This is a genomic window from Streptomyces sp. NPDC057617 (assembly GCF_042800555.1).
Classification (GTDB): domain Bacteria; phylum Actinomycetota; class Actinomycetes; order Streptomycetales; family Streptomycetaceae; genus Streptomyces.
The window spans coordinates 118,226-175,896 of record NZ_JBHVGV010000010.1; the positions used below are offsets into that span (position 1 = coordinate 118,226).

The following is a 57,671-nucleotide window of genomic DNA, read 5'->3' on the forward strand; positions in this document are numbered from 1 at the left end:
TCGCTCTGTCCAGGGAGTGGTACCAACACCCCTTCCTCCTCCTCTGGGAGGCCCGGTTCGGCGGTACGCCGGACCGGGCCTCCGTTTTTTCGGTGGTTAGGGTGCCGGGGTGCTCACTGTGACGACCGTGAATGTGAATGGCCTCCGCGCCGCCGCCAAGAAGGGGTTCGTGGAGTGGCTGGCGGAGACCTCCGCCGATGTGGTCTGCCTCCAGGAGGTACGGGCCGAGCCGGAGCAGCTTCCCGAGTCCGTACGGGCGCCCGAGGGCTGGCATGTGCTGCACGCCCCGGCGGCCGCCAAGGGCCGTGCCGGTGTCACACTCCTTTCGCGCCGCGAGCCCGACCGTACCCGGATCGGCTTCGGCGGCCCGGGAGTTGGCGGTACCGAGTTCGATACGAGCGGGCGGTACGCCGAGATCGAGCTGCCCGGGGTGATAGTGGCCAGCCTGTATCTGCCGTCCGGCGAGGTGGGCACGGAGCGGCAGGACGAGAAGGTCCGGTTCATGGACGCGTTCCTGCCGTATCTGGAGGGGCTGAGGAAGAGCGCGGCGGCCGACGGGCGCGAGGTGCTGGTCTGCGGCGACTGGAACATCGCGCACCGGGAGGCCGACCTCAAGAACTGGCGCGCCAACCGCAAGTCCTCCGGGTTCCTGCCCGAGGAGCGCGCCTGGCTGACCCGGATCTACGACGAGGCCGGCTATACGGATGTGATGCGCGCCCTGCACCCGGACCAGGAGGGGCCGTACTCGTGGTGGTCGTACCGCGGCCGCGCCTTCGACAACGACACGGGCTGGCGCATCGATCTCCAGGTCGCGACCCCCGGTCTGGCCGGGCGCGCGGTCAAGGGGTGGGTCGAGCGGGCGGCGACGCACGAGGAGCGGTGGAGCGACCACGCGCCGGTGACGGTGGTGTACGAGAGCTGAGCCCCGCGGCCCGTACGGGTCCCGGCCGCGCTGTCAGGCGTCGTGCGGCGCGGGCTCCGCGCGCAGCCTGCGGTCCAGCGCCATCGACAGCTCCGCCTCTACGACCCCCTTGGCCAGCGGGCGGAGCTTGGCGGTGTCCGGGGCGGTGATGTGGGCGGCGAGGACCGTGGCGAAGAGATCGGCCAGGGCCTCCGCGTGGACACGGACCCGGCGGGCGGTCTCCAGGATGGTGGCGAGAGGGACTCCCGCGCGGACCAGGGCCGCCGAGGCGTCGAGCAGCCGGCGGCTGATGTGGACGATCTCGTCGCCGTCCGTGGCCAGATAGCCGAGTGAGAGGGCGGCGGCCAGATTCTCCCCGGTGGCCTCGCCCTCGAAGTGGTCCGCCAGCTCCTCGGGGGAGAGCCGGACCGGGGTCTCCTCGGTCGGTATGCCGAGGCCGAGCACTTCGCCGACATCGCGCCCGCTCTCGAAGGCGGTGGCGAGGTCGGCGATGCCGTTCAGGGTGTGGCCGCGCTCCAGCAGGGCCGCGATCGTACGGAGCCGGGCGAGATGGTGGTCGTCGTACCACGCGATCCTGCCCTCGCGGCGGGGTGGCCGTATCAGCCCGCGCTCGCGGTAGAAGCGCACGGTGCGGACCGTGATGCCCGCCTCGCGTGCCAGCTCCTCCATGCGGTACTCCATGCCGGGCAGCTTATGTCGTACCCCCGGTAACGTGTTTTGGCCCGCCCCCTACCCATGAGTACGGAGCTGCTCTACGCTCCGGATTGCGCCAGTGATCGCTGGCGTGGTTCGTGATGTTCCGGCGTCAGGAGGCGGGATGGGCCAGCACGTACGCGTGGCGGTGGTCGGATCCGGATTCGGCGGGCTGGGGGCGGCCATACGGCTGCGCAGAGAGGGAATAACCGACTTCGTCGTCCTGGAGCGGGCCGGTTCGGTCGGCGGGACCTGGCGGGACAACAGCTATCCCGGGTGCGCCTGCGATGTGCCGTCCCATCTCTACTCGTTCTCCTTCGCGCCCAACCCCGACTGGCCGCGCGCCTTTTCGGGACAGCGGCACATAAGGGCCTATCTGGAGCGGATCGCGGACGCCTTCGGGCTGCGGCCGCATCTGCGGACCCATCACGAAGTCCTGTTGATGCGCTGGGACCCGGACGCCCTGTACTGGGAGATAGAGACCTCGCGGGGCACCTTCACCGCCGATGTGGTGGTCTCCGCGGCCGGGCCGCTCTCGGATCCCCGGATCCCGGACATCCCGGGGCTCGCCGGATTCCCCGGGAAGGTCTTCCACTCGGCGCGCTGGGATCACGACTACGAACTGCGCGGCAAGCGCGTCGCGGTGATCGGCACGGGTGCCTCCGCGATCCAGATCGTCCCCGCGATCCAGCCCGATGTGAGCAGGCTGACGCTGTTCCAGCGGACCCCGCCCTGGGTGATGCCGCGCGCCGACCGCGCGATATCCGCGGCCGAGCGCCGACTGCACCGGGCGCTGCCCTTCACCGCGGCCGCCCGGCGCAAACTGCTGTGGGGCATAAGGGAGTTGCAGGTCCAGGCATTCACCAAGCGGCCGAACGAACTCGGGCTCGTCGAATCGCTCGCCAAGGCCAATATCGCCAGGGCCGTCAAAGACCCGGCTCTGCGGGCCGCGTTGACACCTTCGTACCGCATCGGGTGCAAGCGGATCCTGCTGTCCAGCTCGTACTATCCGGCGCTCGCGCGGCCCAATGTCGAGGTGGTGGCCTCGGGCCTCGCCGAGGTGCGCGGCTCCACGCTGGTCGCGGCGGACGGTACGGAGTGCGAGGCGGACGCGGTCGTCTTCGGGACCGGCTTCCATGTGACGGACATGCCGATCGCCGAACGGGTCGTCGGCGCCGAGGGGATCACGCTCGCCGAGGCCTGGCGGAACGGCATGGAGTCGCTGCGCGGCGCGACCGCGGCCGGCTTCCCCAACTGGATGACCATCATCGGCCCCAACACCGGTCTCGGGAACTCCTCGATGATCCTGATCATCGAGTCCCAGTTGAACTACATGGCCGACTTCCTGCGGCAGTTGGACGGCCTGGACGTCTTCGGCGGGCGCGTGGCACTCGCGCCGCGGCCCGCCGCCGTCCGTACCTGGAACCACCGGGTGCAGGAGCGGATGAAGCGGACCGTGTGGAACACCGGCGGCTGCACGAGCTGGTATCTGGACGCGAACGGGCGCAACACCACCATCTGGCCCGGTACGACAGCCGAGTTCCGCCGCGCCACGCGCCGCGTCGATCTCTCGGAGTACGAGGTGATCCGCGCCGCCGGGCCGCGCGAGGGTGTGCGGTCGCCGGCGGGCGAGCGGGAAACGGTCCGGTGAGCGGGGTGCCCCGGGGCGGTGAACGGCGTGAGCTGACCGCCGTCTCCGCCGACGGATCCCGTATCCACACCGAGGTGTACGGCCGCGCCGGCCGGCCCGCGGTGGTTCTGGCCCATGGCTGGACCTGCCGTATCGGCTTCTGGGCGGACCAGATCGAGGACCTGGCCGCGGACCACCGGGTGATCGCGTACGACCAGCGCGGGCACGGCCGTACGGCACTGCCGGGACGGGGGCGTGGCCGGGGCGGGTACTCGACCGAGGCGCTCGCCGACGATCTGGAAGCGGTGCTCGCCGCCACGCTGGAGCCGGGCGAGAAGGCCGTGCTGGCCGGGCATTCGATGGGCGGGATGGCGCTGATGGCCGCCGCCCGCAGGCCCGCCTTCCGTGAGCACGCGGCGGCCGTTCTGCTGTGCAGTACGGGCAGTTCGCGGCTGGTCGCCGAGGCGCGGGTGATTCCGATGCGCGCCGGGCGGGTACGGACGCGGCTCACCCGGCTCGTCCTCGGCGCCCGCGCCCCGCTCGGCCCGGTCACACCGCTGTCCCAACGGATCCTGCGCTACGGGACGATGGGCCGGGGAGCCGCGCCGGAGCGGGTCGCCCGGTGCGCGCGGATCGTGCACGCCTGTCCGCGGCGCTCCCGGGTCGCCTGGTCGCATGTGCTCGGCGGGCTCGATCTCGACGCGGAGGTACGGGAGTTGAGGGTGCCCGCCGCCGTGCTCGTGGGGACGGCCGACCGGCTGACCCCGCCCGTCCAGGCGCGGGCGCTGGCCGCCGCGCTGCCCGACTGCGCGGGGCTGACCGAACTCCGCGGGACCGGCCATATGACCCCGGTGGAGGCCCCGGACATCGTCACGGCCAGGCTCCGTGAGCTGGTGTGCACCCATCTGAGCGGCGGCGGACGAGAGGGAGCGCACACAGCGTAACTGATCGAAATGCGCGGAATGTCGGGGCGTGTAAGTCTGGTCGAGGCCCCACCCCCCACCTCTTCCAGGAGTGAAATTCCATGGGTATTTCCGACCAGTTCAAGGACAAGGCGCAAGAGCTCGGCGACCGGGCGAAGTCTCAGATGGGCGACAACCAGCGCGACGAGCAGTCGCAGCGCGGGCAGCAGAACCGTCAGGGTCAGGGCCAGGGCCAGCAGGGCCAGGGCAGCCAGGGCCAGCAGAACCGCCAGCACGGCCAGCCGGGCCAGCACGGGCAGCAGGGTCAGCGTTCTCCGCAGGCCAATGACCGTGCGCAGGAAGGCCGTGACCCCGCGGCGCGCAAGGCGCAGGACGCGCGTGACGAGTTCGACGACCACTTCGACGCCTGATCGAAGCGCTTGAGGGCCTGACAGGAGGCGCACCCGGTTCGCCGGGTGCGCCTTTTGTCTGCTGCCGGCCGGCTGCTGTTTCTGTGTCCTCAAGCGCCGGACGGGCTGGCTGTGCTGTGTCCTCAAGCGCCGGACGGGCTGGCTGTGCTGTGTCCTCAATCGCCGGACGGGCTGGAAAGAAAGACAGCCACAGCCGGCTGTGCGGTGTTCTCAAGCGGCGGACGGGCTGGAAGTGGCAAGGGCGCTAGCCGGTGGTGCGCGGGGGGAGTTTTGGGCGGCGCAGGTCGGGGACGGCCTCGTATCCGGGCGGTGCCGACGCCGGGTGTCCCGCCAGCAGATCCAGCGCCACCCACACCGCGTCGTCGAGCTGGGCGTGCCGCCCCTCCGCCCAGTCGAGGGGGGTGCGCAGGGCCTCGATGTCCGGCTCGACACCGTGGTTCTCTATGGACCAGCCGTACGCGTCGAACCAGGCCGCGTTCATCGGCACCGTGATGACCGTACCGTCGCCGAGGCGGTGGCGGCCGGTGATGCCGACCACCCCGCCCCAGGTCCGCTGGCCCACCACCGGGCCCAGATTGAGCAGCCGGAAGGCCGCGGTGATCATGTCGCCGTCGGAGGAGGTCGCCTCGTCGGCGAGCGCGACGACCGGGCCGCGCGGGGCGTTGGAGGCGTACGAGACGGGCTGGGCGTCACGCGTCAGGTCCCAGCCGATGATCTTGCGGGTCAGCTTCTCCACGACCAGCTCACTGATATGGCCGCCCGCGTTGCCCCGTACGTCCACGATCAGCGCGGGACGCGAGACCTCCAGCCGCAGATCGCGGTTGAACTGGGCCCAGCCGGAGCCGCCCATGTCGGGGATGTGGAGATAGCCGCACCTGCCGCCGCTGATCTCCCGTACCACCTCACGGCGTTTGGCCACCCAGTCCTGGTAGCGCAGCGGGCGTTCGTCGATCAGCGGGACGACCGCGACCCGGCGGGGAGCGCTCTTGCGCCCGGCGGGCCTGAAGGTCAGCTCGACCGTGGTGCCTCCGGCCGCGGCCAGCAGCGGGTATGGGCCCGCCACCGGGTCGACGGGCCGGCCGTCGACATGGGTGAGGACCGCGCCCGCGCGGATCCCCGTACCGGCCAGTGGGGAGCGGGCCTTGGAGTCGGAGGAGTCGCCGGGCAGGATCCGCTTGATCATCCAGTCGCCGTCGCGGCAGACGAGATTGGCGCCGAGCAGTCCGATCGGGCGCTGGTAGTGCGGCGGGCCCTCGTTGCGGCGGGCGGGCGTGACATAGGCGTGGGAGGTGCCCAGCTCGCCGAGGACCTCGCGGAGCAGATCCGCGAACTCGTCGGGGGAGGCGACCCGTTCGACCAGCGGACGGTACTGGGCGAGGACCCCGTCCCAGTCGATGCCGCACATCCGCGGCTCCCAGAAGTACGCGCGGATCAGGCGCCCCGCCTCCTCGAAGGCCTGGCGCCACTCGGCGCCCGGATCGACGTCGTGCAGGATGCGGCGCAGATCGAGCAGGACCGTCGAGTCGCCGTCACCGGGCTCGGTGGCGGGTACGGCGCGCAGCTCGCCGTCGTCCACGACCACCAGTCTGGTGCCGTCGCCGCTGACCGCGAACCAGTCCAGATGGCCTACGAGTTCGCTCTTACGGGCCTTCGCGATGTCGAAGTGTTCGAGGGTGGGGCGGCCCGACATGTCCGCGGGGTTGGCGAAGGTCTCGCCGAGCGCGCCCGAGATCGGCCAGCGCAGCCAGACCAGCCCGCCGCCGCTGACCGGGCGCAGCGCCGAGTACTTGGACGCGGTGACGGGGAAGGGGGTGACCCGGTCGGCCAGGCCCTCGACCTCGACCGTGACCGTCCCGCCGCCTGCGCCCGCCTGCGCGGCTGCCTCCTCCGGCTCGCTGTCCGCCGGGTCGAGCCCGCCCGCCGCGGGCCGGCCGTCCGGCGACAGCGCGAAGGGGGACGGGGTCGCGGAGGACAGCGGTACGAGATAGGGGCGGCAGCCCAGCGGGAAGGAGAGGTCGCCGGTGTGCACGTCGTACACCGGGTCGAAGCCGCGCCAGGACAGGAAGGCGAGATAGCGGCCGTCGCTGGTGAAGACCGGATTCTCGTCCTCGAAGCGGCCGTTGGTGACATCGACGACCGTACGGGCGAAGCTGCCGGAGATCTTGGCGAGCTTGATCTGGCGCAGGGAGCGGCCGATGCCGGGGTGGGACCAGGTGAGCCAGCCGCCGTCGGGGGAGAAGGCGAGGTCGGCGACGGGGCCGTTGACGGAGTGGATGAGTTCGGTGACGGCGGCGGGAGTGTCCTTGACGGTCTCGTCCTGAGCCGCGTCCGGCGCCCCGCCCGTGGGCTCAGGGGGCTCGGGACGCTCTGCCGGCTCGGCGGGCTCCCCGGTTATCTCCTCCATGTCCTCGCTGTCCTCCGGGACATCGATCAGCAGCAGCCTGCCGTCGTGCGAGGCGATCGCTATTCGCTCGCCCTCCGGGTCCGCGACCATCTCCCGCACCCGGCCGAGCCGGCCCGACGCCAGCCGGAGCGGCTCCCGGTCGCCGCTCGCGCGCGGCAGATACGCGATCTCTATGGCGTCCTCGCCGTCCGCGTCGGTGATGTACGCGACCTTGCCGCCGCTGCCGAGCATCTCGGGGAGCCGTACCCGTACGCCATGGGTGTCGGCGATCGTACGGGCCGGGCCGTCGCGGTGCGTGAGCCAGTACAGGCTGCCGCGTACGGACACGGCGCTCGCCCGGCCCGTGGTGTCCACGGAGATCCCGTTGACATGGCTGGCCGCCGGGACCTGGTAGGGGCGCCGTCCGGCGCGCTGGCCGCCGAGCCGTACGTCCAGCCTGCGCGGCACCGAGCCGGCGGTCAGGTCCTCGACCAGCCAGAGTTCGCCCGCGCACTGGTAGACGATCCGGTGGCCGTCGGAGGAGGCGTGCCGGGCGTAGAAGGCGTCGTGGTCGGTGTGGCGCAGGAGATCGGTGCCGTCGGGGAGGCAGGAGTAGAGATTGCCGATGCCCTCGTGGTCGGAGAGGAACGCGATGCGTCCGCCGACGAACATCGGGCAGTCCAGATGGCCCCCGAGGTCCGGGAGCAGCCGCTTGCCGTGCAGCCAGAGCCGTCCCATGGCCCCGCCGCGGTACCGCTTCCAGGCGGCCGGCTCGTGCGGGGGCTTGCCGGTGAGCAGGAGCGTACGGTGCTCGCCGCCGATGTCCGCGACGGCGATGTCGTTGACCGGGCCCCAGGGCAGCGCGCCGCCGGGGGAGCCGTCGGTGGGCAGGCTGTAGGCCCAGGCGAAGTAGGAGAACGGCTGGCCGTGCGAGGAGACCGCCAGGATCTGGGGCTCGTCGCCGGTGCCCGGGGCAGGGGGTGTCCAGCCGCAGACGCGGGTGTCGGTGGCGCCCCAGTAGGTCAGGCGGTGGGCCGGGCCGCCGTCCACCGGGGCGAGATGGATCTCGGGGTCGAGGCTGCGCCAGGTCGTATAGGCGATATGGCGGCCGTCGGGCGAGAAGCGGGGATGACCGACTCTGGTCCGGTCGACGGTCAGCCGCCAGGCGCGTTCGGGCCGGTGCCCGGCCGGCACGAGGGGCGCGACCCAGAGGTCGTCCTCGGCGGCGAAGCACAGCAGGTCGTCGTGGAGGTGCGGGAAGCGTAGATACGCGACGTCGTCACTCACCCCCCAATGCTGCCCTTTTTGAGCGCGAAGCGCCTCTGACAGGTGTTATGCGGCCACTGGAGAGGTGTGGTGCAAGCCACAAGCGAAACGGGGGCGTTTCGCTGGACGGCCGGGTTATCTTCGTACTGTACGAAACCGTTTCGTTCGGAGGTCGGTAGGCATGGCACGCAGCAGGCTCACGCCGGAGCGCGAGGCCGAGCTGTACGGTGCCGTGCTCGACCTGCTGCGCGAGGTCGGCTACGACGCCCTCACCATGGACGCCGTCGCCGCCCGTACCCGGTCCAGCAAGGCGACCCTCTACCGCCAGTGGGGGAGCAAGCCGGAGCTGGTCGTCCGGGCGATGCGGTACAACAAGCCCGTCCACACCGACCAGATCGACACCGGCTCGCTGCGCGGTGACTTCCACGCGATCGTGGACCGCACCGACGACTGCCGGGTGGAGAAGGACTCCGCGCTGATGCGGGGTCTGTTCCACGCCGTCCATGACAATCCCGACCTCTACCAGGCGTTCCACGCGCTGCTGATCGAGCCCGAGATCCAGGGGCTTCAGGAACTGCTCCAGCGCGCGGTGGACCGCGGCGAAGTGGCCGCGGACAATCCGGCGCTGCAATACACCATGCACATGCTGTTCGGTGCCTTTGTGGCCCGCCAGTTGATCGAGGACCGGTTGGTCGACCGCGCTTTCCTCGCCTCCTATCTCGACGCCGTGGTCCTCCCCGCGCTCGGCGTCTGACCACCCGCACCCCCCGCAATCCCCGGTACGTCCCCACCGTCCCCGCGGGACTCTCCCCAGCAGCACCCCTGCACCTGACGCGTGCCGCTCTCTCGCCGTCGGGCCGGCTCCCCATGCCCTTTCCGTCGACAGACCGGGAGTACGCCCTCGTGGCCACGTTCCTCTACAAGATCGGACGGCTCGCCTTCCGGCGCCGCCATTTCGTCGCCCTGCTGTGGGTGGCCCTGCTGGCGCTCGCCGGGGTCGGCGCGGCCTCCGCGTCCGCCCCCGCGGCCAGTTCCTTCTCCATTCCGGGAACGGAGGCCCAGAAGGCCTTCGACCTGCTCGAACAGCGCTTTCCCGGGGGCAGCGCCGATGGCGCGACCGCCCGGGTCGTCTTCAAGGCACCCGCCGGCGAGAAGATGACCGACGCCGCCAACAAGGCCGAGGTCCGCTCGGTCGTGGACGAGCTGTCCGCGGGCTCGCCGCAGGTCTCCTCGGTGTCCGACCCGTACACCGCCAACGCCGTCTCCAAGGACGGCACGACGGCCTATGTGTCGGTCTCGTACAAGGTCAGCGGGATGGAGCTGACCGACGAGACCCGCAGTGCGCTCGAAGAGACGGGTGCGGACGCGCGGGCGCAGGGGCTGGCGGTGGAGATCGGCGGTGACGCGCTCCAGGCGGCGCCGGAGACGGGGGCCACCGAGATCATCGGGGTGGCCATCGCCGCGGTGGTGCTCGTGATCACCTTCGGATCGCTGATCGCGGCCGGGCTTCCGCTGCTCACCGCGCTGATCGGGGTCGGTATCGGGATCTCCGTGATCACCGCGCTCGCCAATGTCCTGGACCTGGGCTCCAGCACCTCCACCCTGGCGATGATGATCGGCCTCGCGGTCGGGATCGACTACGCGCTGTTCATCGTGTCCCGCTACCGGGCCGAGCTGACCGAGGGCCGCGAGAGGGAGGAAGCCGCCGGGCGGGCGGTCGGCACCGCCGGGTCCGCTGTGGTCTTCGCCGGGCTGACGGTCGTCATCGCGCTGGTCGGGCTGGCCGTGGTCAATATCCCGATGCTCACCAAGATGGGCTTCGCCGCCGCCGGTACGGTCGTGATCGCCGTCCTCATCGCGCTCACCCTCATCCCGGCGCTGCTCGGCTTCGCGGGCAAGCGGGTGCACGGCCGCAAGGCCCGTACCGCGCTGGAGAACGGTACGCATCACCACAAGGCCAATATGGGCACCCGCTGGGCGCGGTTCGTACTGCGCCGGCCGGTCGCCGTCCTGGTCACGGCGGTCGTGGGGCTGGGAGCGATCGCCGTTCCCGCCGCGTCGCTGGAGCTGGGCCTGCCCGACGACGGGTCGCAGCCGGTGAGCACCACCCAGCGCAAGGCGTACGACCTGCTGTCCGACGGCTTCGGGCCCGGCTTCAACGGGCCGCTGATGGTCGTGGTCGACGGCAAGGCCAATGACAACGCCAAGGCGGCGGCCACCGAGGTCGCGGACACCGTACGGAAGATGGACGGCGTGGCCGCCGTCACCCCGTCGACCGTCAACAAGGCGGGCGACACCGCGACCATCACCGTGATCCCCGAGGACCGCCCGTCCTCGGTCGACACCGAGAACCTGGTCCACTCCATCCGTGACACCGGCGGCGAGATCAAGGCGGACAACGGCGCCGAGGTCCTGGTCACCGGCGCCACGGCGATGAACATCGACTTCTCGGAGAAGATGAACGCGGCGCTGATCCCGTATCTGGCGCTGGTCGTCGGGCTGGCCTTCCTGCTGCTGATGCTGGTCTTCCGGTCCGTACTCGTACCGCTGAAGGCGGCCCTCGGCTTCCTGCTCTCCGTCGTCGCGGCGCTCGGCGCGGTGGTCGCGGTCTTCCAGTGGGGCTGGCTGGGGAGTCTGTTCGGGGTCGAGCAGACCGGGCCCGTGATGTCGATGATGCCGATCTTCATGGTGGGTGTGGTGTTCGGCCTGGCCATGGACTACGAGGTGTTCCTGGTCACACGGATGCGCGAGGCGTACGTCCATGGGGAGCGGCCCCCCGAGGCGATCGTCACCGGCTTCCGGCACGGGGCGCGGGTCGTCTCGGCCGCCGCGGTGATCATGATCGCGGTCTTCGCGGGCTTCATCGGCTCCAGCGAGGCGATGATCAAGATGATCGGCTTCGGACTGGCGATCGCCGTTTTCTTCGACGCCTTTGTGGTGCGGATGGCGATCGTGCCCGCGGTGCTCGCGCTGCTCGGCAGGAAGGCCTGGTGGCTGCCGCGCTGGCTGGACCGGGTGCTGCCCAATGTGGATGTCGAGGGCGAGGCGCTGCGCAAGCGGCTGGAGGCGGCGCCGGAGGGCGGCCCCGAGCCCGAGCGCGAACTGGTGGGCGTCTGAGACCAGCGCCCGGAACAGCGGATAGCTGAGGCACGGTTCTCCCGGGGCGCTGGAGAACACGCCTCACCCGAGACGCCGGGACCGTCGCGTGAGCGGCGCGCGGACCCGGTACGCACCGGCAGCCGTGGGGACGGGAGCCGGAGCGGTGCACGCGGCCCGGTCGGGCACCTCTGGGAGGTGCGGGACCGGGCCGCCGTGCCGTACGCGCCGTGCCTGCCGCCGGGGCGGGGGATCAGGTCCGGTGGAGGAGCCTGCCCAGCTCGTTCTCCACCTGGATGTCGTGCCGCTCCTCGCCCGCGGGGACCATCGCGTACGAACTCTTCAGGAACCGGCGCAGTGGCATGGCGTCGAACTGCACCATCGCCACGCCCTCCGGCGAGTGGAATTCGAGGATGGTCTGTGCCCGGCCGCACGGCCACACCTGTACGTCACCGGTGCCGGCGGGCAGCCGCAGCCCCTGGTCGAGGAGGTCGCGCGCGAACGCCCACACCACCTCTTTGCCGTCGAGGGAGACCGAGGCGGGGAAGACGATGCGCATGGCGAGTGGGTCCGCGCCGTCATAGCGGAGGGTGACGGAGACGGCTTTGGAGTGGGGGGCGTCCGTGATGAGACGGCATTTGGCGGGCTGCTCGACGACGGGTGACATCGGCTGGCTCCTCTGCGGCTCATGCTGCTCGACTGCTCGTGCTGCTCATGCTGCGCACAGGACATTTAGTACTTAATTGTACAAACACTCTGAATTTATCCACAGTTTTACCGGTGGCTCATCCGGCGAGCACTGTCGCGGCAACTCGCGTACAACCTGCTCTTGCGAACTGTTCGCAACAGGTGCCTACTATCACGTCCATGCATGTACCTGATGGATTCATCGATGTCCCCGTCTCCGTCGCCACCGGTGTCGTCGCCGCGGGCGCGGTGGCCGTCAGTCTGCGTGGCGCACGCCGTGAGCTGGACGAGCGCACCGCGCCGCTCGCCGGACTGGTCGCCGCTTTCATCTTCGCCGTACAGATGCTCAACTTCCCGGTGGCGGCAGGGACGAGCGGCCATCTGCTGGGCGGAGCGCTGGCGGCGATACTCGTCGGTCCCTATACCGGCGTCCTCTGTATCTCCGTCGTTCTGCTGATGCAGGGCATCCTCTTCGCGGACGGCGGGCTCACCGCGCTCGGCGTGAACATCACGGACATGGCCGTGGTGACCACCGTCATCGCGTACGCGCTCTTCCGCGGCCTGGTCAAGGTGCTGCCCCGCACCCGCCGCTCGGTGACCGTCTCCTCCTTCGTCGCCGCGCTGGTGTCCGTACCGGCCGCGGCCCTCGCTTTCACCGCCCTCTACGCCATCGGCGGGACGACGGACGTACCGCTCGGCCAGGTGCTGACCGCGATGGTCGGCGTCCATGTGCTCATCGGGATCGGCGAGGCCGCGATCACCGCGCTGACGGTCGGCGCGGTCATCGCCGTACGGCCCGACCTGGTGTACGGCGCGCGGGGGCTGTCCGCGCCGCTGAAGCTGCGGGTGGGCGGGGAACTGGTCGACGCGGCGCCCGCCGCCCCGGCCCCGGTGGCCGCACGCTCGGGCGGTTCGCCCCGTACCCTCTGGGCCACCGGCCTGGTCACCGCTCTCGTCCTGGCCGGCTTCGTCTCCTTCTACGCCTCGGCCAGCCCCGACGGCCTGGAGAAGGTCGCCGCGGACCACGGCATCGACAAGAAGACCGAGGAGCACGCCACCGCCGACTCCCCGCTCGCCGACTACGGGGTCAAGGACATCACCAACGCACGGATCTCCGGCGGTCTCGCCGGGGTGATCGGGGTCGGCGCCACGGTGGTCGTGGGCAGCGGGATCTTCTGGACGGTACGCCGCCGCCGTACCGCCAACGGCGCCGGCTCAGGCGCCGGCACCGTACCGGCCGGGAACGCCTGACATGGGCGCGGGCCATGCCCACAAGCTCTACCGGCACGGGCACTCGCCCGTCCATGAACTGCCCCCGCACTGCAAGCTCGCCGCCGTCTTCTGCTTCGTCATCGTGGTGGTCTCCACCCCGCGCGAGGCGGTCTGGGCCTTCGCGCTGTACGGGGTGCTGCTCGCGGCCGTCGCGGCGGTGGCCCGGATCCCCGTCGGGTTCCTGCTGCGCCGGCTGCTGATCGAGATCCCGTTCGTGGCCTTCGCGGTGCTGATGCCGTTCGTGGTGCCGGGCCCGCAAGTCCGGTTCCTGGGGCTGTCGTTGAGCGTGCCTGGACTCTGGGGCGCCTGGAACGTGCTGGCCAAGGGGACGCTGGGGGTCGGCGCGTCCGTGATCCTCGCCTCCACCACCGAGCTGCGCTCGCTGCTGCTCGGCCTCCAGCGGCTGCGGCTGCCGTCCCTGCTCGTACAGATCGCGTCCTTCATGATCCGGTACGGCGACGTCATCACCGACGAGATGCGCCGGATGTCGATCGCCCGGCGCTCGCGCGGCTTCGAGGCGCGGGGCGTACGGCACTGGGGCGTCCTCGCCAAGTCGGCGGGCGCGCTCTTCATCCGTTCCTACGAGCGCGGCGAGCGGGTGCATCTGGCGATGGTGAGCCGGGGGTACGCGGGCACCATGCCGGTCATCGACGAGGTGACCGCGTCCCGGGCGCAGTGGACGCGTGCTGCGGCCCTCCCGCTGTCGGCGCTCGCGGTGTGTCTGCTTGGCTGGACCCTATGACCGTATCTTCCGTTTCTCCCGCAGAACCGGCGCCGCCGCCGTCCCTTGAGGTCAGCGGGCTCGCGTACGCCTATCCGGACGGGCATCAGGCCCTCTTCGGTGTCGATCTGACCGTCGGACGCGGCGAGCGGGTCGCGCTGCTCGGGCCCAACGGCGCCGGAAAGACCACCCTCGTCCTGCATCTCAACGGGATCCTGACCGCCGGGGCCGGCACGGTCGAGGTCGCCGGGCTGCCGGTCGCCAAGCGGAATCTGGGCGAGATCCGGCGCCGGGTCGGCATCGTCTTCCAGGACCCGGACGACCAGCTCTTCATGCCGACCGTACGGGAGGACGTGGCGTTCGGCCCGGCCGCCGCCGGGCTGCGCGGGTCCGAACTGGACGCGCGTGTGGTCACCGCGCTCGGCCAGGTCGGGATGTCGGAGTACGCGGACCGGCCGCCGCACCATCTCTCCTTCGGGCAGCGGCGCCGGGTGGCCGTCGCGACCGTACTGGCGATGCATCCGGAGATCCTGGTCCTCGACGAGCCGTCGTCCAATCTGGACCCGGCGTCCCGGCGTGAACTGGCGGACATCCTGCGGTCGCTGGACATCACCGTGCTCATGGTCACGCACGACCTGCCGTACGCCCTCGAACTCTGCCCGCGCGCGGTGATCCTCAGCCAGGGCGTCATCGTGGCCGACGGGCCGACCGGGCGGATCCTCGGTGACCAGGACCTGATGGCGGCCCACCGGCTGGAGCTGCCCTTCGGATTCGACCCGCGTTCCGTGTCGCCGGGGCACGTTGCACCATAGAGGGGGTCGCGCCGCCGGGGCGTGGCGGTATGCGGTGCGACGGGGTGGGTGGCGTGGGCGTGGACGTCCAGGGCACGGTGGCGGCGGGCTTCGAGCCGGTCAGGGACGCTTTCGTACGGAACTTCGAGCGGCTCGGCGAACGGGGGGCGGCGGTCGCCGTGTTCCGGGACGGGCGGAAGGTCGTGGACCTGTGGGCGGGGACGCGAGACGTTGACGGGGCTGGGGCCGGGGCCGGGGCCGGGGTGGGCTCCGGGCCGGGGTTTTCGGATGCTGCGGCCGGGCAGGGCGGGCCGGGCTTTTCGGGTGCCGCCGCCGAGTGGGTGCCGGGTGCCGCGCCGTGGGCCGTGGACACCGCTCAGATCGTGCGCTCGGCGACCAAGGGGGTCACCGCCGCCGTACCGCTCCTCCTCCACCAGCGCGGCCAGATCGATCTCGACGCCCCGGTCGGCACCTACTGGCCGGAGTTCAAGGCCGCGGGCAAGGAGCGGGTGCTCGTACGGCATCTGCTCTCGCACCGCGCCGGCGTGCCCGTACTCGACCGGCCGCTGACCCCGGCCGAGGCGCTCGACGGGGAGTCCGGGCCGCGGGCGATGGCCGCACAGCGGCCCGTCTGGGAGCCGGGCACCGCCCACGGCTACCACGCGCACACCTATAGCTGGCTGATCGCCGAACTGGTCAGGCGGGTGACGGGCCGTGGTGTCGGGCGGTGGATCGCCGAGGAGATCGCCAGGCCGCTGGGGCTGGACTTCTGGGTCGGGCTGCCCGCCGAGGAGGCGCACCGGGTCGGCCGGATCGGACGGCTGGACGAGCCGACAGCCGTCGGGGGTGAGCTGCGGCTTCGGCCCAAACGGTCGGTGTCGGAGGCGTACCGCGACTCGGGTTCGCTCACCCGCCGCGCCTTCGGGGTGATCGACCCGCGGCCCGACGAGAACGACCCGGCGTACCGGGCCGCCGTGCTCCCCGGCTCGGGCGGTATCTCCACGGCGCGGGCGCTGGCCCGGTGCTACGCCGCGATGATCGGGCCCGTCGACGGGTACCGGCTGTTCGCGCCGGCCACGCTGACCCTGGCGCGTACGGAGGAGTCGGCGGGCCCGGACCGGGTCCTGGTCGTCTCCACCCGCTTCGGCCTGGGCTTCATGCTGCACGGACCGGCGGCGCCGCTGCTCGGTCCTGGCTCCTTCGGACATCCGGGGAGGGGCGGCTCGCTGGGCTTCGCGGACCCCGAGTCGGGGATCGCGTTCGGCTATGTGACGAACGGGATGCGCAAGGGGGTCACGGCGGATCCCCGCGCACAGGCGCTCGTACGGGCGGTGCGGTCCGTACCGTCGGTGGCGTCGGCCTTCTGAGGACGGTGACGGTCGCGGCACGCCCCGCCGGTGTCATACGGGGTCGCGGTCGGCTTCATGCGGGGTCGCGGCCGGTGTCGTGAGGGGTCACGGCCGACGTCATGAGGGGTCGTGCTTCTCGCGCTCCGAGTTGACCGGCACCACATTGGTGACGTCCACCGCGGGGCGCAGGGCTTCGGCGAGCTTGACGGCGTCGTCCACCGCCCACAAGTGGGTGAAGAACAGACGCGGTTCCTCGTACAGGCCGTGGTTGTGCACCTCGACGAGCTGGATCCCGCCCTTGCGCAGGATCGTCAGGACCTCCTGGACCTCGTCGGCGACCATGGCGAAGTCGCCGTTGAGCGCGGCCCGGCCGCGGCCCACGGCCTGGAAGTTGAACGCCGAGGTCGCGCCCAGGCCCGGAGGCAGCACCCGGCCCCGCTCGACGATGGTCTCGCGGCGGGCGAAGACGCACTTGTAGATTCCGCCGTCGTTGGAGCCCTTGACCCCCATCACCTCGTCGATCGCCGCGATGTCCAGATCGGGGCGTGGCGGCTTGCCCGGCGGCTTGCCCGGGGGCCTGGCGGGCGGGCTCGCCGTCCGGTCCATCGCCGCGCGCAGACCGCGGGCCAGCTCCGCCGCGTCATGTCCGTGCCCGTGGATATGGCACCACCAGACGTCGGGGGAGTGGGAGAGCAGGTGCTTGTGCAGGGCGGTCACGGCGATGCCGTGCTGCGTCAAGACGTCGAGCACCCCCTGGAGTTCCTTCTCGGTGACATTCAGATCGCCCATGACCAGGTGACTGTGGTCGGCGTACCGGACGAAGCCCATGTGCGAACCCAGGGCGAGCCCGGGGCTGACCTTGACCCCGTACGAGACCACCTTCAGGTCGCTGCGCGGGAACCGGGTGTGGTAGAAGACGCCGCGTACGAGTTCGCCCGTACGGCCGAGGGCGTCCGCCACGCCCTTCCAGTCCGCCAGGGTGGTGGGCACCGGTTTGAGCGGACCCTTTCCACCGCCCCCGCCCCTCTCCCCGGGGTCCTCGGTCACTTTCGCGGCCTCGGCCTTCTTGGGGGGCTCGGTGAGGGCGATGACGGTGCCCGCCCCGGCCAGCACCGGCGCCAGCGCGGCCGCGATCACGAGACGCCGACGCGGTGGGGCGGCCGTGTCGTAGGCGTATGTGGCGGTATTCGCTCTCGTGTCAGGTTCTTGCCGTGATTCTCGGCTCATCACATTTGTACCTCCGTGACGAGATGAAAACATGATCCGCCGGAGCGCGCGATCCGCGGAACTGCGCGCGGGGGCACGGGAGGTCGGGTGCGGACTGTGGGCTCCGGTGCGCGTCGTGGGCTCTGGTGCCGTTGCCGCGTCGGCGACATGATCGTCCGATGAGACGTTTCGAGGGATACGGCGTACTGATCACCGGAGCGGGCCGCGGCATCGGCGAGGCGACCGCGCGCCGGCTGGCCCAGGAGGGAGCGCGCGTCCTGGCCACCGACCTGGACGAGGAACGGGCGGCGCGGGCGGCGGAGGCGATCCCGGGCGCCGTACCGTACGGCTGCGACGTGGCCGACCGTACCTCCGTGGACGCGGCCGTCGCGTACGCCGTCGAACGCTTCGGCGCGCTGGACGTCCTGGTCAACAACGCCTACTCCTGCGCGCTGGACGCCCCGCTCTTCGAGGACGAACCGGACGAGTCCTGGGCGCACGATCTGGACATCACCCTGACGGGCGCGTTCCGCTGCGCCCGCGCGGCGCTTCCGCACCTGGTGGCGTCGGGCAGGGGCGCGATCGTCTCGATCGGTTCCGTCAACGGCGAGCAGGACTTCGGCAACCACGCCTACAGCGCGGCCAAGGCGGGCCTCGCCGCGCTCACCCGCACCCTCTCGGGCCACGCGGCGCCCCGGGGCGTCCGCGTCAACCTCGTGACCCCCGGGACAATCCACACGGACGCCTGGGCAGGCCGCGAGGAGCGCCTGGACCGCGCGGCGGCCCACTACCCGATGGGCAGGGTCGGCACGCCGGAGGATGTGGCGTCGGCCGTCGCGTTCCTGGCGTCCGCGGATGCCGCGTGGATCACGGGCGCCACGCTGCCGGTGGACGGCGGGCTGCTCACGAGCAACGTGGGACTGAGACGGGCGCTGGGCGCGGAGGTGTGAGGAGTGGTGGGGCGTTGGGGCGGCGGGGCGTCGGCCGGGGGGTGTACGTACGGCCGCGCCCGGCCGGATTTCGGCCGGACGCGGCTCGCGCGCCCGGCACTCAGTTGGCAAGCAGCATCAGGCCGATGCCCACCACCATCAGGCCCGCCGCCGCGATCCTGGGGGTGCCGAAGCGTTCCTTGAAGAAGACCGTCCCGATGGCCGCGCCCACGATGACGGAGGACTCGCGCAGTGCCGCGACCGGGGCGAGAGGCGCGCGGGTCTGGGCCCACAGGACCAGACCGTAGGCCAGCATGGAGAGGGCCGCGCCGAGAAGGCCGAGAAAGGCGTGGGGGCGGAGCTGGGTGAGGAGCAGGGCGCGGCGCGTGTACAGCGCGTACGCCGGGATCAGCAGGCCCTCCAGCATCATCAGCCAGGCGATGTAGCCGACGGGTGAGCCCGCGTTCCGTACGCCTACGCCGTCCACGACCGTGTACAGGGCGATGGACAGGCCGGTCGCAAGAGCGGCCAGCAGCGCGGACCAGTCGGGTCCCGTCCGGGGAACCCCCGTTCGACCGCCGTACGACCCCCGTATCCCCCAGAGCGCGAGGCCCAGCAGCCCCACCGAGGCGACCGCGACGCCCGTCGCCTGCCAGACGTCCAGCGACTCGCCGACGAACACCGCCGCCAGCAAGGTGACCACCAGGGGCGCCGTGCCCCGCGCGATCGGATACATCTGGCCGAAGTCCCCGAGGCTGAACGAGCGCATCAGCAGGAGCAGATAGCCGACATGCAGCAGCGCCGAGACGATCAGATACGGCCAGGCCGCCGCGTCCGGCAGTGGCGCGAAGCACGCGACGACCGCACCGAGCACCGTCGCGCCCCCGGCGATCAGGGTGCAGGCGACGAGTTGGTCTTTCATGGAGTGCGCGATGGCGTTCCAGCTCGCGTGGGTGAGTGCGGAGACCAGGACCGCGACGGCGACGAGCGGCGTCACGCCTCGCGCTCGCGTACGTCCACGAGAGTGCCGCCCGCGTACGTGACCAGTGACGCCGGGGCCATCGGGAACACCGTGTGCGGGGTGCCCGCCGCCGCCCACACCACGGCGTGTGCGAGCAGCCCCCGGTCGGCGAGCACGCGGGTCTTCGTACGGTGGCCGAAGGGCGGGACGCCGCCGATGGCGTATCCGGTGGTCTCCCGTACGGCATCGGCGTCGGCCCGCTTCACGCCCACCGCACCCAACTCCCGCCGTACCCGCTCCACATCGACCCGTGAGGCGCCGTCCATCAGGACCAGTACGGGCACCCCGTCGGCCTCGAAGACCAGCGACTTGACGATCTCGCCGAGACCGCAGCCGATCGCGGCGGCGGCCTCCGCGGCGGTACGGGTGGCATCGGGGAAACGGCGGATCCGCGCCTTGACCTCATCCAGGCCCAACTCGCGCAGGGCTTTGGCGAACCGGGGGTGGGCGGCGGACGGGTTGGTGCCGGGAGTGCTCATGCGCCGCACGCTAGCGGTCAGGGCATGCTGCCTACCACCGCCTTTACCCGGAGCCCCGCGCCCCTGGGATTCCCTGGCACTGTCCGCCACCACGGCCGCCGTGCAAGGGGTCAGGCCCGTCATACGCCAAGAGCGCATCGCGCGGGAGTGCTCCGCTCACGCCGGACAAGCGGGGCAAGGCCGTCCCCCCCCGGAGATGATCGGCTCCGAGGTGGCCCGTACCGTTCCGCTGCCCCTGTGGCCGAGGTGTCCGCAGTACCCGACTAGCCTGATTTGAAAGCCTGGCTGAGTGTTGCTGGACGGCCAAGCGGCAACCTGCCGGGTGTTGCGCCCTGTTGAATCGGGGAGATGCGGCGGATGCTGAGGGGCAGTGCTCCGCAGTGCTTTACAGCTACGGCCACGTCGGCTGACGGAGTTGACGGAAGGGGCGCGCAGCAATGGTGACGATCGACATGGTAGGAAGTCTGGTCGGTTGGCTGGTTTCCTTATGCGGCGATTCCGGCATCCAGTTGGTCAGGAATCAACGCGATGAGCGATCGCTGAAGAAGACAATGAGACGCGCCTTGGCCACGGTCGTGTCCCAGGCTGATCCCGCGGTTCAGAACACCTTGGAGCGGGGCCTGGTCCGCTTCTTCGCCTCGCCGCCTCAGCTGAGTCTGGACGGTTCATCACCCGTCGGAGAAGCTCTGCAGGCAGCCATCGCCGGCCAGGTAGCAGGCCTGGAAGAGTGGGTGGCCGACACCACGGGCTTACCGTTCGCCGACGCGGTCGATATGGAGTCGGCCGAGTTCGTCGAGGAGGTCACGGTGGCCGTAGTCGCCGGACTCCGCCAGTACGCCGCCGCGGGAGAACTGGCGGAACTGGTACGCGCCCTGGACACCGCGGAGATCATCAGCCGACTTCAGACACTCGGCCTGCAGATCAGCGGGCTGACCGTTTCCGCCCGGGCAGCCGCGACCTTCAGCCTGCCACGTGATGTCACGGCCTTCACCGGACGCGAACTGGAACTGGAACGCATCGTGCGCGTCGCCGATTCAATGGATCCGGCCACGGCGGGCATTGGTATCCACGCGATCGACGGCATGGCCGGAATCGGCAAGACCGCACTGTCGGTACACGTCGCGCACGCTCTCGCTCCACGGTTTCACGACGGTCAGCTTTTCCTGCACCTGCACGGACACACCCCTGGTCAGCGACCGGTCGACCCCGCTGACGCTCTTGCATCTCTGCTCCTTGTCATCGGCGTACCCGCGCGTCGCATCCCTTCGGATCTGCAGACGCGCTCGGCGCTGTGGCGAGACCGGATACGGAACAAGAAAATGCTGCTCCTGCTGGACGACGCGGTGTCCAGCGAGCAGGTCCGCCCACTGCTCCCCGGCTCCCGGGACTGTCTGGTCCTGGTCACCAGCCGCCGCCGACTCACCGCGCTTGAAGGGGTGGTCCCCATCAGCTTGGACACACTGGCGCCGCCAGAGGCGACCGCGCTTTTCGCGCGTCTGGCCGCTCGCCCCGGTTTGCTTCCCTCAGACCCGCGGGTCGCGGAGGTGGTGCGACTATGCGGCTATCTTCCGCTGGCCATTCGGCTCACTGCCGGGAAGCTCGCACACCACCCGAGCTGGAGTGTGCAGGATCTGGCCCGGGACCTGGCCGCGACGCAGGACCGGATCGTCGCGATGCGCGCCGAGGACGACTCCGTGACCTCGGCGCTCGATCTCTCCTATCGCGATCTGACCCATGAGCAGCAACGCATGTTCCGTCGGATCGGATTGCACCCCGGTTCCGAAATCGATGCGTATATCGCGGCAGCTCTTGATGGTACGGATTTTCCGGTCGCACGGGAATTGCTCGACGGCATCTTCATTCACCATCTGATCGAAGAACCTGGCCGCGGCCGCTACCGTATGCACGATCTCGTACGACAAAAGGCGCGATCTCTGGTCTCGCTGGATCCGGTGCCGGACACGGAGGCGGCACTGAGCCGTATGCTTGACTATTTTCTGCATACAACGGTGCATGCGGCGCGCTTTATTGCAGGACGTACACCGGCGGTGGCTCCGCCACCGGTGGAGCGTCCGCCGACATCGGTACCGGAGATCTCCGACACCGCACAAGCTCTCGGCTGGCTTGGCGAACAGCGTTCCAATATCCACGCCGTAGTTGAATTTGCGGCAAGTCGCGGACACCCGGCACACGCGATCCATATCGCTGCCGCATTGAATGACTTCCTCCGCGGCCAGGGCCACTGGGACCAGGCGATCACGCTCCATCAATGTGCTTTGAGAGCCGCCACCGGAATGGGTGACCTGGCCGGCCAGGCGTTGGCCCTCGGTAATCTCGGGTCGATGCAGCGACTGCGGGGCGACCACTCGGCTGCTCTCTCAAGCCAGCGGGCGGCACAGGAAGCCCACCGTGAGTCGGGCGACCGGCTCGGTGAGGCAACTGCCACGCATGAACTGGGGGTTGCTCAGCGCCTCTGCTCCGACTATGCCGCCGACCTGGCAAACCAGGAGCGGGCGCGAGAGCTGTATCGAAGTCTGGGCAACAAGCTTGGCGAAGCCAATACGCTGCATGAACTGGGCACCATGTACTGGCTTGTGGGAGATCTGCGCGCCGCACTCACCGTTCAGACTCAGGCTCTGGAGATCTATCGGGATCTCGACAGTCGCTATGGTATGTCATTCGCCCATAATGAATTGGCGGTTGTCCTCAATCATATCGGCGACCATTCAACTGCCGCATCGCATATCGCACATGCGCTCAATCTCCTCCATGACCTGGGGAACAGGCACGGCGAAGCCTATTCCCTGAAAGAGCTCGGTGTTGTCGAATACATGACCGGAGACCACCGCGCTGCCATTTCCACGCTATCCATGTCAGTGGATCTGCATCGTGATCTGGGCAACCGTTATGGTATGGGACTCGCTCTCACCGAGCTGGGTATCGCTCACCGCTTGGCCGGGGATTTGCCAACCGCCATTACCACACTCGTTCAAGCAGTAGAACTGCACCGTGAATTCGGCTACCGGTACGGAGAGGCATGCACTTTCAAGGAACTCGGCGCCACCAAGGATTTGATCGGAGAGCGCGTTGCCGCGGAGGCCGACCTTACGGCGGCCTCCGTCACCCACTCCGCACTCGGTCATCGGTACGGTCAGGCGGACACCTTGATCACTCAAGGCGAGCTGCTCGCCCGGCATTCCGACCTCGCTGGGGCGCATGACAAATTCACCCGCGGACTTGGACTGGCCCGTGAGATCGGTGCGGCTCCCCTGGAAGCGCGTGCGCTTGAGGCGATCGGCCGTGCCGAGGAAGCGCTGCGCGACCGGTAGTTTCAGCAGAAGCGGTGCGGATGAGCCGGTCGGGACTCTTGCGGACTCAGAGGGATTCGGCCGCGGCGCAACGATCCGCCTGGGCGCGTGCGTACTGGGTGCATGGAGCACCGAGGCGGGCCGCGGTTCGATAGCACTGGCGTGCCTGAATCAGTCGGCCACGGGTGACGAAGAAGTCCGCCAGCAGGACATGTGACTTTGAGTCCAGTGGGTCATGAAGGGTGAGAGCGCGGTAGAAATCTTCGGCTGACTCCCAGTCTTTCGCAGCGACGGCGGCACGTGCGCGCGTCATGAGTACCAGACGTAGGTTCTCCAGGACCAGAAGGTGCCGCTCTTCGGCGCTCTCGGCGAGGGCCCGGCGAGCGTAGTTCTCAGCCGCGTCGAGCATTCGTGCCGCCTCGGTATGGTCGGAACGTTGAAAGGGGATGAAGCTGATTCCACGCCAGTAGGCGCTGAGCATGAGAAGGCTCAGGGTGCCTGACGGTGCCGTCTCCAGGAGTGACCGGGCGAGATTCTGCCAGCGGAGCAACTCGACCATGGAATGATCGGTTCGGGCATGGTCGACTACGAGATTCACCGCGGCGCTGATCCTGACGGGAACAGGGAAATCCCGATTTTCGGCGAGCGCTCCGAGAAGCTGCCGGGCCTCGGCAGCCAGTCGCGGGTCGGGTCCTCCAACGATCAGGCGGGCCATGCAATGTCCGTAGGAAAGCCTGAGATGGTCCAGCGTCGTCGAGCCGGTGGCTGAGTCGCCGGCCGGGAGCGGAAGAGCGGCGAGCGTGGCCCAGAAACCAAGGCGTGAGAGCACCCGTGCCACCGTGATTTTCCTTTCGAGCCCCATGCTCTTCCAGCAGCTTACTTCAGCGCACAGAAAATTCCATTCGGCACTGCGGCGGGCTATGGGCAGATCCTGGGGAACGTTGATCCCGGCAAGGTGCGGGAAGTCGAAGGAAATGGCCTGGCGGAATTGGCCCGGAGTGACGACCTGGTATGGCGGTATCGGCTCACCGGCCAAATACCGCCGCCCCAGATCGGCCGTGGCACGGGCGTGCAGCGGTCCTCGGTCGGTGTGCAGGTCGAAGTAGGAAGCCAGCAGAGGCGGATTCTCAAGCCGGTCTTTCATGAGTGATCCGGCCCGATGGGTTCGGAGCCGGTCAGGTCGGTCAGTAGCCTCCGGTGAATATGTTTTATGATCTTCTCTAGATCGACACAGTAAACGGATGGGTTCAGAAAACCACTGCCGACGCGGTAGCGGTGAGCGAAATGACCGCCTCCGCATACGCGATGGACCGGGCATTTCTGACAGAAATCCGCCAGTGCACCAACGCCGGTCTGGCGGGCGACGATCGCAGGATGCGAGAGCGCCTCGCTCAGTTTATTTTCCTGGACAGTCAACCCGAGCCGGGCGGCGCCCGGATAGGCGGACTTGACCGAGTCGACTTGCTCCAGGCTCCCGTCGGTCTCGATGACCACCGACCGGGAAGGCGTCAGCCCGACGGACTCCGACCGGGCAACTCCGCCCAGTAACAGGCTTATGACATCCTCGAACAATCGGATGCCGGTCCTTCGGCGGGGAGCGTGGTACCAGTGTTCGAAGACCGTCAGAAGCCAGTCCGCGTAAGGCGCTTCGAGGGAGCCGGGTACTCGTCGCGGTGGAGGATTCACCCAGTTTCCGTGCGGCAGGAGAAAGTCGATGGCCGGCGGATCGTGGCTTACGAGTTCTTCGTAGACCTGCACCGGATCGCTGTCGAGGTCGATGGTGCTCAGCAGGCCGGAGAACAGGTGCCGGGTCGACGGCCGGGTGAGAAGCGCAAGTTTGGCAATGGTATGGGCGTGGCTGCCACCGCCGTGGTGGTACTTCCGATGACGGTCATGGCCGCCCCGGTTCCCGTCCAGACTGATACCGACTTTTATATTCCACCTGTCAAAGATTCTGAGGAACTTCTCATCGATGAGCAATCCGTTGGTCTGGACGCCGATCCTGACCATTACTGAATCCGCGAGATGCTGGGTGAGCTGCTGCGCGATGTACTCGATTGCATCGTGCCCGACCAGTAATGGCTCACCGCCATGGAGAATGACATGGATCGAATCGAGGGAGAATTCTTCGGCATGCTCGCTGATTCGATGGCACGTTTTCCTGACAAGCTCTTCCGACATGCGGGGAGGGCGTGTGCGCCAGCTTTGATCGCCCGAACGATAGATATAGCAATAATCGCAAGAAAGATTGCAGTGACCGTGCACCTTGAGTACAAACTGATTGAACGGTAACGGACGCCATCTGGTCTGGTTCATCTCGTCGGCGCTTCAGAGGTCGGACTCGATGAAGGCGTTGAACGTCCCGTTTGTCAGCCGATCGTTGCTGTCGGCGCCGCACAGTCGTTCCAGTACTGCCCGCAAGGCCGGGTTTGCTCTGGCTAAAATGTCTTCCAGTGCTGACGCTGACATTTTCGACGGATTGAGATCTTCGAAATCCGGTGTTTCATCCTGTTCGCGCACCCCTATGCCATTCCCCGGTGAATTGTTGCACACTGTGATGGGGATTACGCTCCGTTGCTACGATCGGCCTCCCCGTACTCCCCATACTCCCCCCGCTCAGCCCGCCCGAAGCACCGCCGCTACCACCGGGCCCGCCGCGTCGCCGCCGTGGCCGCCAGACTGGACCACTGCCGCTGCGGCGAGGTCGTTCTGGAAGCCGGTGAACCAACTGTTCGAGGTGGCCTGGCCGTCGACCTCTGCCGAGCCGGTCTTCGCGCCCTTGTCGCCGCCCAGTCCGGACATCGCGTTGGCGGCCGTGCCGCTTGTCGCCGTCAGTCGCATCATGTCGCGGAGCTGCCGGCCGACGGAGTCCGGGAGCGAGCGCGAGGCTGTCGCGAGGGTGCGGTCGTCGAGTGAACGCGGCACGATGACGGGCTGCTTGAAGGAGCCGTTCTTGGCGGTGGCGGTGATGGACGCCATGTTGAGGACGTTCATCTGGACCGTGCCCTGCCCGATGTACTGCGCCGCCGCCTCGCCGCCCGTCGCGGCCGGCACGCTGCCGTCGAAGGACGCGACGCCCGTCTTCCAGTTGTCGAGGCCGATGCCGAAGACCTGCTCGGCCTCGTTCTTGAGCGCCGAGTCGTCGTGGGTGTCGTCGATCAGCTTGATGAAGGCGGTGTTGCAGGAGCGGGCGAAGCTCTGCGCGAACGTGCCGTTCTCGATGGAGAACCCGTCCAGGTTCTGGAACGTACGGCCCTCGTACATCACGGTCTTGGGGCACTCGGCGGGCCGGCCGGGCGCGGCCAGGTCCTTCTCCATCAGCATCGCCGCCGTCACGATCTTCATCGTGGAACCGGGCGCCTGCTTGCCGAGCATTGCCGCGTTGAAGCCGTCCTTGCGGTTGTTGGCGACCGCGAGGATCTCGCCCGTACTGGGCTTGACCGCCGCGACCGACGCCTCGCTGAACTTGCGTACGGCTTCCTCGGCGGCCGCCTGTACGTCCGCGTCCAGCGTGGTACGCAGCGTGCCCGCCTTGCCCTTGGCGAGGGTGAGCAGGGTCTGCCCCGGCACGCTGTCGCCGTCGCTGCGCAGCGACAGCTCGATGCCCGGCGAACCGCCCGCGTCCTCGCCGTACCGCTCCCGGAGCTGGTCCAGGACGGAGCCGAGCGACGGGTACTTCTCCTTCGTCAGCTCGGTGCCGTTGCGGTCCACCGCCTTGATCGGCGGGACCGCCGCCTCGGAGGTCACGAGGTGGGTGGTCGCGGTCAGCTTCGGATGGATCACGGACGGAGCCCAGTCCACCAGCGGGCGCCCGGTGGTCAGTCCGCGCACCACCGTCAGCTCCGAGCTGTACGACCAGGGCTTGCTCTGCCCGTCGAACGCCACCGTCGCCCTGACGGTGAACGGCACCTTCGCCCCGACCGCCCGGCCCGGGGTGATCACCGCGTCGGTGACACGGGCCTCGTTGCGGTAGGCGTCGATGACGGGCGCGGCGGCGGTGGGGTCGTTGGTGAGCTGCGCGACCTCCGTCGCCTCGCCCCCGCCGGCCCACCCGGTCAGAAACGCCTTGGCCGCCTGGTCGATCTCCTCGGCACTCAGCGGCCCGGTCTTGACCTCCTGGGTCGCGGAGGTCGTGGTGGTGCCGGAGTCCCCGCCGGTGATCCCGTTGTAGACGTTGTACGCCCCGTACCCCACGCCGCCGGCGACCACGGCGAACACCCCGCCGACTATGGCGACCTTCGCTCCACTGCGCATGGTGCAGTCCCCCTCCCCAGGAGCCCCCGGAACATCTGAACATGTTCAACGAGTTATCGAACGGCACTCTACGGGACGGGCGAGTCAAGGGGGGAAGGCGTTATCGGACTGCGACGCACAGCAAGCGCCCGCGCCGGCGCCACGGTGGTCAGCCCCCTATACCCACGTGTCGAACCACATCCGGGAGCGCCATGCGTCGATCGGGATCGGGGAGCCCGTGTACAGCGGCCAGAAGTAGATGAAGTTCCAGATGATCAGCAGGACCAGTACGCCCGCGCCGACCGCGCCGATCGTTCTGCGGCGTTCGTCCGAGCCCGGGGGGCCGACCAGTGCGCCGGCCAGCATCGCGACCGCCAGGCAGAGGTACGGGACGAAGACGACCGCGTAGAAGAGGAAGATCGTGCGCTCCTGGTAGAAGAACCAGGGGACCCAGCCCGCGGCGACGCCGCAGGCGATGGCGCCCGCGCGCCAGTCGCGGCGGAAGAACCAGCGCCACAGGACGTAACAGAGCGCCAGCCCTCCCGCCCACCAGAGCAGCGGCGTCCCGATCGCCAGCACTTCGCGGGCGCAATTGCCGGCCGTGCCCGCCGGGCAGCCGTCCGTACCGGCCTTCGGGTCCTCGTAGAAGTACGAGACCGGGCGGCCCAGGACGATCCAGCTCCAGGGGTTCGACTGGTAGGTGTGGCCCGAGGTCAGATTGACATGGAACTGGTAGACCTCGTTCTCGTAGTGCCACAGGCTGCGCAGCCAGTCCGGCAGCCAGGTGAAGTGGCCGCCCTTGCCCTGAGTGGCGGCCCAGTTCCTGAAGTACCCCTTGTCGGTGACGATCCAGCCGGTCCAGGAAGCGATGTACGTTGCGATCGCGACCGGCACCGTGGAGAAGAAGGCCGGCAGGATGTCCCGGCGGAGCACCGTCAGGTACGGCCGTACCGCACCCGCCGTGCGGCGCGCGCCCACGTCCCACAGGACGGCCATCACCGCGAAGGCGGCCAGGATGTAGAGCCCGTTCCACTTCGTCGCGAAGGCCAGGCCCAGCATCAGCCCGGCCGCGAGCCGCCACGGCCGCCAGCCCAGCCGCAGCCGCTCGGCGACCTCGGTGTCCGGGCGCAGCAGCCCCTCGTCGTCGACCGGGAGCGCCGAGGCCAGCCGCCGCCGCGCCCAGTCGCGGTCGATCACCAGACACCCGAAGGCGGCCAGCACGAAGAACATCAGGACCAGGTCGAGCAGCGCGGTCCGGCTCATCACGAAGTGCAGCCCGTCGACCGCCAGCAGCGCGCCCGCCAGACACCCCAGGAAGGTGGAACGGAACAGCCGCCGCCCGATCCGGCACAGCATCAGCACCGAGAGCGTCCCGAGCACCGCCACCATGAAGCGCCAGCCGAAAGGCGTGAACCCGAAGAGCTGCTCACCGAGCCCGATGATCCACTTGCCCACCGGCGGATGGACGACATAGCCCGGGTCCGTCGGCAGCGGCACCGAGGACGGGTCGGCCAGGATCTTCTTGTCGATGTCCTTGGGCCAGCTCCCCTCGTACCCCTGGTTGACGAGCGCCCAGGCGTCCTTGGCGTAGTACGTCTCGTCGAATATCACCGCCTTGGGGCTGCCCAGATGCCAGAACCGCAGCACTCCGGCCACGGCCGCCACCAGCAGCGGCCCGCCCCACGCCGCCCAGCGGAGCAGCCGGTCGGCCGTCGCGGGCGGCACCGCGAGCACGGCCCAGAGCCGGTCGGAGGGCCGGGTGTACGGGGGTACCAGCCGCTCGCGCAGCCCGGTCACCGGCCGGGGCACATGGCCGAATCGGCGCAGCCGCTGAGGCCATGAGGGCGGCGTTTCGCCGGCGTCGTGCCCCTGGAGGGCTTCTGGCGCAGTACTGGTCACCGCGCCATCGTAGGGAACGCCGCTGTGCGAGGGGGGCTCCGCCGTGGGGAACGGCCCGGTGCGAGGGGCGCTGCGCCGTGGGGGACGGCGCGGTACGAGGGGTGCTTCGGCGTAGGGAACGGCGCGGTACGAGGCGTGCTCCACGCCCTGCGAGGATGGCGGGATGGCGGATGAGGCGCAGGTGAATGGAACGCTGGTACTCGCGGGGACGCCGATCGGTGAGGTCACGGACGCGCCGCCCCGGCTCGCGGCCGAGCTGGGGACCGCGGATGTGATCGCCGCCGAGGACACCCGGCGGCTGCGCCGGCTCACCCAGGCGCTGGGGGTGCAGACGCGTGGCCGGATCGTGTCGTACTTCGAGGGCAACGAGTCCGCGCGGACGCCCGAACTGGTCGAGGCGCTGGCCGGCGGGGCGCGGGTGCTGCTGGTGACGGACGCGGGCATGCCGTCCGTCTCTGATCCCGGATACCGGCTGGTGGCGGCGGCCGTCGAGCGCGGGATCAGGGTCACCGCCGTACCGGGGCCGTCCGCCGTACTGACCGCGCTGGCGCTCTCCGGGCTGCCAGTGGACCGTTTCTGCTTCGAGGGCTTCCTGCCGCGCAAGGCGGGTGAGCGGCTCGGCAGGCTCCGGGAGACCGCGGACGAGCGGCGCACCCTCGTCTATTTCGAGGCGCCGCACCGGCTCGACGACACCCTCGCCGCGATGGCCGAGGTCTTCGGCCCGGAGCGCAGGGCCGCGGTCTGCCGCGAACTGACCAAGACGTACGAGGAGGTCAGGCGCGGCGGACTGGGCGAACTGGCGGCCTGGGCGGCCGAGGGGGTACGGGGCGAGATCACCGTCGTCGTGGCGGGCGCGCCGGAACCGGGGCCCGGGGACGTCGACGCGGAGGAACTGGTGCGGCGGGTACGGGTGCGGGAGGAGGCGGGGGAGCGGCGCAAGGAGGCGATCGCGGCCGTCGCCGCGGGGGCCGGGGTGCCGAAGCGCGAGGTGTTCGACGCGGTGGTGGCGGCGAAGAACGCGGGGGGTGGCGGGGGCGGGGGCCTGTCGTAAGGGGCGTGCGGGCGCCCATCGTTGCAAGGGGCGCTCGCATCTCGTCGTAAACCGCGCTTACGCCCCGGCGCACGCCCCCTTCGGAGGCAAAGGACTATCGTGAAATGTAAAGCGCGGACCGTGAGTCGAGTGTTTTGGGCATGAGAAGGCCAAGACCAATCCATTAATCGACAGGGGCTGATGCGCTCCCGCCGTCAAAGGCGTCCACTGGGTCAGTGGAGAGGAGCCGGCATGAGTGACATCACGGGCACCGCCGTAGCCCACGAGGCATATGCCTTTTGCTGTATGCGCTGTGGACACGGCTGGGAGCAGGCGTACGACATAGAGCATCACGTCGATGGCTCGGGGCAGAATTACGTCACCTACAAGACGGACGGGCTACGGGTTCCCTCACCGCTGTCCAGCCCGTCCTGCGTCAACTGCGGCGGGCATGTCGTACGCATCATGCGTTCGGGACAGGTCTCGTCGGTACGGGCACTGATGACGGGGCAGGTGCCGGGACAGGCGCCCGCGCGGTCCGGGCGGTCCGGGAACTCCGGCGAGGCGATACCCGAGGGGTCCGCGGAGGAGATATCCGCCGGATCCGCCCACGTCGCTTCGGCGTCGGACGGTACGGCGCCGGGGCACGACCAGGGGCACCACTGGAACTGGAGCCACTGGCACCTTTCGGACCTGCTGCACCCGTTCAGCCACCGCAAGTGAGCCACCCGGTCCAGCCCTGAACCGGTACGGGCCCCTGGGCGCGGTCCTCGTAGGATCGCGCCCATGAGTTCGAAGCATGCTCCGCCGCCGCTGCCCGAACCCCTCCGGGTACCGGTCGCGGATTCGCACACCCACCTGGACATGCAGGACGGCACCGTCGAGGAGGGCCTGGGCAGGGCCGCCTCGGTCGGGGTGACGACCGTGGTCCAGGTGGGGTGCGACCTCAAGGGTTCCCGCTGGGCCGCCGAGACGGCCGCGGCGTACGAGAACGTCCACGCGGCGGTCGCCCTGCACCCCAACGAGGCGCCCCGGATCGTGCACGGCGATCCCGACGGCTGGTCGAGGCAGGGCGCGCGCGAGGGCGGCGGGGACGCGGCGCTCGACGATGCGCTGGCCGAGATCGACCGGCTGGCAGCCCTGCCGCAGGTACGCGCCGTCGGCGAGACCGGGCTCGACTATTTCCGGACAGGGCCCGAGGGCATGGCCGCCCAGGAGCGTTCCTTCCGCGCGCATATAGAGATCGCCAAGCGCCATGGAAAGGCGCTGGTCATCCATGACCGGGAGGCGCATGCCGATGTGCTGCGCATCCTCGCGGAGGAAGGGGCGCCCGAGCGCACGGTTTTCCACTGTTATTCCGGTGACGCGGAAATGGCCGAAGTATGCGCTGCGGCCGGTTACTTCATGTCCTTCGCAGGCAATGTCACTTTCAAAAACGCTCAACCGTTGCGCGACGCGCTCACCATAGCGCCGCTGGAGCTTGTCCTGATCGAGACGGACGCACCCTTTCTCACTCCCGCGCCCTACCGCGGACGGCCTAATGCGCCATATCTGATTCCGGTCACGCTGCGGGCGATGGCCGATGTACGGGGGATCGGCGAGGACGCCATGGCGGCGGCGATTTCGGCCAATACGGCGCGGGCGTTCGGCTACTGAACAGGCGGCGGACGCGGGCCCTTTGCGGGTCGCCCCGGGAGGTGGTACGCGGAGTGGTGTCGCGACGCCGTGTAGTCGCGTCGCTTTGGAGAGTAACCATCACTCCGCTAATGTCCGGGCCCGCCGCGCCTCGATGGCGGGGCCCGCCCTCGGGGCGGTGCGGACCGGACCTTGTGGAGCGTCGTGAGCAATGCGCAGGGCAGTCACCGTGCGGCACGCGGCGGGCGCCGCGGCGCCCGGGGACACCGAGACACCCAGGAACCGCAGCAATCGCAGCAATCCCAGGCACCCCAGGAACCGCAGCAATCCCAGGCATCCCAAGCACCCCAGGAACGTCGGCAGTCCCCGGAATCCCAGCGATCCCGGGAGTCCCGGAAGGCCCGGGAGTCCCGGAAGGCCGGTGCCGTTCCGGGCGGTTCCGCCGCCGTCCCCGAGCGGCCCAGGACCGAGCTGCGGCGGCTGCTTCCCAAGGCCCTGCCACGGGTTCTTCCCAAGGCCCTGGTCGTCGCCTTCCTGGCCGGCGGCACCTCCGCCTTCGCAGGCGAGATCGCGGAGCCGCCGGCCGACGAGGAGGTGGCCGTCGGTACGCACGACATCGTCGCCCCCGCGCCCGGCACCGCCCTCGTCACCGCGATGCGCGCGGAGGGCGCGCACCTCTCCGCCTCCCGCTCCTCCGTACGGCGTGACAGCCTCACCCGCGACAGCGTCACCCGCGACCTGGCCCGTGACAGCCTTCACCGCGACCCGGCCGGCGACCGGGTGAGCGAGGAGGCCATTCCGTACGACACCCTCCGCACCGAGGACCCTTCGGTCTTCCGGGGTACGGAGGTCGTCGACCAGCAGGGCAGTCCGGGGGCCCGCCGGGTCACCTACGGGCTGCGTACGGTCGACGGCGTCAAGCAGGAGCCGCACAGAGTCCACGAAGAGGTGGTGCGCGCACCGGTCACCCAGCGGGTCCGGGTCGGTACGAAGGAACTGCCGCGGACCGCGGCCGGGGTGGACGACCTGAACTGGAAGGCGCTCGCCGCCTGCGAGTCGGGCGGCCGGCCCAATGTGGTCGACCGGTCGGGCACCTATGGCGGGCTCTACCAGTTCGACACCGCGACCTGGCGCTCCGTCGGCGGCAAGGGCCGCCCGCAGGACGCGTCGGAGGCGGAGCAGACGTACCGCGCGAAGAAGCTGTACATGCAGCGGGGGGCGAGTCCATGGCCGCACTGCGGCCGTAGGCTGACCGGGTGAGCACCACTGAGCCCGACGCCCCGGACGCCCCGCACGGTCTGGACGGCCCGCACGGTCCGGACGCCCCGCACGGCCTGGACACCAGAGATACCGCGGACGCCCCGGACACCGCGACCGTCCCCGGCACCCCGGCCGATCCCGATGCCGTAGACACCGCGGACGCCTCCGGCCCCTCCGACGCCCTGCTGGGGCCCGCCGACATCCGCGAGCTGGCCGCCGCCCTGGGCGTACGCCCCACCAAGCAGCGCGGACAGAACTTCGTCATCGACGCCAACACCGTCCGCCGTATCGTCCGCACCGCGGACGTACGCCCCGACGACATCGTCGTGGAGGTCGGCCCCGGGCTCGGCTCGCTGACCCTGGCGCTGCTGGAGGCCGCGGACCGGGTGACCGTCGTTGAGATCGACGACGTCCTGGCCGCCGCGCTGCCCGCGACGATCGAGGCCCGGATGCCCGCCCGCGCCGGGCGCTTCTCGCTCGTCCACTCGGACGCGCTGCGGGTGACGGAGCTGCCAGGCCCCGCGCCGACCGCGCTGGTGGCAAACCTCCCGTACAACGTCGCCGTACCGGTCCTGCTGCACATGCTGGAACGCTTCCCCACCATCGAGCGGACCCTCGTGATGGTCCAGGCCGAGGTCGCCGACCGGCTGGCCGCGCTGCCGGGGAACAAGGTGTACGGAGTGCCGTCGGTGAAGGCCAACTGGTACGCCGAGGTCAGACGGGCCGGCGCGATCGGCCGTACGGTCTTCTGGCCCGCTCCCAATGTGGACTCCGGCCTGGTCTCGCTGGTACGCAGGGCCGAGCCGGTGAAGACGACGGCCTCCAGGACCGAGGTCTTCGCGGTCGTCGACGCGGCCTTCGCACAGCGCCGCAAGACCCTGCGCGCGGCCCTCGCCGGATGGGCGGGCTCGGCCCCGGCGGCGGAAGCGGCGCTGGTCGCGGCCGGGATATCGCCGCAGGCGCGCGGTGAGGCACTGACAGTGGAAGAGTTCGCGCGGATCGCGGAGTCGAAGGGGGCGGGCGCGTGAGCGCAGAGGGACAGGCACTGACGCATGTGCTTACGGGGATGTCGGTACGGGTACGGGTGCCCGCCAAGGTCAATGTGCAGCTCGCCGTGGGCGCCGCCCGCCCCGACGGCTTCCACGACCTGGCGAATGTCTTCCTGGCCGTGGGCCTGTACGACGAGATCACGGTGACGCCCGCGGACGAGCTGCGCGTCACCTGCGAGGGCCCCGACGCGCACCAGGTCCCGCTGGACACCACCAACCTCGCGGCGCGGGCGGCCCTCGCGCTGGCGGAGCGGCACGGCATCGAGCCGCGCGTGCATATCCATATCGCGAAGGACATCCCCGTCGCGGGCGGGATGGCGGGCGGCAGCGCGGACGGCGCGGGCGCCCTGCTGGCCTGCGACACACTCTGGTCGCTGGGCTCCTCGCGGGACGAACTCCTCGCGATCTGCGCCGAGTTGGGCAGCGATGTGCCGTTCAGCCTGATCGGCGGCGCGGCGCTCGGCACGGGCAGGGGCGAGCGGCTCACCCCGCTCGCGGTCGGCGGCGAGTTCCACTGGGTGTTCGCGGTCGCGGACGGCGGGCTGTCGACGCCGACGGTGTTCCGTGAGTTCGACCGGCTGACCGAGGGTACGGACGTACCGGAACCGGAGGCCGACCCGGTTCTGCTGGAGGCCCTGCGTACGGGCGACGCCGTCGCACTGGCGGGCGCCCTGGCCAACGACCTCCAGCCCGCGGCCCTCGCCCTGCGCCCGTCCCTGGCTGACACCCTCACCGCGGGCACCGCCGCCGGCGCCCTGGCAGGCCTGGTCTCCGGCTCCGGCCCGACAACGGCGTTCCTGGCGAAGGACCCGGAGACGGCGACCCGTATCGCGGAAGCCCTCCTGGCCTCGGGCACCTGCCGCACCGCCCGAGTCGCCACCGCCCCGGCCCCGGGCGCGACGGTGGTGGAGCGCACGGCTCCATGACGGCCGCCGCCGCGCCATGACAGAGGCCCCGGTAAGCACACCGGGGCCTCCGTCGCTCGACCCGTCGCTCGACCTTGCCCCCTTGTTGGCTTGACCTTGTCCGCTTGACCTTGTCGCAGCGACAACGTTTCTACTGATGCCATGCGAATCGGAGAGCTCGCCGGCATCGTCGGCATCACCAGCCGCGCCGTACGGCACTACCACCGCATCGGGCTGCTGCCCGAGCCGCCGCGGCAGCCCAACGGGTACCGCGAATACTCACTGCGTGACGCCGTCGAGCTGGCCAGGATCCGCCGGCTGACCGAGCTGGGCCTGAGCCTGGACGAGGTGAAGGACGTGCTGGCGGACGACGTGGGCAAGGACCTCGTCGAGATCCTCACCGAGCTGGACGCCGACCTGGCCCGCCAGGAGGAGGCCATCCGGCAACGCCGCGCCCGCCTGGCCCGGCTGTTCGAACAGGCCGGGCAGACCGGGCGGCTGCCGGCCGAGGCCCCCGTCTCCCCCGAACTCGCCGCCATCTTCGACGACATGGCCCGTGTCTCGGCGCGGTTGCCCGGGCCGGAGCCGGCGGCCGCGGCCAAGGAGCGGGAGCTGCTCGCCCTGCTGGAGACCGGCTCGTCGCCCGGCTACCGCGGCTGGCTCCACGCCATGGTGCGGAGCCTCAACGCCGACCCGCAGGCCATGCGGCGCGCCTACGAGATCTACGCCCGGCTGGACGAGCTGGCAGAGGCCCCCGAGGACGACCCGCGCGTGGCGGAGACCGCCCGGGCAGTCGTCGACAGCATCCCGGACGAGGCGCTGCGGGCGATGACGGCCCCGGACGACGCCGGCACAGGCGAGGACGCCGGCTTCGCGAACGCCTTCTTCGCGGACTTCGCCCCCGCCCAGGCAGCGGCCGTGCGCCTGGCCATCGAACTGCTCAGGGAGCGTGCCAGGTGAAGGCGGTGAGGAAGGGCGTGCGCTGGTCCTTGGCCGCGCTCGTACCCGGTGAGGTCGTGCTTGTCCTGTGCGTGGTCGGCGGTGTGCGGATTGCCCCGGCCGCCCGGCTTGCGGTGGAGCTGGCCGCGCTCGTGGTCATGGCCATGTCGACCGGCCTGCTCGCCGTCGACCACCGCAGGCACCGCCGCGACGGGCTCGACCGCCGCTCCGCCTTCCTTGCCGCGGTCGCCGACACCGTCCCGGCGCCCGTGCGGCGAGTGATCGCCCATGAGTTCTTCCTCACCACCAGCTTTCTGCGCTGGGTGGCCCGCCGTGGCCCGCACGGCGTACGCGACGGTGATCTGCCCGTCCCGTACGCCCCGGGGCAGACAGCGGTCATGTACGGCTTTCTCTTCGTCTGCGTCGTCGAGACCGTGGCCCTTGCTCTTCTGATCCCCTGGCCGGTGGTGCACGCCGTCACTCTCGTCCTCGACATCTGGGGCTGCTATTTCGTCATCGCCCTGCACGCCTCCTGCGTGGTGCGGCCGCATGTGATCGGGGCCGACGGCTCGCTGCGCCTGCGCTTCGGCGCCCTGCTGGACATCCGTATACCGGCCGACCGCATAGCCTCCGTGCGCCTGGACCGGAAGTTCCCGGACGGAAAGCTGGCCGCCGTGGATGAGAACGGCGTCGCCGACATGGCCGTGGCCGGTCAGACGACGGTCACCGTCGAACTGAACGAGCCGGTGCGGTACGTACGCGCCCTGGGCAGGCCCGCCGAGGCCCGCGCCTTCCGCTTCTACGCCGACGACCCCGCGCCCGCCGTCGCCGCACTGAGGGCGGCCGGCCCGTCCGCCGGTACGGACCGGACCCGTGACACCCCCGGCTCCGGCCCGGCCGGCCGCACCCGGTGACCGAGCGGCGGGCCGGGTCCGGGCAGGGCCTACGCTGGAGCGTCGATCGATCCGCCCATAAGCAGGAGTGAAATGGCCGTCAATCTGGTCAATGTCGAGGCAGTCACCAAGGTGTACGGCACCCGTGCGCTGCTCGACGGTGTCTCCCTCGGTGTCTCCGAGGGGGACCGGATCGGGGTCGTGGGGCGTAACGGCGACGGCAAGACGACCCTCATCCGGATGCTGAGCAAGCTGGAGGAGACGGACACCGGGCGGGTCACGCACAGTGGCGGGCTGCGGCTCGGGGTGCTCACTCAGCACGACTCGCTCGATCCCGCCGCCACGGTCCGGCACGAGGTGATCGGCGATCTCGCCGACCACGAGTGGGCGGGCGACGCGAAGATCAGGGATGTGCTCACCGGGCTGTTCGGCGGGCTCGACCTGCCCGGTTTCCCGCAGGGGCTCGATACGGTCATCGCCCCGCTCTCCGGCGGTGAGCGGCGCCGGATCGCGCTCGCCAAGCTGCTCATCGGCGAGCCCGAGCTGATCGTGCTCGACGAGCCCACCAACCATCTCGATGTCGAGGGCATCGCCTGGCTCGCGGAGCATCTGCGCAACCGGCGCTCCGCGCTCGTCTGCGTCACCCACGACCGGTGGTTCCTCGACCAGGTCTGTACGCGGATGTGGGACGTCCAGCGCGGCGCGGTGCACGAGTACGAGGGCGGCTACTCCGACTATGTCTTCGCCCGCGCCGAGCGCGAGCGCATCGCGGCGACGGAGGAGGCCAAGCGGCAGAACCTGGTCCGCAAGGAGCTGGCCTGGCTGCGCCGCGGCGCCCCCGCCCGTACGTCCAAGCCGCGCTTCCGGGTCGAGGCGGCCAATGAGCTGATCGCGGACGTACCGCCGCCCCGGGACACCTCCGAGCTGATGAAGTTCGCCAACGCCCGGCTCGGCAAGACCGTCTTCGACCTGGAGGACGTGACGGTCCAGGCGGGGCCCAAGGTGCTGCTCACCCGTCTCACCTGGCAGCTCGGGCCCGGCGACCGGATCGGACTGGTCGGGGTGAACGGCGCGGGCAAGACCTCGCTGCTGCGCGCCCTGGCCGAGGCCGCCCGCAGCCAGGGCGATGTGCAGCCGGCCGCCGGGAAGATCGTGGTCGGCAGAACCGTCAAGCTGGCGTATCTCTCCCAGGAGGTCACCGAACTCGCGCCGTCGCTGCGGGTGCTGGAGGCGGTCCAGCAGGTACGGGACCGGGTCGACCTGGGCAAGGGCCGGGAGATGACGGCGGGTCAGCTCTGCGAGCAGTTCGGGTTCGGCAAGGAGAAGCAGTGGACCCCGGTCGGGGATCTCTCCGGCGGTGAGCGGCGCAGGCTCCAGCTTCTGCGGCTGCTGATGGACGAGCCGAATGTGCTCTTCCTCGACGAGCCCACCAACGACCTCGACATCGAGACCCTCAACCAGCTGGAGGACCTGCTCGACGGCTGGCCCGGGTCGATGGTGGTCATCTCGCACGACCGGTTCTTCATCGAGCGGACCACCGACAAGGTGATGGCGCTGCTCGGCGACGCGACGCTCCGGATGCTGCCGCGCGGGATCGACGAGTATCTGGAACGGCGGCGCAGGCTGGCCGAGTCGGAGCCGCAGCGGTCCGCCGCCGCGGCTCAGAAGCCCGCGGCGAGTGCCGTCGGGCCTGCCGCCGAGGAGAGCGCGACGGCGACGGCGCCGGTGTCGGCGAAGGACAGCCGCGCCGCGAAGAAGGAACTCCAGCGGATCGAGCGGCAGCTCGACAAGCTCTCCGGCCGTGAGACCACGCTCCATCAGCAGATCGCCGACAATCCCACGGACTTCGAGAAAGTGGCGAAACTGGACGCCGAGTTGCGTGAACTCCGTGAGGAACGTGACGAGTTGGAAATGCGCTGGCTGGAGCTTGCGGAAGACGCGTAGAAAATGCGCGGAAGCGGTGTGCGGGAGTGGGGCGGGAGCGCGTAACAGGCGCATCACGGGCCGGTTTTCCCTTGGGAACAGGGGAGGGACCGGCCCGGCCCGTTCCGCCGTCCGGGTGATAGAAAGAAGCCCCGCTCGACCGATGTGACGATGCGGAATCCACGCCCGAACCGCCCCATCGACGGGGCCGGCCACCAGAATCGCGGGGGAGACCGACCGGGTGGCGGACCGTATGAAAAAGGGGGAAAGCGCTGATGAGCCAGCCACCCGGCCAGCAGCCGCCGCAGGGAGGCTTCGGCGCTCCGGGGGATCCGCAGCAGGGAGTTCCGCAGCACGGAGGTCCGGCGCAGGGACCGCCCCAGCCGCCCGTACAACCCGGGCAGCCGCCCGTACCTCCGTCGGCGCAGCCGCCCCAGATGCCGCAGACACCGCCGTCCGCGCAGACACCGCCGTCCGCGCACACACCGCCGTCCGCGCCGCCGCCCGGGCAGCCCTCCGCGCCGCCTTCCGCGCCTCCCGGTCCGCCGCCCGTACAGCCCGGTTACGGCTATCCGCAGGCCCCGGGTCCGTACAACCCCGGCCCCGGTGCCTACGGTCAGCAGCCAGGACCGTACGGCCAGCAGCCCGGCCCGTACCAGCAGCCCGGTCCGTACGGCCAGCAGCCGGGACCGTACGGTCAGCAGCCCGGCCCCTACGGAGGCCAGCCGGGGCCCTACGGCGGCTACCCGCCCCAGCAGTACCCCGGCGCGCCCACCCCGCCGCCCGGCGGTGGCGGCGGCAAGAACTTCTTCAAGTCGACGCCCGGCATCATCACCGCGGCCGCCGTCGCGCTGGTGCTCATAGCCGGCGGCTCCTGGTTCGCGCTCAGCGGTGGCGACGGCGGCGGCAAGCCGGTCGCGGACGCGAGTGACGACGCCGATCCGACCGGTTCGCCCGGTGTCGACCAGGGCGACGGCACCGGCGGGGGCCGCGAGTCGCAGGACGATCTCAACGCCGGGCGCAAGGACGGCGAGTCCAAGGTGCTCTGGCTCCAGACCAACGATGTGGACCTGCCCCGCAACGGCGCGGACGTGTACGGCCCGTGGTTCGTCGGCGACACCGTCGTCAAGGCCATGTACCGCCAGGTCGTGGGGTATTCGGCCGCCGACGGCAAGAAGAAGTGGACGCTTCCGCTGCCCACCGAGGTGTGCTCGGCGCCCGTCGCGCCCACCGACGACGGCAAGATCGTCATCGGGATCAAGGACGGCACCACCGACAAGGCCCTCTGCAACCAGCTCCAGATGATCGACCTCAACACCGGCAAGGGCGGCTGGAAGAAGGAGGTCGCCGAGTCGGGGGCCTTTGACATCCTCACCGACATCACCCTGGCCATCAGCGGCGATACGGTCACCGCCGCCCGCACCAGCTATTCGAACGCCTACCGGGTGAGCGACGGCAAGGACCTGTTCGGCAAGCTGCCGGGCAACTGCCAGCCGTACGCGTTCGCCGGCGGCGCCAAGCTGATCGCCGCCGAGAGCTGCCCGACCGGCGACTACGACACCATCCAGAACCAGATCCAGGAGCTGGACCCGGTCACCGGCGCGGCCAAGTGGACGTACAAGCTCGCGAAGAACTGGGAGGTCGACAAGGTCTATTCGGTCGACCCCCTGGTCATCTCCGCGACGAACGACGACGAGAAGTCCTGGAGCATCTTCAACCTCAACGCGAACGGCACCCTGCGCTCGCAACTCGAAGGCGGCAAGGACAAGTTCGCACCGCGGTGCGGAGGCAGCTTCGTGGTCTTCGGCAGCAATCTGGAGGGCTGTGTCGGAGTCGCCGCGGACGCCAGTACGTTCTACATGTCGACCGAGCCCGACACGAGCGGCACGGCGCGCACCAATGAGGTCGTCGCCTTCAGCCTCCTCACCGGAAAGGCCGTCTGGCGCTCCAAGGCGCCCGCGGAGCGGGTGATGACGCCGCTGCGTACGGAGGGCGGCAAGGTCGTGGTCTATCTGGACCCGACGTACGACAAGGGCGGCGCGATCGCGACCATCCCGGCGACGGGCGGCGCGCCGACGGTGATCCAGCAGCACCCGGCGTCCACGGCGGAGATCGAGAACTCCTTGTACTCGCCGAAACTGGCCTATGTGGACGGCCGGTCCTATGTGACCAGCGGCCGGGTCAGCGCGAGCAACGACGAAGAGGAAATGAAGAAGTCGACGATGATGGCGTTCGGTGACTGACATGACCCAGCCGCCCCAGCCTCCGCAGCAGCCGCCCCAGCCCGCACAGCAACCGCAGCCTCAGGGGCAGCCGCCTCAGCAGCAGCCGCTTCAGCCGCCGCCCAATGAGCCGCCGCAGGGCGCGTTCGGGGCGCCGCAGGAGCCGCCGCCCGGTGGTTTCGGCGCTCCGCAGGATCCGCCGCCTGGCGGGTACGGGTACGGCGCGCCGACACCGCCCGCGCAGGGCGTCCCGTACGGATACCCGCAGACGCCCCCGCCCCCGCAGGGCGCACCGGGCGGTCCCGTTGCTCCGGGGGTGCCGGGCGGTCCGGGCGTGCAGCCCGGGTACGGGTATCCCGCGCAGCCGGGCTACGGGTACCCGGGGCAGCCGGGCCAGCCCGGCCAGCCGCCGTACGGTTATGCGACCCAGCCCATGCAGCCGCAGGGCCCCGGCGCCACCCCCAGCGGTGGCGGCAAGAAGCTGTCCGCCCAGACCCAGATCATCATCGCCGCGGCCGTCGCCGTGGTCCTGATCATCGGCGGCGGCATCTGGTTCTCCTCCTCCGGCGGCGACGGCAAGGGCGACGAGGCCAAGGGCACCTCCTCCGGCACCACCGAGGGCACCGGCGGCAAGGACGGCGACAAGGGCATCGGTGGCGGCGGCACGGAGGAAGTGCCGTCCAACACCAAGTCCAAGGCCGGTTTCCAGCTCCCGACCCCCAAGGTCACCGATGTCACCGGGGTCAGCGGCTCCTGGATCACCGACACCGCCTATGTGAAGACCGGCATCAACCAGATCGTCGCCTACGACCTCGACAAGGGCACCCAGCTCTGGTCGGTCCCGCTGCCCGGCCAGGTCTGCGCGGCGAGCAGGCACGTCACCGAGGACGGCAGAACCGCGGTCGCCTTCGAGGCCGCCAAGCGCACCGCCGCCGACAAGTACCAGTCCTGCACGGAGATCGGCGCGCTCGACCTGAAGACCGGAAAGCTCCTGTGGACCAAGTCGGTCACGGGCTCCAACGCGGGTGACGAGAAGGTCCGGTTCGACGAGATCACCCTCAGCGGTACGACGGTCGCGGCCGGCGGTACGGACGGCGGCGCGGCCTTCGACCTCGCCACGGGCGAGGTCCGCTGGAAGCCCGAGGTCAGCGCCGAGGGCTGCTACGACATGGGGTACGGCGGCGGCGCCGGCCTTGTCGCGGCCCGCAAGTGCGGTTCGTACGACGACCCGCAGATCTCCATCGAGACCCTGAACCCGCTCACGGGCGCCCCGGTCTCCTCCTTCAAGATGCCGGCCGGTGTCGCCTACGCGAGTGTCGTCTCCACCGATCCGCTGGTCGTGGCCGCCGATGTCGGCGACACCGCGGGCGACGGCAGCGGTATCTCGGACTTCTTCTCGATCGACCGGAAGACCGGCAAGCTGATCGCGAAGATCCCGGCCGACGCCGACAAGTACGCGGCCAGGTGCGGCTCCACCGAGGTCGAGGCCTGCCAGAAGCTCGCGGTGGGCAACGGCCGGCTCTATCTGCCGACCGAGGGCCACGAGGGCGGCGGGGAGTACGGCGACACCAACGAGATCGTGTCCTTCGACCTCGCCACCGGCAAGAACACCTCGGACCGCGCCGACGCGGGCGACCGGTACACGATGTTCCCGCTGCGCATGGACGGCGGCAACATCATCGCGTACAAGGTGCCCCCGTACGACAAGGGCGGCCAGATCGTCTCCATCGACGGCGCCTCCTTCAAGGAGACGGTCCTGATGGACAATCCGGCCGACGAGGCGATCAGGGACATGGAGACCAGCTTCTCCGCGGACTATGCCGAGATCCTCTACGGGGGCGGGCGGCTGTTCCTCTCCGAGACCATGCTGAGCAAGCCGTCGACGTCGGCCCTGGACGACAAGTCGTGGCTCGCCGTCTCGTTCAGCACGAAGTAGCGCGCGGTACGAAGCACCGCGCCGGCGCGGTGCGCTGGGCCCCGGCCCGTGGGCGGTGGACGCCTCGGGCCGGGGCCCGCCCTGTAGCGGCTCGGGGCGCCGAGTAGTCCTGAATGGCCTGGAATTCGGCAATCCGGGGGGCTTCTCAGGAGTAGGGGGCGCGCGATGTCGAACAAGCGTGTAGCTTGCCGGGTCAGGAGGCCGGGGGGCCAGTTTTCCGTGGTGATGGGGGCTTTCGTTTATGGGCGTTCGGCTCATGGTGGTCGATGACCACCGACTGCTCGCGGAGGCGCTCGCCTCGGCACTGAAGCTGCGCGGGCACCGGGTGCTCGCGGCGGCGGCGCCCACGGCGGGCGTGGCCGAACTGGTGGTGAGCAGGGCGCCGGAGGTGTGCCTGCTGGGCACCGCGGCGCCGGCCGAACCGGGCGCGTTCGACCCGATCGTACGGATCAAGCGGGACCGGCCGCAGGTGGCCGTGGTGGTGCTCGGTCCGGTGCCGAGCCCGCGCGGGATCGCCGCGGCCTTCGCGGCCGGCGCCTCCGGCTACGTACGCCACGACGAGCGCATAGAAGGCGTGGAACGGGCCATGATCAAGGCGCGGGCGGGCGAGGCGGCGGTGGCGCCGCAGCTCCTCCAGGGCGCCTTCACCGAGCTGCTCAACCCGGCGGCCCAGCCGGACGACGAGGCGCAGCGGCTGCTGCGGATGCTGACCCCGCGCGAGATCGAGGTGCTGGTACGGGTCGCGGAGGGCGAGGACACCCGGCTGATCGCGGCCGGGATGGGGATCGCGCCGAGCACGGCCAGGACGCATGTGCAGCGGGTGCTGATGAAGCTGGGGGTCGGCTCCCGGCTGGAGGCGGCGGCGCTGGCGGCCCGTACGGGGCTGCTGGACCGGGCCGTACCGGGCGAGCCGCAGGGCCCGGACGGGCGCTGATCGCCTTCTTGGGGCGTACGAAGCGCGTCGTGAGGCGTCCGCCGTCCGGCCCGCCGGTCTGCTTGCCCGTCTGACTGCCGCCCGCCTGGTGTCTGTCTGTTGCCTTTTGTGGTGTGCCTCCTTGTGGCCTGATGCCGTCAACATCCGTATGACCCGCTCACCCTGCCTGCATTAACCTGCATTTTTGCCGCCGACTGACGTCACGTTGACGCGGCTGTTGGTTTGTGATTTGTTGTGTTGAGTTCTGTTGGGGCGGGGTGCGGTGGAGGGCGAGCGATGAAGAAGACGGTGACCAGGCTCGCCGACGGCCGTGAGCTGATCTACTACGACTCCCGCGACGACGCGGTGCACGACGCCGTAGACCTCAGGCCGCTCGGGCCCGTCGCGACCTCCTCCGAGATCCGCCACGACCCGCTGCTCGGCGACTCGGTCGCCATCGCCTCGCACCGCCAGGCCCGTACGTACCACCCGCCGGCCGACGAGTGCCCGCTCTGCCCGTCCCGGGACGGGCGGCTCAGCGAGATCCCCGACTCCGCCTATGACGTCGCCGTCTTCGAGAACCGTTTCCCCTCCCTCGCGGGGGACTCGGGCCGCTGCGAAGTCGTCTGTTTCACCTCCGACCACAACGCCTCCTTCGCGGACCTCGGCGCGGAGCGCGCCGCTCTGGTACTGGACGCCTGGACCGACCGTACGGCCGAACTGGCAGGGCTGCCCCAGGTCGAGCAGGTCTTCGCGTTCGAGAACCGGGGCGTGGAGATCGGGGTGACGCTCGGCCATCCGCACGGGCAGATCTACGCGTACCCCTTCGTCACCCCGCGCTCCACCCTGATGCTCCGCTCGGCGGAGGAGCACCGGGCCCGCACCGGCCGCAATCTCTTCGACGACCTCGTCGAGCGCGAGCGGGCAGAGGGCGGCAGGGTGGTGCTGACCGGCGAGCACTGGCTGGCGTTCGTCCCGTACGCCGCGCACTGGCCGTACGAAGTGCACCTCTACCCCACGCGCCGCGTCCCCGACCTGCGGGAGCTGGACGACGCGGCCCGCGCGGAGTTCCCACAGGTCTATCTGGAACTCTTGAAGCGCTTCGACCGGATCTTCGGCGAGGGCGAACCGCCGACGCCGTACATCGCCGCCTGGCACCAGGCGCCGTTCCGGGCCGCCGGGCGGCAGGACTTCGCGCTTCACCTTGAGCTTTTCACTGTTCGCCGCACTTCCGGCAAGCTGAAGTTCCTCGCGGGTTCCGAATCCGGCATGAGTGTGTTCATCAACGATGTGCCGCCGGAGGCCGCGGCCGAGCGACTGCGAGAGGTAGCGAGCGAGTGAACAAGAAGTACCTGGTCACGGGCGGTGCGGGATATGTGGGCAGCGTGGTCGCCGCACATCTGCTGGAGGCCGGGCACGAGGTGACCGTGCTGGACGACCTCTCCACCGGGTTCCGGGAAGGGGTCCCGGCCGGCGCGGCGTTCATCGAGGGCCGGGTCCAGGACGCCGCGAAGTGGCTGGACCCCTCGTACGACGCGGTGCTGCACTTCGCCGCGTCCTCGCAGGTCGGCGAGTCCGTCGCCAAGCCCGAGAAGTACTGGGACAACAATGTCGGCGGCTCCATGGCGCTGCTCGCCGCGATGCGCTCCGCCGGGGTGCGCAAGCTGGTGTTCTCCTCCACCGCCGCGACGTACGGCGAGCCGGTCTCCACACCGATCACCGAGTCCGACCCGACGGTGCCGACCAGCCCGTACGGCGCGACCAAGCTCGCCGTCGACCACATGATCAGCGGGGAGTGCACGGCGCACGGTCTCGCGGCGGTCTCGCTGCGCTACTTCAACGTCGCGGGCGCGTACGGCAGTTGCGGTGAGCGGCACGACCCCGAGTCGCATCTGATCCCGCTGGTCCTCCAGGTCGCGCTCGGCCGGCGCGAGTCGATCTCCGTGTACGGGGACGACTATCCGACGCCGGACGGCACCTGCGTACGCGACTACATCCATGTCGCGGACCTCGCCGAGGCGCATCTGCGCGCGCTGGACGCGGCGGTCGAGGGCGAACATCTCATCTGCAATCTCGGCAACGGCAACGGGTTCTCGGTCCGCGAGGTCATCGAGACCGTACGGAAGGTCACCGGGCACCCGGTCCCCGAGGTCATGGCCGGACGCCGGGGCGGCGACCCGGCCGTCCTGGTCGCGTCGGCCGAGGCGGCGCACCAGCGCCTGGGCTGGACCCCGAGCCGCGCCGACCTGGCGGGCATCGTCGCGGACGCGTGGGCGTTCGCGCGGCGCGGGGAGTCCGGCGGGGACTCCGCGGAGTGAGGGACGGCCGGGCGTGAGAGCGCGCCACGAGTGAGGGAGACCGAGTGAAGCAGAGCGGTGGCGTCGAGGGCGCGGGCAGCGCCGTCGGCGTCGTTGACGAGTTCCGGCGGTTGTACGGCGCCGGGCCCGAGGGCGTGTGGGCGGCGCCGGGCCGGGTGAACCTGATCGGGGAGTACACCGACTTCAACGACGGTTTCGTCATGCCCCTGGCGCTGCCGCACCGCGCGGTCGCCGCGGTCTCCCGCCGTACGGACCGGATCCTGCGGCTGCACTCGGCCGATGTCGCGGAGGGCGTGGTCCAGCTCGGCATCGACGCTCTCGAACCGCGCTCCGACACCGGCTGGGCCGCCTACCCGGCCGGTGTCGTCTGGGCGCTGCGCGCGGCCGGACATCCGGTGACCGGCGCCGATGTCCATCTCGCCTCGACCGTGCCGACCGGCGCGGGGCTGTCGTCCTCGGCGGCGCTGGAGGTCGTGACGGCGCTGGCCCTGAACGATCTGTACGGGCTCGGCCTGACGGGACCCGAACTGGCGGTGCTCGCGCAGCGCGCCGAGAACGAGTTCGTCGGGGTGCCCTGCGGGATCATGGACCAGATGGCCTCGGCGTGCTGCACCGAGGGACACGCGCTCCATCTGGACACCCGCGATCTCTCCCAGCGCCAGGTGCCGTTCGACCTGGCGGCCCAGGGGCTCCGGCTGCTGGTCGTCGACACCCGGGTGAAGCACGCGCTCGGGGACGGCGCGTACGCGGCTCGGCGCGCCGCGTGCGAGGCGGGTGCGCGGGCGCTCGGAGTGCGCGCCCTGCGCGACATCCCGTACGCGCAACTGCCCGCGGCGCTGGACCGGCTGGCCGCCGCCGGGGAGAGCGAGGAAGTACGCCGCTGTGTCCGCCATGTCGTCAGCGACGACCACCGGGTCGAGCGGACCATCGCGCTGCTGGACGCCGGGGACCTCCGCGCGGCCGGCCCGGTCCTGACCGAGGGCCACGCCTCCCTCCGAGACGACCTGCGGGTCTCCTGCCCCGAACTCGACCTGGCGGTCACCACGGCCCTCGCCGCCGGCGCCCTGGGCGCCCGTATGACGGGCGGCGGCTTCGGCGGCTCGGCGATCGTCCTGACGGAGGAGTCCGCGGCGGACCAGGTCACGAAGTCGATCACGGAAGCCTTCGCGTCGGCGTCCTATACCCCGCCCCGGATCTTCCCGGCCACCCCGTCCCCGGGCGCGCGACGGCTGTCCTGAGGTCTGCCCGCTGTGGCCCCCGCCGGTGCCGGCCCTGTCCGCGGTGGTGGTCGCGGTCCGGTGAGGGCGGCGACGGCCGTGCTGATTCGCCTCAAGTTCTGCGAAATTCCTTCCGCTCCGGGCCCGCGGCCGTACGCTGATGCACAGCACCGGTGGGGGCCGGTGCTGATCAGGGGTGGAGTCAAGTCGGGTACGACGCCCGGGGTGGGGTAGCAGTCATCACACGGCGGCGGCCGTGCCACTGACGTACCACCGCACACCGGGCGCCGTGCCCGCGCTGTCCGCTCCCCGCCTTCAGGGGGTGTCCATTGGTACGTATCCGGGTTCTGGTGGTGGACGACCACCGCATCTTCGCCGAGTCGCTCGCCGCCGCTCTCGCGGCCGAGCCCGATGTGGACGTCGCGGCGGCGGGCAGTGGGCCCGCCGCGCTGCGCTGTCTGGACCGGGCGGCGGCCGAGGGGCGCAGGTTCGATGTGATGCTCGTCGACGCCGACCTCGGCACGGTCGCTGGAGCGGCCGGAGGCTTGGCGGCGGCCGGCGCCACGGCGAGCGGCGGCACGGCGGGCGGACCGGTTCAGGTGCCGGTCCCGCGCGCGGTGCCGGACGGCGGCGAGGCGGTGCCGGTCGACGGCATCTCGCTGGTCGCCGGGGTCCGTTCCGGCCAGCCGTCCGTCCGTACGGTCGTGCTCGCCGAGCGGGACGATCCGCGCCGCGCGGCGCTCGCGCTCCAGGCGGGCGCGTCCGGCTGGGTCGCGAAGGACTGCTCGCTCCAGCGGCTGCTCGCCGTGATGCGGGGCGTCCTGCGCGACGAGACGCATCTGCCGCCCGCCCTGCTCACGGGCGTGCTGCGGGAGCTGACGGCCGCGCGCAAGCACCGTACGGAGAGCGAGCGGCTGGTCGAGTCGCTGACGCCGCGCGAGCGGGAGGTGCTGCGCTGCATGGTCGCCGGCCTGGGGCGCAAGGCCGTCGCCGAGCGGCTCTTCCTGTCCCCGCACACGGTCCGTACGCATATGCAGAACGTGCTGGGGAAGCTGGGTGTGCACTCGACCCTGGCCGCGGTGGCGCTGGCCCGCCGGGCCGGAGTGGGCCCGGTGAGTCTGGCGGCCCAGCCCGCCACCTCGACCGGCTGACCGGGAATCGCCGGACGGGCCGGTGGCGCAGTGCAGCAGCCCGTCCGGCGGACGACCGGCTAGGTCGGTACGTTGTCGAAGGGGGCCGTCAACTGGCGTAGCAGGCCCGCCAGTTCGGCCCGCTGCGCACGCGACAGCTCGCCCAGGATCGCGCGTTCCTGGGCCAGCAGTCCGGCGAGCGCCTGGTCCGCGCGGTCGCGGCCCTCCGCGGTGAGGCGTACGAGCACCCCGCGGCGGTCACTGGGGTCCGGCAGCCGCTCGACCAGGCCCTTCTTCGCCAGCCGGTCGATACGGTTCGTCATCGTGCCCGAGGTGACCAGAGTCTGGGTCAGCAGCTGCCCGGGGGAGAGCTGGTACGGGGCTCCCGCGCGCCGCAGCGAGGTCAGGACGTCGAACTCCCACGGCTCCAACTGGTGCTCGGAGAACGCGATCCGGCGCGCCCGGTCGAGATGGCGGGCCAGCCTGCTGACACGGCTGAGGACCTCGAGCGGTTCCACGTCGAGGTCGGGGCGCTCCCGGCGCCATGCCGCTACCAGTCGGTCGACCTCGTCCTCCATGACGATCAGTGTAGAGGGTCCCTCGATGTGAAGTCTCTTGACGTCAAGAGATGTGCCGGTGCAGGCTGGGGTACGACCGCCCGGGCAGCCCGCGAGCCGGCTCGGGCGGGCCGTTCCGCGACCGTGACAGGGGCCCGACCATGCACTCCGCACCGTCCGCACCGATCTGGGACCCGGCCCAGTACCTCCGGCACTCCGGCCTCCGCAGCCGCCCGTTCCTGGACCTGCTGGCCCGTATACCCGACCCGCCCGGCGCCGACGGCGGGCCGGGGGCCGGGACGCCGCTCGCGATCGCCGACCTCGGCTGCGGCGCCGGCAATGTCACCGCGCTGATCGCCGAGCGCTGGCCGGACGCCCGTATCACCGGCTTCGACAACTCGCCCGAGATGCTCGACCGGGCCCGCGAGGAGTACGCGGGCGCCACCCCGGGCGGCGGGGCGATGGACTTCCACGCCGCCGACCTCGCGCGCTGGGCGCCCGGCGAACCGTACGGACTGATCGTCTCCAACGCCGCCCTCCAGTGGGTGCCCGGCCACGCGGGCTCCTTCGAGGCCTGGATCGAGGGCCTCGCGCCCGGCGGCACCTTCGCCTTCCAGGTCCCCGGCAACTTCACCTCGCCCAGCCACGCCCTGCTCGCCGACCTGTGCGCGTCCCCGCGCTGGCGCGACCGCCTGGGCGGCGGCCCCGACCGCCCCGCCAACACCGTCCTGGACCCCGCCGACTATCTCGCGCGCCTGACCGCCCTCGGCTGCGCGGCGGACGTCTGGGAGACGACATACATCCAGCAGCTCACCGGCGAGGACCCGGTCTTCGACTGGGTCAAGGGCACAGCACTGCGCCCGGTCCTCACCGCACTCGACGGCGACGAGCAGGCGACAGCGGAGTTCACCACCGAATACCGCGCCCTGCTCCGCAAGGCCTACCCCCCGACCCCCTCCGGCACGGTCTTCCCCTTCCGCCGGATCTTCGCGGTGGCGCGCAAGCCCGCGGCCGGGGTCAGAGCTGGTTCACAATGAGTGACTGCACCCGCAACGGCTGATCCGCCCCCGCCACCCGCTCACGCCTTGCGGTGGCCTATCAGGCGCGGCTTCGGTTCCAGGTTTTCCAGGCCGTGCCAGGCCAGGTTCACCAGGTGGGCCGCTACTTCCGACTTCTTCGGGCGGCGGGTGTCCACCCACCACTGGCCCGTCAGGGCCACCATGCCCACCAGGGCCTGCGCGTACAGCGGGGCCAGCTTGGGGTCGAAGCCGCGGGCCTTGAACTCCATGCCGAGGATGTCCTCGACCTGCGTGGCGATATCGCTGATCAGCGACGCGAACGTACCCGTGGACTGCGCGACCGGGGAGTCGCGGACCAGGATGCGGAAGCCGTCCGTATACGTCTCGATGTAGTCGAGCAGCGCGAACGCGGCCTGCTCCAGCAGCTCACGCGGATGCCCGGCGGTCAGCGCGCCCGTCACCATGTCCAGCAACTGGCGCATCTCGCGGTCCACGACCACCGCGTACAGCCCCTCCTTGCCGCCGAAGTGCTCGTACACGACGGGCTTGGAGACCCCGGCCTTCGCCGCGATCTCCTCCACCGACGCCGCCTCGAAACCCTTCTCCGCGAAGACCGTACGGCCGATGTCCAGCAGTTGCTCGCGGCGTTCCGCACCGGTCATCCGGACCCTGCGGGCGCGTCGGCCCCCGGTCGTCCGGCCCTGCTCGGTGCTGTCCTTGCCGCTGGTACTGCCGTCGGTCGCCACGGTGCCCATCATGCCTTGGCGACTGCGCTCTTGCGCCGGGAGTCCACACGGGACGCGGAGGGCCAGCGCACGTCGGACGCCCAGCCCAGCAGCTCGAACCAGCGGATGATCCTGGCACTCGAATCGACCTGTCCCCTGAGCACACCGTGCCGCGCGCTCGTCGGGTCCGCGTGGTGCAGGTTGTGCCACGACTCGCCGCAGGAGAGGACCGCCAGCCACCACACATTGCCCGACCGGTCACGGGACTTGAAGGGCCGCTTGCCGACCGCGTGGCAGATCGAATTGATCGACCACGTCACGTGGTGCAGCAGCGCCACCCGGACCAGGGAACCCCAGAAGAACGCCGTGAAGGCACCCCACCAGGACATCGTCACCAGTCCGCCGACCAGCGGCGGAAACGCCAGCGAGACGACCGTCCACAGCACGAACTGCCGGGAGATCGTACGGATCGCCGGGTCCTTGATCAGATCCGGCGCGTACTTGTGCTGCGGAGTCTGCTCCTCGTCGAACAGCCAGCCGATATGCGCCCACCACAGCCCCTTCAGCAGGGCCGGCAGCGTCTCGCCGAACCGCCAGGGCGAGTGCGGATCGCCCTCAGCGTCAGAGAACTTGTGGTGCTTGCGGTGGTCCGCCACCCAGCGCACCAGCGGGCCCTCCACGGCCAGCGAACCGGCCACGGCCAGCGCGATCCGGAGCGGGCGCCGCGCCTTGAACGAACCATGGGTGAAATAGCGGTGGAAGCCGATCGTGACGCCATGGCAGCCGATGTAGTACATGACCACCATCAGGGCCAGATCGAGCCAGCTCACCCCTCCCCACATCCAGGCCAGCGGCACAGCCGCCAGCAGGGCGAGGAAGGGAATGACGATGAAGAGCAGGAGAGCGACCTGCTCGATGGATCCCTTGTTGTCCCCGCCGAGCGTGGCGGAGGGCAGCGGGGCACCGTCGGCGGACTGGGGAGGAAGGGAGGAATCTTCGATCACATCGGGGGGTGTGGTCATTGGGGGTCCCCTGGGGTGAGGAATGGGCCTGGGGTGAAGAACAGTGAGGAACTTTCCGGAACTGGTGGGAACAGTCCGGAACTGGCAGGAACTGGAGCGGAAACCTCGATACGGGTGCGTAACCTACGGCATCGTAAGTATGGCAGCGCCGAACGCCGCGACAAGAGGGCTGTGGATAACACCAGGCGAAGGACACCTATCCTTGTGGTCGTCGGACAGCGCGGTCCGCCAGACCGACACCGCCGATCGCCGGACGGTCATCGCCGGGCGGTCTGAGTCTCCAGAAACCTCCAGACGTGCTCAAACACTGCAAGGAGCCGCACCTGTGAGCAGTGCCGACCAGACCCCATCCGCCAGCGCGGAACTCCGCTCGGACATCCGCCGTCTGGGTGACCTGCTGGGCGAGACCCTCGTACGGCAGGAAGGCCCCGAGCTCCTGGAGCTCGTAGAGCGTGTACGCGCGTTGACGCGCGAGAACGGTGAAGCCGCCGCCGAACTCCTCGGCGACACCGACCTGGAGACCGCGGCCAGGCTGGTACGCGCCTTCTCCACCTACTTCCACCTCGCCAATGTCACCGAACAGGTCCACCGCGGCCGGGAGATGCGCGAGCGGCGCGCCGCCGAGGGCGGGCTCCTGGCCCGTACCGCCGACCGGCTCAAGGACGCCGACCCCGAGCACCTCCGCGAGACCGTCAGGAACCTGAACGTACGGCCCGTCTTCACCGCACACCCCACCGAGGCGGCCCGCCGCTCCGTCCTCAACAAGCTCCGCCGCGTCGCCGAACTCCTCGAAGCACCCGTCATCGCCTCCGACCGGCGCCGCCACGACCTGCGGCTCGCCGAGGCCATCGACCTGATCTGGCAGACCGACGAACTCCGTGTCGTACGGCCCGAGCCCGTCGACGAGGCCCGCAACGCCATCTACTACCTGGACGAACTCCACGCCGGCGCCGTCGGCGACGTACTGGAGGACCTCGTCGGGGAACTGGACCGTGTCGGCGTCGAACTGCCGCCCGGCACCCGCCCGCTCACCTTCGGCACCTGGATCGGCGGCGACCGCGACGGCAACCCCAACGTCACCCCCGAGGTCACCCGCGAGGTGCTGATCCTCCAGCACGAGCACGGCATCGGCGACGCCCTCGAACTCGTCGACCAGCTCCGCGGCCAGCTCTCCAACTCCATCCGCTACACCGGAGCCACCGAGGAACTGCTCGACTCGCTCAGCACCGACCTGGAGCGGCTCCCGGAGATCAGCCCCCGCTACAAGCGGCTCAACGCCGAGGAGCCGTACCGCCTCAAGGCGACCTGCATCCGCCAGAAGCTCGTCAACACCCGCGAGCGCCTCGCCAAGGGCACCCCGCACGACGACGGCCGCGACTACCTCGGCACCGCCGAGCTGCTCGACGACCTCACCCTCATCCAGACGTCCCTGCGCGAGCACCGCGGCGGGCTGTTCGCCGACGGCCGCCTCGACCGTACGATCCGTACGCTCGCCGCCTTCGGACTCCAGCTCGCCACCATGGACGTACGGGAACACGCCGACGCCCACCACCACGCCCTCGGGCAGCTCTTCGACCGGCTCGGTGAGGAATCCTGGCGCTACACCGACATGCCGCGCGACTACCGGCAGAGGCTCCTCGCCAAGGAACTCCGCTCGCGCCGGCCCCTCGCGCCCACCCCGGCGCCCCTCGACGCCGCCGGACAGAAGACCCTCGGCGTCTTCCACACCGTCAAGGAGGCCTTCGAGCGCTTCGGCCCCGAAGTCATCGAGTCGTACATCATCTCCATGTGCCAGGGCGCCGATGACGTCTTCGCGGCGGCCGTCCTGGCACGCGAGGCCGGTCTGATCGATCTGCACGGCGGCTGGGCGAAGATCGGCATCGTGCCGCTGCTGGAGACCACCGACGAGCTGCGCGCCGCCGATGTCATCCTCGACGAGATGCTCGCCGACCCCTCCTACCGCAGACTCGTCTCGCTCCGCGGCGATGTCCAGGAGGTCATGCTCGGCTACTCGGACTCGTCGAAGTTCGGCGGCATCACCACCTCCCAGTGGGAGATCCACCGGGCCCAGCGCCGCCTCCGCGATGTCGCCCACCGCCATGGCGTACGGCTGCGGCTCTTCCACGGCCGCGGCGGTACGGTCGGCCGCGGCGGCGGCCCCTCGCACGACGCGATCCTCGCCCAGCCCTGGGGCACGCTGGAGGGCGAGATCAAGGTGACCGAGCAGGGCGAGGTCATCTCCGACAAGTATCTGATCCCCTCCCTGGCCAGGGAGAACCTGGAACTGACCGTCGCCGCCACCCTCCAGGCCTCCGCCCTGCACACCGCGCCCCGCCAGTCCGGCGAGGCACTGGCCCGCTGGGACGCGGCGATGGACACCGTCTCGGACGCCGCGCACGCCGCGTACCGCGGGCTGGTCGAGGACCCGGACCTGCCCGCGTACTTCTTCGCCTCCACCCCCGTCGACCAGCTCGCCGACCTCCACCTCGGCTCCCGCCCCTCCCGGCGGCCCGACTCGGGCGCCGGCCTGGACGGGCTGCGGGCCATCCCCTGGGTCTTCGGCTGGACCCAGTCACGGCAGATCGTGCCGGGCTGGTACGGCGTGGGCTCCGGGCTGAAGGCACTGCGCGAGGCCGGGCCCGCCACGGTGCTCGACGAGATGTACGAGCAGTGGCACTTCTTCCGGAACTTCCTCGCCAATGTCGAGATGACCCTCGCCAAGACCGACCTGCGGATCGCCCGCCACTATGTCGACACGCTGGTGCCGGACGAGCTGAAGCACGTCTTCGCGGACATCGAGACCGAGCACGCGCTGACCGTACGGGAAGTCCTGCGGGTCACCGGAGGCGAGAAGCTCCTCGACTCGAACCCGGCGCTCCAGCAGACCTTCGCGATCCGGGACGCCTATCTCGACCCGATCTCCTACCTCCAGGTGTCGCTGCTGGCCCGCCAGCGCGCGGCGGCGGAGCGCCAGGAGACCCCGGACCCGCTGCTCGCGCGGGCGCTGCTGCTGACGGTCAACGGGGTCGCGGCGGGGCTGCGCAACACCGGCTGACGGGCTCGTACCCGTACTCGTACCGTACGGCCGTACGTATCGAGGCCGCCCCGCTCCGGGCTTCCGGAGCGGGGCGGTTTTCGTACGAGTACGGTGCGGCCGGTACGGGCCGGCCGCTCAGACGGCGAAGAACGCGGCCACCAGCAGCGCACCGCCCGCCAGCGCCGACCCCCACGCGGTCCGGGTCAGCCCCATCCCGCCGCCGATCACCAGCGAGGCCAGCAGCAGCGCACCGCCCAGCGGGACCCACGCGTACAGCAGCCCCGGCGTGCCCGTGCGCACCATCTCGTCCGTACCGGGCTTCACCACCACCGGGAACTCGCCGCCCTTCTTGACGGCCACCGACTGCCCGATCGTCATCCCGGTCCGCGGTCCCTGCGGCCCCTCGGGGTCGTAGCGCCCGGTGCAGCTCTCGTGCGCGCAGGCCGTGACCGTCAGCGTGCCGTGCTCACGGCCCTTGGCGAGCACCACATGCTGGGCCGAGCCCCAGGACGACCAGACGCCCGCGACAAGGAGCAGCAGGGCGACCAAGGCCATCCCCGCCTGGCGGCCGAACGACAGCACGCGGTCGGAGCTCCGCTTCCGCTTCACAGGGCGCATAAGGCGGGATCCTTGGCCATGGGCACACGCCTGGTCAACTCACGACCGGGGAACGACGGGCCGTACGACGGGTATGCGGGGCTTGTCAGGAGTTGTACGTGCTCTGGGCGCGCTCCAGCCCCTCCAGCACCAGCGCCTCCACCGCGTCCGCCGCCCGGTCCACGAAATAGTCCAGCTCCTTGCGCTCCGCCGCCGAGAAGTCCTTCAGCACGAAGTCCGCCACCTGCATCCGGCCCGGCGGCCGGCCGATCCCGAACCGCACCCGGTGATAGCCGGGCCCCATGGCCTTCGTCATGGACTTCAGCCCGTTGTGGCCGTTGTCGCCGCCGCCCAGCTTCAGCCGCAGCGTGCCGTAGTCGATGTCCAGCTCGTCATGGACCGCGACGATCCGCTCCGTCGGCACCTTGTAGAAGTCCCGCAGCGCGGAGACCGGACCGCCGGACAGATTCATGTACGAGGCGGGCTTGGCCAGCACCACCCGGCGGCCGGCCGGACCCGGCGGGCCGATCCGGCCCTCGATCACCGTGGCCTGCGCCTTCTGCGCCCGCCGGAACGAGCCGCCGATCCGGCCCGCCAGCAGATCGGCCACCATGAAGCCGACATTGTGCCGGTTGGCCGCGTACCCGGGCCCCGGGTTCCCCAGGCCCACGATCAGCCACGGAGCATTGGCATCAGTCGCATCGGCACCAGTCGTCATCGCGGCTGCGTCTCCTCGTACACGGATCCGGCTCGTACACGGATCCGGGGTGTATGGGTACGGCGTATGGGTTCGGCGTATGGCTACGGGGTGGCAGGGCTTGTGGCCCGCCACCCCGTGGGGAACAGCGTACGGATCAGGCCTCGGCGCCCTCGGCGGCGCCCTCGCTCTCCGCGGCCGGCTCCTCGGCCTGCGCGGCCAGGATCTGGATGACGATCGCGTCCTCGTCCGTGACCAGCGTGGTGCCGGACGGCAGCGGGACATCCTTGGCGACGATCGAGTCACCGGCGTCCAGGCCCGCGACGGAGACCGTGACGGACTCCGGGATGTGGGTGGCCTCGGCCTCGACGGTCAGGGTGTTGAGCACGTTCTCCAGCAGGTTGGCGCCCGGGGCCAGCTCGCCCTCGGTGTGCACCGCGACCTCGACGGTGACCTTCTCGCCGCGCTTCACCGCGAGCAGGTCCACATGCTCGATGAAGCCCTTGATCGCGTTGCGCTGCACGGCCTTCGGGATCACCAGCTCCTTGCGGCCCTCGATGTCCAGACCGAGCAGCGCGTTCGCGGTCTTCAGCGCCATCATCAGGTCATGGCCCGGCAGGGTCACATGCACGGTGTCGGCGCCGTGGCCGTAGATGACCGCGGGAACCCTGTTGGCGCGACGGGTACGGCGGGCGGCGCCCTTGCCGAACTCGGTACGGATCTCGGCGCTGATCTTGACTTCAGCCATGGCTGCACTCCTCGTAGAAACGGGCGGAAGGTGACCGGAATCGGCCGTCACCCGGCCACGACAGGCCTGCTACGAAGAGCGCGTCGATAACGGACCGCCGCACCGGAACAGTGCGGCCTCCCTCGCCGAGCAACTCCGTGAGTCTACCCGGCGGGGAGGCCGCCCCAGAAATCGATCTACCGGCCTCAGCGAAGAGGCCGCTTCGGAGGTGCTACGCCTGCTCCTCGAAGAGGCTCGTCACCGAACCGTCCTCGAAGACCTCACGGACCGCCCGCGCGATCGTCGGCGCGATCGACAGAACCGTGATCTTGTCCAGATCCAGATTGCCCGGATCCGGCAGCGAATTCGTGAACACGAACTCACTCACCATCGAGTTCTTCAGCCGGTCCGCGGCCGGACCCGACAGCACACCGTGCGTCGCCGTCACGATCACATCCTCCGCGCCATGGGCGAACAGCGCCTCCGCCGCCGCACAGATCGTGCCACCCGTGTCGATCATGTCGTCCACCAGGACACACACCCGGCCCGACACATTGCCGACCACCTCGTGGACCGTCACCTGGTTCGCGACATCCTTGTCACGCCGCTTGTGGACGATCGCCAGCGGCGCCCCCAGCCGGTCGCACCAGCGGTCCGCGACCCGCACCCGGCCCGCGTCCGGCGACACCACCGTCAGCTTGG

General features: G+C 70.4%; 48 protein-coding genes (1 of these 48 cut by a window edge). 30 read left to right on the forward strand and 18 right to left on the reverse strand.

Features of this window, described 5'->3' with window-relative positions:
* Window positions 1-109: 109 nt before the first annotated feature.
* Window positions 110-922, forward strand: a complete 813-nt coding sequence (locus tag ACFU9P_RS24590; RefSeq protein WP_384084440.1) for an exodeoxyribonuclease III — start codon at window positions 110-112, stop codon at window positions 920-922.
* A 33-nt stretch (window positions 923-955) separates the two neighbouring features.
* Here ACFU9P_RS24590 and ACFU9P_RS24595 read toward each other — a convergent pair whose 3' ends face one another.
* Window positions 956-1,591: a MerR family transcriptional regulator gene (locus ACFU9P_RS24595; RefSeq protein ID WP_376376134.1), complete on the reverse strand. Its 636-nt coding sequence runs from the start codon at window positions 1,589-1,591 to the stop codon at window positions 956-958.
* A 148-nt stretch (window positions 1,592-1,739) separates the two neighbouring features.
* Here ACFU9P_RS24595 and ACFU9P_RS24600 point away from each other — a divergent pair, with 148 nt between their 5' ends.
* The 3 genes from ACFU9P_RS24600 (at window position 1,740) to ACFU9P_RS24610 (ending at window position 4,578) form a co-directional block, all read left to right on the forward strand.
* The gene (locus ACFU9P_RS24600; RefSeq protein WP_384084443.1) at window positions 1,740-3,266 is read left to right on the forward strand and encodes a flavin-containing monooxygenase; all 1,527 of its coding nucleotides are present in this window, start codon (window positions 1,740-1,742) and stop codon (window positions 3,264-3,266) included.
* Window positions 3,263-4,189 carry an alpha/beta fold hydrolase gene (locus tag ACFU9P_RS24605; protein WP_376376092.1) on the forward strand — a complete coding sequence of 309 codons (927 nt, stop codon included), beginning with the start codon at window positions 3,263-3,265 and terminating at the stop codon, window positions 4,187-4,189. The genes ACFU9P_RS24600 and ACFU9P_RS24605 overlap by 4 nt, the downstream gene beginning before the upstream one ends.
* Before the next feature lie 80 nt (window positions 4,190-4,269).
* Window positions 4,270-4,578, forward strand: coding sequence for a hypothetical protein (locus ACFU9P_RS24610; RefSeq protein ID WP_384084446.1), 309 nt, complete (start codon window positions 4,270-4,272; stop codon window positions 4,576-4,578).
* 244 nt (window positions 4,579-4,822) lie between these two features.
* On the opposite strand, the gene ACFU9P_RS24615 is transcribed toward ACFU9P_RS24610, so the two are convergent.
* Window positions 4,823-8,248: a S41 family peptidase gene (locus ACFU9P_RS24615; protein WP_384084449.1), complete on the reverse strand. Its 3,426-nt coding sequence runs from the start codon at window positions 8,246-8,248 to the stop codon at window positions 4,823-4,825.
* Between the two features lie 160 nt (window positions 8,249-8,408).
* On the opposite strand from ACFU9P_RS24615, the gene ACFU9P_RS24620 reads away from it, so the two are divergent.
* Both ACFU9P_RS24620 and ACFU9P_RS24625 read left to right on the forward strand, forming a co-directional pair.
* On the forward strand, window positions 8,409-8,981 hold the full coding sequence (locus ACFU9P_RS24620) for a TetR/AcrR family transcriptional regulator (protein WP_376376086.1): 573 nt from the start codon (window positions 8,409-8,411) through the stop codon (window positions 8,979-8,981).
* A 149-nt stretch (window positions 8,982-9,130) separates the two neighbouring features.
* A complete protein-coding gene (locus ACFU9P_RS24625; RefSeq protein WP_384084452.1) occupies window positions 9,131-11,344 on the forward strand; it encodes an MMPL family transporter in 2,214 nt (737 codons plus the stop codon).
* A gap of 232 nt (window positions 11,345-11,576) precedes the next feature.
* On the opposite strand, the gene ACFU9P_RS24630 is transcribed toward ACFU9P_RS24625, so the two are convergent.
* Window positions 11,577-11,990, reverse strand: a complete 414-nt coding sequence (locus ACFU9P_RS24630) for an SsgA family sporulation/cell division regulator (protein ID WP_376376082.1) — start codon at window positions 11,988-11,990, stop codon at window positions 11,577-11,579.
* Between the two features lie 200 nt (window positions 11,991-12,190).
* Between ACFU9P_RS24630 and ACFU9P_RS24635 the strand changes: the two genes are divergently transcribed.
* Genes ACFU9P_RS24635 through ACFU9P_RS24650 form a run of 4 tightly spaced genes read left to right on the forward strand, consistent with a single transcriptional unit; the run spans window position 12,191 to window position 16,161 of the window.
* Window positions 12,191-13,261, forward strand: a complete 1,071-nt coding sequence (locus ACFU9P_RS24635; protein ID WP_384084455.1) for an energy-coupling factor ABC transporter permease — start codon at window positions 12,191-12,193, stop codon at window positions 13,259-13,261.
* Window position 13,262: 1 nt separating this feature from the next.
* A complete protein-coding gene (gene cbiQ / locus ACFU9P_RS24640) occupies window positions 13,263-14,024 on the forward strand; it encodes a cobalt ECF transporter T component CbiQ (RefSeq protein ID WP_376376078.1) in 762 nt (253 codons plus the stop codon).
* Window positions 14,021-14,815, forward strand: a complete 795-nt coding sequence (locus ACFU9P_RS24645) for an energy-coupling factor ABC transporter ATP-binding protein (protein ID WP_384084458.1) — start codon at window positions 14,021-14,023, stop codon at window positions 14,813-14,815. Before cbiQ ends, ACFU9P_RS24645 begins: the two co-directional genes overlap by 4 nt.
* A gap of 59 nt (window positions 14,816-14,874) precedes the next feature.
* On the forward strand, window positions 14,875-16,161 hold the full coding sequence (locus ACFU9P_RS24650) for a serine hydrolase domain-containing protein (RefSeq protein ID WP_384084787.1): 1,287 nt from the start codon (window positions 14,875-14,877) through the stop codon (window positions 16,159-16,161).
* A gap of 99 nt (window positions 16,162-16,260) precedes the next feature.
* Here ACFU9P_RS24650 and ACFU9P_RS24655 read toward each other — a convergent pair whose 3' ends face one another.
* Entirely contained in the window at window positions 16,261-17,370 is a 1,110-nt protein-coding gene (locus ACFU9P_RS24655; RefSeq protein ID WP_376376074.1) for a DUF1259 domain-containing protein, read from the reverse strand.
* A gap of 158 nt (window positions 17,371-17,528) precedes the next feature.
* Here ACFU9P_RS24655 and ACFU9P_RS24660 point away from each other — a divergent pair, with 158 nt between their 5' ends.
* Window positions 17,529-18,299, forward strand: coding sequence for an SDR family NAD(P)-dependent oxidoreductase (locus ACFU9P_RS24660; RefSeq protein ID WP_384084461.1), 771 nt, complete (start codon window positions 17,529-17,531; stop codon window positions 18,297-18,299).
* Between the two features lie 100 nt (window positions 18,300-18,399).
* On the opposite strand, the gene ACFU9P_RS24665 is transcribed toward ACFU9P_RS24660, so the two are convergent.
* Entirely contained in the window at window positions 18,400-19,275 is an 876-nt protein-coding gene (locus ACFU9P_RS24665; protein ID WP_384084464.1) for an EamA family transporter, read from the reverse strand.
* Window positions 19,272-19,778: a YbaK/EbsC family protein gene (locus ACFU9P_RS24670; RefSeq protein ID WP_384084467.1), complete on the reverse strand. Its 507-nt coding sequence runs from the start codon at window positions 19,776-19,778 to the stop codon at window positions 19,272-19,274. The genes ACFU9P_RS24665 and ACFU9P_RS24670 overlap by 4 nt, the downstream gene beginning before the upstream one ends.
* 437 nt (window positions 19,779-20,215) lie before the next feature.
* Between ACFU9P_RS24670 and ACFU9P_RS24675 the strand changes: the two genes are divergently transcribed.
* Complete coding sequence (locus ACFU9P_RS24675; RefSeq protein WP_384084471.1) at window positions 20,216-23,107, forward strand: ATP-binding protein; 2,892 nt, start codon at window positions 20,216-20,218, stop codon at window positions 23,105-23,107.
* 46 nt (window positions 23,108-23,153) lie between these two features.
* On the opposite strand, the gene ACFU9P_RS24680 is transcribed toward ACFU9P_RS24675, so the two are convergent.
* From ACFU9P_RS24680 to ACFU9P_RS24700, 5 genes are all read right to left on the reverse strand, one after another.
* A complete protein-coding gene (locus ACFU9P_RS24680; RefSeq protein ID WP_384084474.1) occupies window positions 23,154-24,230 on the reverse strand; it encodes a hypothetical protein in 1,077 nt (358 codons plus the stop codon).
* Window positions 24,227-25,402 (reverse strand): FxsB family cyclophane-forming radical SAM/SPASM peptide maturase, encoded by a 1,176-nt coding sequence (locus tag ACFU9P_RS24685; protein ID WP_384084477.1) that lies wholly within the window; start codon window positions 25,400-25,402, stop codon window positions 24,227-24,229. The genes ACFU9P_RS24680 and ACFU9P_RS24685 overlap by 4 nt, the downstream gene beginning before the upstream one ends.
* Window positions 25,403-25,414: 12 nt before the next feature.
* Window positions 25,415-25,606 (reverse strand): hypothetical protein, encoded by a 192-nt coding sequence (locus ACFU9P_RS24690; RefSeq protein ID WP_384084480.1) that lies wholly within the window; start codon window positions 25,604-25,606, stop codon window positions 25,415-25,417.
* 96 nt (window positions 25,607-25,702) lie between these two features.
* A complete protein-coding gene (locus ACFU9P_RS24695) occupies window positions 25,703-27,340 on the reverse strand; it encodes a penicillin-binding transpeptidase domain-containing protein (protein ID WP_384084483.1) in 1,638 nt (545 codons plus the stop codon).
* A 156-nt stretch (window positions 27,341-27,496) separates the two neighbouring features.
* Window positions 27,497-29,218, reverse strand: coding sequence for a dolichyl-phosphate-mannose--protein mannosyltransferase (locus ACFU9P_RS24700; protein ID WP_384084485.1), 1,722 nt, complete (start codon window positions 29,216-29,218; stop codon window positions 27,497-27,499).
* A gap of 181 nt (window positions 29,219-29,399) precedes the next feature.
* Between ACFU9P_RS24700 and rsmI the strand changes: the two genes are divergently transcribed.
* The 16 genes from rsmI (at window position 29,400) to ACFU9P_RS24780 (ending at window position 48,609) form a co-directional block, all read left to right on the forward strand.
* Entirely contained in the window at window positions 29,400-30,269 is an 870-nt protein-coding gene (rsmI, locus tag ACFU9P_RS24705; protein WP_376376130.1) for a 16S rRNA (cytidine(1402)-2'-O)-methyltransferase, read from the forward strand.
* A 231-nt stretch (window positions 30,270-30,500) separates the two neighbouring features.
* Entirely contained in the window at window positions 30,501-30,971 is a 471-nt protein-coding gene (locus ACFU9P_RS24710) for a hypothetical protein (protein WP_384084488.1), read from the forward strand.
* 63 nt (window positions 30,972-31,034) lie between these two features.
* Window positions 31,035-31,904 (forward strand): TatD family hydrolase, encoded by an 870-nt coding sequence (locus tag ACFU9P_RS24715; protein WP_384084491.1) that lies wholly within the window; start codon window positions 31,035-31,037, stop codon window positions 31,902-31,904.
* Window positions 31,905-32,087: 183 nt separating this feature from the next.
* The gene (locus tag ACFU9P_RS24720; RefSeq protein WP_384084493.1) at window positions 32,088-33,143 is read left to right on the forward strand and encodes a transglycosylase family protein; all 1,056 of its coding nucleotides are present in this window, start codon (window positions 32,088-32,090) and stop codon (window positions 33,141-33,143) included.
* A 182-nt stretch (window positions 33,144-33,325) separates the two neighbouring features.
* Entirely contained in the window at window positions 33,326-34,171 is an 846-nt protein-coding gene (rsmA, locus tag ACFU9P_RS24725) for a 16S rRNA (adenine(1518)-N(6)/adenine(1519)-N(6))-dimethyltransferase RsmA (protein WP_384084790.1), read from the forward strand.
* A gap of 38 nt (window positions 34,172-34,209) precedes the next feature.
* Window positions 34,210-35,118, forward strand: a complete 909-nt coding sequence (locus tag ACFU9P_RS24730; RefSeq protein WP_384084793.1) for a 4-(cytidine 5'-diphospho)-2-C-methyl-D-erythritol kinase — start codon at window positions 34,210-34,212, stop codon at window positions 35,116-35,118.
* A gap of 141 nt (window positions 35,119-35,259) precedes the next feature.
* The gene (locus tag ACFU9P_RS24735; RefSeq protein WP_384084496.1) at window positions 35,260-36,057 is read left to right on the forward strand and encodes a MerR family transcriptional regulator; all 798 of its coding nucleotides are present in this window, start codon (window positions 35,260-35,262) and stop codon (window positions 36,055-36,057) included.
* Window positions 36,054-36,950 (forward strand): hypothetical protein, encoded by an 897-nt coding sequence (locus ACFU9P_RS24740; RefSeq protein WP_384084499.1) that lies wholly within the window; start codon window positions 36,054-36,056, stop codon window positions 36,948-36,950. The genes ACFU9P_RS24735 and ACFU9P_RS24740 overlap by 4 nt, the downstream gene beginning before the upstream one ends.
* Window positions 36,951-37,022: 72 nt before the next feature.
* Entirely contained in the window at window positions 37,023-38,873 is a 1,851-nt protein-coding gene (locus ACFU9P_RS24745; protein WP_384084502.1) for an ABC-F family ATP-binding cassette domain-containing protein, read from the forward strand.
* Window positions 38,874-39,127: 254 nt separating this feature from the next.
* On the forward strand, window positions 39,128-41,095 hold the full coding sequence (locus ACFU9P_RS24750) for a PQQ-binding-like beta-propeller repeat protein (RefSeq protein WP_384084505.1): 1,968 nt from the start codon (window positions 39,128-39,130) through the stop codon (window positions 41,093-41,095).
* A gap of 1 nt (window position 41,096) precedes the next feature.
* Entirely contained in the window at window positions 41,097-43,010 is a 1,914-nt protein-coding gene (locus tag ACFU9P_RS24755; RefSeq protein WP_384084508.1) for a PQQ-binding-like beta-propeller repeat protein, read from the forward strand.
* A gap of 241 nt (window positions 43,011-43,251) precedes the next feature.
* Window positions 43,252-43,944, forward strand: a complete 693-nt coding sequence (locus ACFU9P_RS24760; RefSeq protein WP_384084512.1) for a LuxR C-terminal-related transcriptional regulator — start codon at window positions 43,252-43,254, stop codon at window positions 43,942-43,944.
* 276 nt (window positions 43,945-44,220) lie between these two features.
* Entirely contained in the window at window positions 44,221-45,264 is a 1,044-nt protein-coding gene (gene galT, locus ACFU9P_RS24765) for a galactose-1-phosphate uridylyltransferase (RefSeq protein WP_384084514.1), read from the forward strand.
* Window positions 45,261-46,241 carry a UDP-glucose 4-epimerase GalE gene (gene galE, locus ACFU9P_RS24770; RefSeq protein WP_384084517.1) on the forward strand — a complete coding sequence of 327 codons (981 nt, stop codon included), beginning with the start codon at window positions 45,261-45,263 and terminating at the stop codon, window positions 46,239-46,241. The genes galT and galE overlap by 4 nt, the downstream gene beginning before the upstream one ends.
* A 44-nt stretch (window positions 46,242-46,285) precedes the next feature.
* Entirely contained in the window at window positions 46,286-47,479 is a 1,194-nt protein-coding gene (gene galK, locus ACFU9P_RS24775; protein ID WP_384084520.1) for a galactokinase, read from the forward strand.
* Window positions 47,480-47,787: 308 nt separating this feature from the next.
* Window positions 47,788-48,609, forward strand: a complete 822-nt coding sequence (locus ACFU9P_RS24780; protein ID WP_384084523.1) for a LuxR C-terminal-related transcriptional regulator — start codon at window positions 47,788-47,790, stop codon at window positions 48,607-48,609.
* 59 nt (window positions 48,610-48,668) lie between these two features.
* Here the strand turns inward: ACFU9P_RS24780 and tamR are convergent, their stop codons facing one another.
* Window positions 48,669-49,166 (reverse strand): MarR family transcriptional regulator TamR, encoded by a 498-nt coding sequence (tamR, locus tag ACFU9P_RS24785; protein WP_376376021.1) that lies wholly within the window; start codon window positions 49,164-49,166, stop codon window positions 48,669-48,671.
* Between the two features lie 140 nt (window positions 49,167-49,306).
* Here tamR and ACFU9P_RS24790 point away from each other — a divergent pair, with 140 nt between their 5' ends.
* Entirely contained in the window at window positions 49,307-50,182 is an 876-nt protein-coding gene (locus tag ACFU9P_RS24790; protein WP_384084526.1) for a trans-aconitate 2-methyltransferase, read from the forward strand.
* A 41-nt stretch (window positions 50,183-50,223) separates the two neighbouring features.
* On the opposite strand, the gene ACFU9P_RS24795 is transcribed toward ACFU9P_RS24790, so the two are convergent.
* Together ACFU9P_RS24795 and ACFU9P_RS24800 are read right to left on the reverse strand one after the other, a co-directional pair.
* Window positions 50,224-50,919, reverse strand: a complete 696-nt coding sequence (locus ACFU9P_RS24795; protein WP_376376124.1) for a TetR family transcriptional regulator — start codon at window positions 50,917-50,919, stop codon at window positions 50,224-50,226.
* Entirely contained in the window at window positions 50,919-51,911 is a 993-nt protein-coding gene (locus ACFU9P_RS24800) for an acyl-CoA desaturase (RefSeq protein WP_376376017.1), read from the reverse strand. Before ACFU9P_RS24800 ends, ACFU9P_RS24795 begins: the two co-directional genes overlap by 1 nt.
* A 325-nt stretch (window positions 51,912-52,236) precedes the next feature.
* Between ACFU9P_RS24800 and ppc the strand changes: the two genes are divergently transcribed.
* The gene (ppc, locus tag ACFU9P_RS24805; RefSeq protein WP_376376015.1) at window positions 52,237-54,966 is read left to right on the forward strand and encodes a phosphoenolpyruvate carboxylase; all 2,730 of its coding nucleotides are present in this window, start codon (window positions 52,237-52,239) and stop codon (window positions 54,964-54,966) included.
* A gap of 117 nt (window positions 54,967-55,083) precedes the next feature.
* Here ppc and ACFU9P_RS24810 read toward each other — a convergent pair whose 3' ends face one another.
* The 4 genes from ACFU9P_RS24810 to ACFU9P_RS24825 form a co-directional block, all read right to left on the reverse strand.
* Window positions 55,084-55,566 (reverse strand): hypothetical protein, encoded by a 483-nt coding sequence (locus ACFU9P_RS24810; protein WP_376376013.1) that lies wholly within the window; start codon window positions 55,564-55,566, stop codon window positions 55,084-55,086.
* 85 nt (window positions 55,567-55,651) lie between these two features.
* Window positions 55,652-56,263 carry an aminoacyl-tRNA hydrolase gene (pth, locus tag ACFU9P_RS24815; RefSeq protein ID WP_384084531.1) on the reverse strand — a complete coding sequence of 204 codons (612 nt, stop codon included), beginning with the start codon at window positions 56,261-56,263 and terminating at the stop codon, window positions 55,652-55,654.
* Window positions 56,264-56,399: 136 nt separating this feature from the next.
* Window positions 56,400-56,990, reverse strand: coding sequence for a 50S ribosomal protein L25/general stress protein Ctc (locus ACFU9P_RS24820; RefSeq protein ID WP_376376009.1), 591 nt, complete (start codon window positions 56,988-56,990; stop codon window positions 56,400-56,402).
* Window positions 56,991-57,201: 211 nt separating this feature from the next.
* Window positions 57,202-57,671, reverse strand: the 3' end of a protein-coding gene (locus tag ACFU9P_RS24825; protein ID WP_376376006.1) for a ribose-phosphate diphosphokinase. Its footprint extends 508 nt past the window's final position; 470 of the gene's 978 nt are visible here — the last part of the coding sequence; its start codon lies beyond the right edge, outside the window — the gene reads right to left on this strand; the stop codon is at window positions 57,202-57,204.

Excerpts from the sequence above, each read along its gene's own strand:
- ACFU9P_RS24595 (WP_376376134.1), bottom strand. The coding sequence starts at position 1,591 with ATGGAGGAGCTGGCACGCGAGGCGGGCATCACGGTCCGCACCGTGCGC.
- ACFU9P_RS24600 (WP_384084443.1), top strand. The coding sequence starts at position 1,740 with ATGGGCCAGCACGTACGCGTGGCGGTGGTCGGATCCGGATTCGGCGGG.
- ACFU9P_RS24610 (WP_384084446.1), top strand. The coding sequence starts at position 4,270 with ATGGGTATTTCCGACCAGTTCAAGGACAAGGCGCAAGAGCTCGGCGAC.
- ACFU9P_RS24620 (WP_376376086.1), top strand. The coding sequence starts at position 8,409 with ATGGCACGCAGCAGGCTCACGCCGGAGCGCGAGGCCGAGCTGTACGGT.
- ACFU9P_RS24630 (WP_376376082.1), bottom strand. The coding sequence starts at position 11,990 with ATGTCACCCGTCGTCGAGCAGCCCGCCAAATGCCGTCTCATCACGGAC.
- ACFU9P_RS24635 (WP_384084455.1), top strand. The coding sequence starts at position 12,191 with ATGCATGTACCTGATGGATTCATCGATGTCCCCGTCTCCGTCGCCACC.
- cbiQ (WP_376376078.1), top strand. The coding sequence starts at position 13,263 with ATGGGCGCGGGCCATGCCCACAAGCTCTACCGGCACGGGCACTCGCCC.
- ACFU9P_RS24645 (WP_384084458.1), top strand. The coding sequence starts at position 14,021 with ATGACCGTATCTTCCGTTTCTCCCGCAGAACCGGCGCCGCCGCCGTCC.
- ACFU9P_RS24655 (WP_376376074.1), bottom strand. The coding sequence starts at position 17,370 with ATGAGCCGAGAATCACGGCAAGAACCTGACACGAGAGCGAATACCGCC.
- ACFU9P_RS24660 (WP_384084461.1), top strand. The coding sequence starts at position 17,529 with ATGAGACGTTTCGAGGGATACGGCGTACTGATCACCGGAGCGGGCCGC.
- ACFU9P_RS24670 (WP_384084467.1), bottom strand. The coding sequence starts at position 19,778 with ATGAGCACTCCCGGCACCAACCCGTCCGCCGCCCACCCCCGGTTCGCC.
- ACFU9P_RS24675 (WP_384084471.1), top strand. The coding sequence starts at position 20,216 with ATGGTGACGATCGACATGGTAGGAAGTCTGGTCGGTTGGCTGGTTTCC.
- ACFU9P_RS24680 (WP_384084474.1), bottom strand. The coding sequence starts at position 24,230 with ATGAAAGACCGGCTTGAGAATCCGCCTCTGCTGGCTTCCTACTTCGAC.
- ACFU9P_RS24685 (WP_384084477.1), bottom strand. The coding sequence starts at position 25,402 with ATGAACCAGACCAGATGGCGTCCGTTACCGTTCAATCAGTTTGTACTC.
- ACFU9P_RS24695 (WP_384084483.1), bottom strand. The coding sequence starts at position 27,340 with ATGCGCAGTGGAGCGAAGGTCGCCATAGTCGGCGGGGTGTTCGCCGTG.
- ACFU9P_RS24710 (WP_384084488.1), top strand. The coding sequence starts at position 30,501 with ATGAGTGACATCACGGGCACCGCCGTAGCCCACGAGGCATATGCCTTT.
- ACFU9P_RS24715 (WP_384084491.1), top strand. The coding sequence starts at position 31,035 with ATGAGTTCGAAGCATGCTCCGCCGCCGCTGCCCGAACCCCTCCGGGTA.
- ACFU9P_RS24730 (WP_384084793.1), top strand. The coding sequence starts at position 34,210 with ATGTCGGTACGGGTACGGGTGCCCGCCAAGGTCAATGTGCAGCTCGCC.
- ACFU9P_RS24735 (WP_384084496.1), top strand. The coding sequence starts at position 35,260 with ATGCGAATCGGAGAGCTCGCCGGCATCGTCGGCATCACCAGCCGCGCC.
- ACFU9P_RS24745 (WP_384084502.1), top strand. The coding sequence starts at position 37,023 with ATGGCCGTCAATCTGGTCAATGTCGAGGCAGTCACCAAGGTGTACGGC.
- ACFU9P_RS24750 (WP_384084505.1), top strand. The coding sequence starts at position 39,128 with ATGAGCCAGCCACCCGGCCAGCAGCCGCCGCAGGGAGGCTTCGGCGCT.
- ACFU9P_RS24755 (WP_384084508.1), top strand. The coding sequence starts at position 41,097 with ATGACCCAGCCGCCCCAGCCTCCGCAGCAGCCGCCCCAGCCCGCACAG.
- ACFU9P_RS24760 (WP_384084512.1), top strand. The coding sequence starts at position 43,252 with ATGGGCGTTCGGCTCATGGTGGTCGATGACCACCGACTGCTCGCGGAG.
- galT (WP_384084514.1), top strand. The coding sequence starts at position 44,221 with ATGAAGAAGACGGTGACCAGGCTCGCCGACGGCCGTGAGCTGATCTAC.
- tamR (WP_376376021.1), bottom strand. The coding sequence starts at position 49,166 with ATGGAGGACGAGGTCGACCGACTGGTAGCGGCATGGCGCCGGGAGCGC.
- ACFU9P_RS24790 (WP_384084526.1), top strand. The coding sequence starts at position 49,307 with ATGCACTCCGCACCGTCCGCACCGATCTGGGACCCGGCCCAGTACCTC.
- ACFU9P_RS24795 (WP_376376124.1), bottom strand. The coding sequence starts at position 50,919 with ATGGGCACCGTGGCGACCGACGGCAGTACCAGCGGCAAGGACAGCACC.
- ACFU9P_RS24800 (WP_376376017.1), bottom strand. The coding sequence starts at position 51,911 with ATGACCACACCCCCCGATGTGATCGAAGATTCCTCCCTTCCTCCCCAG.
- ACFU9P_RS24810 (WP_376376013.1), bottom strand. The coding sequence starts at position 55,566 with ATGCGCCCTGTGAAGCGGAAGCGGAGCTCCGACCGCGTGCTGTCGTTC.
- pth (WP_384084531.1), bottom strand. The coding sequence starts at position 56,263 with ATGACGACTGGTGCCGATGCGACTGATGCCAATGCTCCGTGGCTGATC.
- ACFU9P_RS24820 (WP_376376009.1), bottom strand. The coding sequence starts at position 56,990 with ATGGCTGAAGTCAAGATCAGCGCCGAGATCCGTACCGAGTTCGGCAAG.